The sequence below is a fragment of the Streptomyces sp. NPDC000229 genome, from assembly GCF_040300825.1.
Classification (GTDB): domain Bacteria; phylum Actinomycetota; class Actinomycetes; order Streptomycetales; family Streptomycetaceae; genus Streptomyces.
Window position 1 is genome coordinate 115,344 of the sequence record NZ_JBEPEL010000001.1, and the last position, 50,489, is coordinate 165,832.

41 protein-coding genes and 2 pseudogenes (1 of these 43 only partly in view) are annotated in these 50,489 nt (G+C 69.9%); 18 read left to right on the top strand and 25 right to left on the bottom strand.

The genetic code is table 11. The features are described from left to right. The 6 genes from ABT360_RS00470 to ABT360_RS00495 all read right to left on the bottom strand — a co-directional run. Window positions 1-1,009, bottom strand: partial view of a hypothetical protein gene (locus ABT360_RS00470; RefSeq protein ID WP_351808956.1) — the 5' portion only. It extends 452 nt beyond the left edge of the window; 1,009 of the gene's 1,461 nt are visible here — the first part of the coding sequence; it begins with the start codon at window positions 1,007-1,009; its stop codon lies beyond the left edge, outside the window. Window positions 1,010-1,831: 822 nt separating this feature from the next. Further along, window positions 1,832-2,215 (bottom strand): hypothetical protein, encoded by a 384-nt coding sequence (locus ABT360_RS00475; protein WP_351808415.1) that lies wholly within the window; start codon window positions 2,213-2,215, stop codon window positions 1,832-1,834. Window positions 2,216-2,822: 607 nt separating this feature from the next. Continuing rightward, window positions 2,823-3,452 carry a class F sortase gene (locus ABT360_RS00480; protein ID WP_351808417.1) on the bottom strand — a complete coding sequence of 210 codons (630 nt, stop codon included), beginning with the start codon at window positions 3,450-3,452 and terminating at the stop codon, window positions 2,823-2,825. Between the two features lie 11 nt (window positions 3,453-3,463). Next, window positions 3,464-4,174: a DUF4142 domain-containing protein gene (locus ABT360_RS00485; RefSeq protein ID WP_351808419.1), complete on the bottom strand. Its 711-nt coding sequence runs from the start codon at window positions 4,172-4,174 to the stop codon at window positions 3,464-3,466. A gap of 119 nt (window positions 4,175-4,293) precedes the next feature. Continuing rightward, window positions 4,294-4,755: an anthrone oxygenase family protein gene (locus ABT360_RS00490; protein ID WP_351808421.1), complete on the bottom strand. Its 462-nt coding sequence runs from the start codon at window positions 4,753-4,755 to the stop codon at window positions 4,294-4,296. Window positions 4,756-4,864: 109 nt separating this feature from the next. Then, a complete protein-coding gene (locus ABT360_RS00495; RefSeq protein ID WP_444852157.1) occupies window positions 4,865-6,451 on the bottom strand; it encodes a YfbK domain-containing protein in 1,587 nt (528 codons plus the stop codon). Window positions 6,452-6,819: 368 nt separating this feature from the next. Here ABT360_RS00495 and ABT360_RS00500 point away from each other — a divergent pair, with 368 nt between their 5' ends. Further along, the gene (locus tag ABT360_RS00500; RefSeq protein ID WP_351808425.1) at window positions 6,820-7,449 is read left to right on the top strand and encodes a helix-turn-helix transcriptional regulator; all 630 of its coding nucleotides are present in this window, start codon (window positions 6,820-6,822) and stop codon (window positions 7,447-7,449) included. A gap of 39 nt (window positions 7,450-7,488) precedes the next feature. Here the strand turns inward: ABT360_RS00500 and ABT360_RS00505 are convergent, their stop codons facing one another. After that, window positions 7,489-8,358, bottom strand: coding sequence for an ABC transporter permease (locus ABT360_RS00505; RefSeq protein ID WP_351808428.1), 870 nt, complete (start codon window positions 8,356-8,358; stop codon window positions 7,489-7,491). Next, window positions 8,355-11,189, bottom strand: a complete 2,835-nt coding sequence (locus ABT360_RS00510; protein WP_351808431.1) for a CocE/NonD family hydrolase — start codon at window positions 11,187-11,189, stop codon at window positions 8,355-8,357. The genes ABT360_RS00505 and ABT360_RS00510 overlap by 4 nt, the downstream gene beginning before the upstream one ends. Window positions 11,190-11,311: 122 nt before the next feature. Between ABT360_RS00510 and ABT360_RS00515 the strand changes: the two are divergent. Together ABT360_RS00515 and ABT360_RS00520 are read left to right on the top strand one after the other, a co-directional pair. After that, a pseudogene (locus tag ABT360_RS00515) lies at window positions 11,312-11,781 on the top strand (GNAT family N-acetyltransferase). 104 nt (window positions 11,782-11,885) lie between these two features. Next, entirely contained in the window at window positions 11,886-13,088 is a 1,203-nt protein-coding gene (locus ABT360_RS00520) for a S8 family peptidase (RefSeq protein ID WP_444852152.1), read from the top strand. Between the two features lie 65 nt (window positions 13,089-13,153). Here ABT360_RS00520 and ABT360_RS00525 read toward each other — a convergent pair whose 3' ends face one another. From ABT360_RS00525 to iolC, 6 genes are all read right to left on the bottom strand, one after another. Beyond that, window positions 13,154-13,630 (bottom strand): hypothetical protein, encoded by a 477-nt coding sequence (locus tag ABT360_RS00525; protein WP_351808436.1) that lies wholly within the window; start codon window positions 13,628-13,630, stop codon window positions 13,154-13,156. A gap of 338 nt (window positions 13,631-13,968) precedes the next feature. Beyond that, complete coding sequence (mmsA, locus tag ABT360_RS00530; RefSeq protein ID WP_351808438.1) at window positions 13,969-15,471, bottom strand: CoA-acylating methylmalonate-semialdehyde dehydrogenase; 1,503 nt, start codon at window positions 15,469-15,471, stop codon at window positions 13,969-13,971. Window positions 15,472-15,485: 14 nt separating this feature from the next. Continuing rightward, window positions 15,486-17,360 (bottom strand): 3D-(3,5/4)-trihydroxycyclohexane-1,2-dione acylhydrolase (decyclizing), encoded by a 1,875-nt coding sequence (iolD, locus tag ABT360_RS00535; RefSeq protein ID WP_351808441.1) that lies wholly within the window; start codon window positions 17,358-17,360, stop codon window positions 15,486-15,488. Continuing rightward, on the bottom strand, window positions 17,357-18,172 hold the full coding sequence (iolB, locus tag ABT360_RS00540; protein ID WP_351808443.1) for a 5-deoxy-glucuronate isomerase: 816 nt from the start codon (window positions 18,170-18,172) through the stop codon (window positions 17,357-17,359). Before iolB ends, iolD begins: the two co-directional genes overlap by 4 nt. Then, window positions 18,169-19,086 carry a Cgl0159 family (beta/alpha)8-fold protein gene (locus tag ABT360_RS00545; protein ID WP_351808446.1) on the bottom strand — a complete coding sequence of 306 codons (918 nt, stop codon included), beginning with the start codon at window positions 19,084-19,086 and terminating at the stop codon, window positions 18,169-18,171. Before ABT360_RS00545 ends, iolB begins: the two co-directional genes overlap by 4 nt. Then, window positions 19,083-20,057 carry a 5-dehydro-2-deoxygluconokinase gene (iolC, locus tag ABT360_RS00550; protein ID WP_351808449.1) on the bottom strand — a complete coding sequence of 325 codons (975 nt, stop codon included), beginning with the start codon at window positions 20,055-20,057 and terminating at the stop codon, window positions 19,083-19,085. Before iolC ends, ABT360_RS00545 begins: the two co-directional genes overlap by 4 nt. A 125-nt stretch (window positions 20,058-20,182) precedes the next feature. On the opposite strand from iolC, the gene ABT360_RS00555 reads away from it, so the two are divergent. The 4 genes from ABT360_RS00555 to ABT360_RS00570 all read left to right on the top strand — a co-directional run bounded on the left by ABT360_RS00555 (window position 20,183) and on the right by ABT360_RS00570 (window position 22,798). Beyond that, a complete protein-coding gene (locus tag ABT360_RS00555; RefSeq protein ID WP_351808452.1) occupies window positions 20,183-21,097 on the top strand; it encodes a sugar phosphate isomerase/epimerase family protein in 915 nt (304 codons plus the stop codon). Window positions 21,098-21,450: 353 nt separating this feature from the next. After that, window positions 21,451-21,648, top strand: coding sequence for a helix-turn-helix transcriptional regulator (locus tag ABT360_RS00560; protein WP_351808456.1), 198 nt, complete (start codon window positions 21,451-21,453; stop codon window positions 21,646-21,648). A 115-nt stretch (window positions 21,649-21,763) separates the two neighbouring features. Continuing rightward, a complete protein-coding gene (locus ABT360_RS00565; protein ID WP_351808459.1) occupies window positions 21,764-22,357 on the top strand; it encodes a GNAT family N-acetyltransferase in 594 nt (197 codons plus the stop codon). A gap of 129 nt (window positions 22,358-22,486) precedes the next feature. Next, window positions 22,487-22,798 carry a heavy-metal-associated domain-containing protein gene (locus ABT360_RS00570; protein WP_351808462.1) on the top strand — a complete coding sequence of 104 codons (312 nt, stop codon included), beginning with the start codon at window positions 22,487-22,489 and terminating at the stop codon, window positions 22,796-22,798. A 545-nt stretch (window positions 22,799-23,343) separates the two neighbouring features. Here ABT360_RS00570 and ABT360_RS00575 read toward each other — a convergent pair. Both ABT360_RS00575 and recD2 read right to left on the bottom strand, forming a co-directional pair. Next, window positions 23,344-24,633 carry a citrate synthase gene (locus ABT360_RS00575; RefSeq protein WP_064069415.1) on the bottom strand — a complete coding sequence of 430 codons (1,290 nt, stop codon included), beginning with the start codon at window positions 24,631-24,633 and terminating at the stop codon, window positions 23,344-23,346. Between the two features lie 177 nt (window positions 24,634-24,810). Further along, window positions 24,811-27,036, bottom strand: a complete 2,226-nt coding sequence (recD2, locus tag ABT360_RS00580; protein ID WP_351808467.1) for an SF1B family DNA helicase RecD2 — start codon at window positions 27,034-27,036, stop codon at window positions 24,811-24,813. A gap of 181 nt (window positions 27,037-27,217) precedes the next feature. Here recD2 and ABT360_RS00585 point away from each other — a divergent pair, with 181 nt between their 5' ends. The 4 genes from ABT360_RS00585 to ABT360_RS00600 are packed head-to-tail and all read left to right on the top strand — an operon-like array spanning window position 27,218 to window position 33,586. Continuing rightward, window positions 27,218-27,739 carry an SseB family protein gene (locus ABT360_RS00585; RefSeq protein WP_351808959.1) on the top strand — a complete coding sequence of 174 codons (522 nt, stop codon included), beginning with the start codon at window positions 27,218-27,220 and terminating at the stop codon, window positions 27,737-27,739. Continuing rightward, on the top strand, window positions 27,739-28,380 hold the full coding sequence (locus ABT360_RS00590) for a hypothetical protein (protein WP_351808470.1): 642 nt from the start codon (window positions 27,739-27,741) through the stop codon (window positions 28,378-28,380). The genes ABT360_RS00585 and ABT360_RS00590 overlap by 1 nt, the downstream gene beginning before the upstream one ends. Next, on the top strand, window positions 28,380-33,077 hold the full coding sequence (locus ABT360_RS00595; RefSeq protein WP_351808473.1) for a putative T7SS-secreted protein: 4,698 nt from the start codon (window positions 28,380-28,382) through the stop codon (window positions 33,075-33,077). Before ABT360_RS00590 ends, ABT360_RS00595 begins: the two co-directional genes overlap by 1 nt. Before the next feature lie 8 nt (window positions 33,078-33,085). Then, on the top strand, window positions 33,086-33,586 hold the full coding sequence (locus tag ABT360_RS00600; protein ID WP_351808476.1) for a hypothetical protein: 501 nt from the start codon (window positions 33,086-33,088) through the stop codon (window positions 33,584-33,586). Between the two features lie 237 nt (window positions 33,587-33,823). On the opposite strand, the gene ABT360_RS00605 is transcribed toward ABT360_RS00600, so the two are convergent. Genes ABT360_RS00605 through ABT360_RS00615 form a run of 3 tightly spaced genes read right to left on the bottom strand, consistent with a single transcriptional unit; the run spans window position 33,824 to window position 36,926 of the window. Further along, on the bottom strand, window positions 33,824-34,636 hold the full coding sequence (locus tag ABT360_RS00605) for a sugar phosphate isomerase/epimerase family protein (protein WP_351808479.1): 813 nt from the start codon (window positions 34,634-34,636) through the stop codon (window positions 33,824-33,826). Next, window positions 34,633-35,778, bottom strand: coding sequence for a dihydrodipicolinate synthase family protein (locus ABT360_RS00610; protein WP_351808482.1), 1,146 nt, complete (start codon window positions 35,776-35,778; stop codon window positions 34,633-34,635). The genes ABT360_RS00605 and ABT360_RS00610 overlap by 4 nt, the downstream gene beginning before the upstream one ends. Continuing rightward, window positions 35,775-36,926 carry a Gfo/Idh/MocA family protein gene (locus ABT360_RS00615; protein WP_351808485.1) on the bottom strand — a complete coding sequence of 384 codons (1,152 nt, stop codon included), beginning with the start codon at window positions 36,924-36,926 and terminating at the stop codon, window positions 35,775-35,777. The genes ABT360_RS00610 and ABT360_RS00615 overlap by 4 nt, the downstream gene beginning before the upstream one ends. A 172-nt stretch (window positions 36,927-37,098) precedes the next feature. Here ABT360_RS00615 and ABT360_RS00620 point away from each other — a divergent pair, with 172 nt between their 5' ends. Further along, window positions 37,099-38,154 (top strand): LacI family DNA-binding transcriptional regulator, encoded by a 1,056-nt coding sequence (locus ABT360_RS00620; protein ID WP_351808488.1) that lies wholly within the window; start codon window positions 37,099-37,101, stop codon window positions 38,152-38,154. A 202-nt stretch (window positions 38,155-38,356) separates the two neighbouring features. Here the strand turns inward: ABT360_RS00620 and ABT360_RS00625 are convergent, their stop codons facing one another. From ABT360_RS00625 to ABT360_RS00640, 4 genes are all read right to left on the bottom strand, one after another. After that, entirely contained in the window at window positions 38,357-39,241 is an 885-nt protein-coding gene (locus ABT360_RS00625; RefSeq protein ID WP_351808491.1) for a PGAP1-like alpha/beta domain-containing protein, read from the bottom strand. Continuing rightward, window positions 39,238-40,203: a trypsin-like serine peptidase gene (locus tag ABT360_RS00630; protein WP_351808494.1), complete on the bottom strand. Its 966-nt coding sequence runs from the start codon at window positions 40,201-40,203 to the stop codon at window positions 39,238-39,240. Before ABT360_RS00630 ends, ABT360_RS00625 begins: the two co-directional genes overlap by 4 nt. A 350-nt stretch (window positions 40,204-40,553) precedes the next feature. Next, window positions 40,554-40,922, bottom strand: a complete 369-nt coding sequence (locus ABT360_RS00635) for a hypothetical protein (protein ID WP_351808497.1) — start codon at window positions 40,920-40,922, stop codon at window positions 40,554-40,556. Between the two features lie 86 nt (window positions 40,923-41,008). Then, window positions 41,009-42,649: a caspase family protein gene (locus ABT360_RS00640; protein WP_351808500.1), complete on the bottom strand. Its 1,641-nt coding sequence runs from the start codon at window positions 42,647-42,649 to the stop codon at window positions 41,009-41,011. On the opposite strand from ABT360_RS00640, the gene ABT360_RS00645 reads away from it, so the two are divergent. The 6 genes and pseudogenes from ABT360_RS00645 to ABT360_RS00670 all read left to right on the top strand — a co-directional run bounded on the left by ABT360_RS00645 (window position 42,615) and on the right by ABT360_RS00670 (window position 48,319). Continuing rightward, window positions 42,615-43,952, top strand: coding sequence for an IS4 family transposase (locus tag ABT360_RS00645; RefSeq protein WP_351808503.1), 1,338 nt, complete (start codon window positions 42,615-42,617; stop codon window positions 43,950-43,952). The two genes, ABT360_RS00640 and ABT360_RS00645, sit on opposite strands and share 35 nt — an antisense overlap. 193 nt (window positions 43,953-44,145) lie before the next feature. Further along, a pseudogene (locus ABT360_RS00650) lies at window positions 44,146-44,325 on the top strand (GNAT family N-acetyltransferase); the annotation flags it as partial. Between the two features lie 68 nt (window positions 44,326-44,393). Then, window positions 44,394-45,179: a sugar phosphate isomerase/epimerase family protein gene (locus tag ABT360_RS00655; protein WP_351808506.1), complete on the top strand. Its 786-nt coding sequence runs from the start codon at window positions 44,394-44,396 to the stop codon at window positions 45,177-45,179. A gap of 199 nt (window positions 45,180-45,378) precedes the next feature. Next, window positions 45,379-45,969, top strand: coding sequence for a hypothetical protein (locus tag ABT360_RS00660; protein WP_351808509.1), 591 nt, complete (start codon window positions 45,379-45,381; stop codon window positions 45,967-45,969). 137 nt (window positions 45,970-46,106) lie between these two features. After that, the gene (locus ABT360_RS00665) at window positions 46,107-47,930 is read left to right on the top strand and encodes a glycoside hydrolase family 3 protein (protein ID WP_351808512.1); all 1,824 of its coding nucleotides are present in this window, start codon (window positions 46,107-46,109) and stop codon (window positions 47,928-47,930) included. 74 nt (window positions 47,931-48,004) lie between these two features. After that, entirely contained in the window at window positions 48,005-48,319 is a 315-nt protein-coding gene (locus ABT360_RS00670) for a hypothetical protein (RefSeq protein ID WP_351808515.1), read from the top strand. Between the two features lie 24 nt (window positions 48,320-48,343). Here the strand turns inward: ABT360_RS00670 and ABT360_RS00675 are convergent, their stop codons facing one another. Together ABT360_RS00675 and ABT360_RS00680 are read right to left on the bottom strand one after the other, a co-directional pair. Then, complete coding sequence (locus tag ABT360_RS00675) at window positions 48,344-49,762, bottom strand: S28 family serine protease (protein WP_351808518.1); 1,419 nt, start codon at window positions 49,760-49,762, stop codon at window positions 48,344-48,346. Between the two features lie 81 nt (window positions 49,763-49,843). Next, window positions 49,844-50,251: a hypothetical protein gene (locus tag ABT360_RS00680; RefSeq protein ID WP_351808521.1), complete on the bottom strand. Its 408-nt coding sequence runs from the start codon at window positions 50,249-50,251 to the stop codon at window positions 49,844-49,846. Window positions 50,252-50,489: the final 238 nt, after the last annotated feature.

The following is a 50,489-nucleotide window of genomic DNA, read 5'->3' on the forward strand; positions in this document are numbered from 1 at the left end:
CCTGACGCCCGCCCCCGGGGCCGGCCGCGCGCTCGTTCTTCCTGGGTGGCAGCTCGGCGAAGTGCGCCTGGCCGGACGCGACATCGATGACGTAGTAGCCGGTGCGGCTCGGCTTCGGCCCCGGTACCGTCTTGTCGTTCAGCTGGTACGACGCGTCCTTGAAGAAGCGGTCCGGGTGGAGACCGTACGCCGTCGCCACCAGGCGCTTGCCGTCCGGCGAGAACTGCACACCGCCGACTCCCTCGTCGACCTCGATCCAGCGCTTCACCTTGCCCGTGGCCAGCTCCAGCAGCCCGATCCGGTTGACCGGCAGATCGCGCTCCAGCACCGCCGCGGTCTGCATTCCCGGGGCGACATCGAGCCAGGCCCAGTCGGTCTTCTCGTACCGCCCGGTAGCCGTGTTGAGCAGGCTCCACTCGTAGGTGCCGATCGCGTCGCCGTCCGGCTGCTTCACCAGCTTCGTCGTGTAATGCGCCGAGACGGCGATCCGCCCTGCGGCGACCAAGTCCCGCGGCGGCGACTGCTCGGCATGCGCCACCACCTCCGGGGTGTCGAGCTCGGCTGCGGGCCGCCCTGGCGTACCACCGCCATCCACGGCCAGCGGCACCGCGACTCCCACCGCGACGATCGCCGCGACCACCCCGGCCACCACGAAGCCGCGTGCCTTGCGGCGCCGCAACGACCGGTGCACCCGCTCGGTGAAGTCGTCGGACAGCCGTACCTCCGGTGCGTTCGCCTTCACCGTCTCGCACACCCGCTGCTCACGTTCCGCCTCGGGCCGAGCAGGGCCCGCGCTCGGCGCACCGTGAAGCCGTAGCCCGGCCGCGCTGACACTCTCACCACCCGCCGGCCTCTCCGACGGCTCGCGGCGTCCGGCCTGCCGGCGGCAGAGCAGCTCGCGTACGTACGCCTCTGGCTCGTCAATCCGGTGCCAGCGCCTGGCGGTCTTCACCAGGGCGCGCTGCAGCAGGTCCTCGGCGGCGTGCTGATCGCCACCGCTGAGGCGCATGGCCACATGGAGCAATCCTGGCGATTTCCTCGCCACAAACCTGCGAAAATGCTGCTTCTCGTGGGCGTCCATAGTCGCCTTCCGAATGCCTTTCACTTCCCGGGACTACGGAGCGCTGCTGCTGTGCCTGTTCGCGGAAGTTTCCTCCCGCCGGGTCTGGAACCCCCCGGCTCCGTTCATCACGAATCAGGTGCCGCCCGGCAGAGCACGTCCGGGAGGGTCGCGAGCCTCCGCGACGTACGGATCCTTGACTGCGCAGTTGACGGCCTGAACTTCGCTTCGCCGCGGGTGGAGGCCGCTGCGTTGCCGTCGAGGGGAGAGGCAAGGACCAATAGGCCCGCTGCTGCAGCCGTACGCGCAGGGCTGCAGCAGCGGCCCGTTTCAGCTTGACGTTCCGACTTCCGGGGTACGGCGGAATATCCCTGACCGGGACCGGCCGACACGCTTCCCCGACACCCTGGAGTCCATGACCCCATTCGCGTACAAGATCCTCGACTCTCCATTCGGCGGGAATGCAGTGACTCTCGCCCCGCGGCCGATGGCACGTTCAGGCCGTCACATTCGCAGTCAAGGATCTTTGTACGCGCCGGGGAACCGGCATGATCACGAGCGGCCGCCACGGTCGGAACAGTTCTGAATGACATTCCAGGCAGGCTATTCACTCTGCTGGATTGAACTACAGCAAACTGCTTTCAACCGGGCGCCGGTCTTGCGCCCATGCCGGGACGTGCCCGACCTCAATGCGGGCAGGACATCCGAGAGCCTGCCTGCTCGGGCATCAGCAGTTCCGCAGCCGTCAACGCGAACTGCTCGGCCGAGGTCCTACTCAGAGAACCACTCGGTCGCCTGGGTGGCGCCACCACCGTCCCACTTGAAATACATGGCGTAGTTGTTGGGGTAGCCCTTGACGTCGTAGCCTATTTTGTCGCATCCGGCGTCGCCACCATCGTTGATGGTGAAGGCGTTCTCCTTGTACGTGATGTGTGCCGACGAGTACCAGCGCGTGAGACCACCCGAGACGCCGTGACCGTCCGCGCTGGTGTCGCAGATCGTGAACACGTCCACAGAGTCGTTGTAGGTCATCTTGCCGTGACTGTTGCTCAGGGTCCTGTTCTGGTCCGCGGCCAGGGCCGGTGACGCAGTGACGGTGAGCATCGTGGCGGCGGCCACGCCGACCACGGCCAGGCGGGTGAACGAATTGGCCATCAGTTTCTCTTCTCTGCTGGAGGGAACTGCAACCCAAGGTAATTCGACTGCAGTCAAGAAAAAGCTTTCAACCAGGACGCCGAGCTCATGCCGGGGTGGTCGACTGGTCAGCACCCCCGCAGAAGCTTGCATACTCAACCGGCCCTGGAGGGTCAATCCAGGGAATTCCCGTAATCGGGGGTTGGCATGTCCGCGCCTTTTGTTTACGAAGGTCAATATAGGGCCGGCGCGCTCAAGTGGCACGCCATTTGAGCAAGATATGAGGTTCAGGTGAAGCGGAGGCCGCACTCCGGCGGCGCCCAAATGGGGCAATGTGTGCCATGGCCCCTCGTGGCGCCGGAAAACCATTGCGGGATTTCGGGCGGTGAGATGCTCTTCCGTCCTCGAATCAGGACTCGATTTCTTAAAGAGGAGCGGGGAATTCCGCCATGCGAGTGTGCAGCTCGCCGCGGTCGCCTCACGCCACCGTGCACCGGCCGGCGCTCCACAAGTACCAGTAAAACAGCCTCAGTTGCCGGTAGTTGACCGAGCGTCAGGCAGCCCTGCGCACCCCAGCAGTAAACGGCCCGGCGTCCGTGCGCGCGGACCGGGGCAAGGTGAGTCCGTGCTACGGGACCGGCTCCCCGTAGAGGACGAGGTTCTCGGCGTACGCGTGCGCGTCGGGGTCGAAATCGCCGGTGCAGGTGACCAGTGCCAGACGGGCGGCGCCCCGGGGTGTGAACAGGTCCTGCGGCAGGGCCTTTTTGGCGTGGGTGCGGCGGGCGACGATCCGGTACGTGTGGCGTCGGCCGTCCGCCGTGGTGACGTGGGCGCGGGTGCCCATGGGTACGTCGTGCAGGGCCTCGAAGGGGCCCGCGCCCTCGGCGGCGGAGTCGAGGTGGCCGGCCAGCAGGACGGTGCCGTGCGCGGCGCCCGGGGAGGCGCCGAGCGCCCACCAGCCGAGGCGGGTGGGGGATGCGGGCACGGCCATGACCCCGGCCGCGTCGGCGGTGACCGGGTCGACCGGTACGGGGCGCAGGTGGCCCGGGATGCCGAGGGATACGGGCGGGGAGTGCGCCGGCGCCCTCCGGGCGGCCGTCGGCGGTGCGGCGGCCGCCCCCGGCAGGGTGCCCGCGTCCGGCGCCCGCGCGGGGGCCGGGAAGAACGGGAAGAGGTACGCGACGACCGCCGTGGCGACCGCAGCGAGCCCGGTCCGGACCAGTACGCGGTCCGGACCGGGCTCGTCTCGTGGCCACATGCCCACCGGTGTCAGCGGTTGTCGTTGCGGCGCATGCGGGAGGCGGCCCAGAAGGCTCCCCCGGCCACCAGGACGCCGCCGACCGCCACGGCGGGCACGGCGAGCGCGACCGGGACCTCGGCCGCCAGGGACGTCGCGACGTGACCGCCGTTGCCGGCGTGGATGGCCTTCGGGTGCGTCGCCGAGGCGGCGTGGCACTCGCCCCCGCGCACCATGTCCAGGTGCATGGCGACGACCGGGCGGGCGGCCTTGGCGGCAGCGGTCACCTCGGCGTTCTTGCCGTGGGCGATCTGGTTGTCGATCCGTGCCAGGGTCTTCTCGTGGGCGGCGGCCTGGGCGTCGAGCCAGGCCTTGTCGTAGGCCTTGGTGCCCGCCTTGGCCATGACGGCGGCGAGCGTGTCCTGCTGTTCCTTCGAGGGGGCGGCGGGCAGGTCGACGCCCTGCTTGTCGGCGAGGGCCCTGGTGTCCGCGTCGAGCTTGGTGTGGTCGCGGACGAGCACCTTGCCCACGTTCTTCACGCAGTCGGTGGTGGCGTTCTTCTGGGCGTCCTTCCCCGCCGCGATCTCGGTCAGGTTGCCCTGGTGGGAGGCGCGCAGGAACGCCGCGTCGGTGGCGAGGCCGGTGCCGTCGGCCGGGGTCGTGGCGAAGGCCGGACCGGCGGCTATGCCGGTCAGGGCGAGGCAGGTGAAGGCCGTGGCGGCCCAGCGGTGGGTGCGGGTCACGATTGGTCGTCCGTTTCTCGTCGGTCGGTGGGTGACCCCCGTCTCAGGGTCACGTCACCATCCGGACACGGCACGGTGGCGCCCGCCACTCGCCGTACTGCAAACGGCGCACGCCGGGGTCAGGTGAGCGAGGCGGTGACCAGCAGGGCGAAGGACGCCGTGATCAGCAGCGTACGAAGCAGGTGGAAGGCGTTCCAACGGGACTCGAACGCCTCCCGCACGGGGCCCGGCTCGCGGCCCCCGGAGGCGGCGAGCGCGTTGTTGAGCGGGATGTTCCCGGCCACGGTGACCAGGTGGCCCAGCACCGCGCAGACCAGTCCGGCGAGGATCAGCCACCGCTGGCTGTCCGACCGGCCCGCGATCGGTACGGCGAGGGCCAGCGCCGGGAACACCACCACGCCCGCGAACACGGCGAGGAAGACCGCACGGGGCACGTACTCGTTGACGCGCCGCATCGCCGTCACGAACTGCTCGTCCGTCAGCCGGGCCAGCGCGGGCATGACGCCGGTCAGGAAGATCAGCATGAAACCCGCGTACAGGCCGGTGGAGACGACCGCGAGGGCGAGCAGCAGCGTGGGCATGCGGTCATCATGGCAGCCGGCCCGGCGTGGCGGCAGTCCTCGGGGATCGTCCCCGGGGTCAGTCCCTGGGACGATCCCCCGGGATCAGTCCCCGGGGCGCCCCCCGGAGTCAGTCCCTGAGGCTGTTCGCCCGGCGGATCGACTCGGCCAGCTCCGCCACCACCTTGGACTCGGTCGTACGGGCCAGATCGCCCGCCCGCTCGGCGAGTTCGCCGCGCGTGGGGGCGCCCGGCAGTTCACCGCCGCGCAGCGAGTCGGCGAAGTACGCGGCCACGGCGGCGACCCGGAGGCCCGGCTTGGTCTCCTCGTCCCACAGGCCGGACCCGAGGGCGCCCGACTCCACCGAACCGGACCGCTCGTGCGGGGCGCGCGACGCCGGGTCGAGCCACCGGACGGTGGCCGTGGCCAGGCGGCCGCTCCGGTCGAGGGCGCCCGCCCGGGTCTTCACGGCGTACAGCGCGGTCACCTGGTGGCCGGGGCCGACCTCGCCGCCGTCCACCCGGTCGTCGCGGAAGTCGTCGTCGGCGACCTGCCGGTTCTCGTATCCGATCAGCCGGAACTTCTCCACCGTCTTCGGGTCGAACACCACCTGCGCCTTCGCGTCCCGGGCGCGCAGCTCGACGTGGGCGGGCAGTTGGTCGACGAAGACCTTGCGGGCCTGCTCGGAGGTGGAGACGTACGTGGTGTGGCCGTCGCCCTTGTCGGCGAGCTGCTCCATGAAGGCGTCGCCGTACTCGCTGCCGACGCCGACCCCGAAGAGCGTGATCCCGTACTCGCGCCGCTCGTCCTCGATCCGGTCCAGGATGGCCTCCGCCTCGGTCTCGCCGGTGTTGGCCAGCGCGTCGGACAGCAGGACGACCCGGTTGGTGGCGTCCTTGCGGTGGCCTTCGACTGCGGTGTCGTAACCGGTGGTCACGCCCGCCTCGACGTTGGTGGAGGACGTGGTCTCCAGCCCGTCGACGACGTCGTGGATGCGGTCGCGGTTGCCTTCGACACGGGTCATGGGCAGCCGGGTCTCGGCCTCGTCGCTGAAGGTGACCAGGGCGACCGAGTCGTCGTCGCGCAGCTGGTCGGTGAGGACGCCCAGGGATTCCCTGACCAGGTCGAGGCGGCCCGGTTCGCCCATCGAGCCGGAGATGTCGACGACGAACGTCAGGGCGGCGGGCGGGCGGGCGCCGTGCCGGTCGGAGGGCCGGGTGGCCAGGCCGACGCGGACGAGGGACCAGTCATCGGCCTGTGTACGGGCGCCGTCGACGGTCACGGTGAAGCCGTTGCCGTCGGGCTTCGGATAGTCCTGGCGGAAGCTGTTGACGAACTCCTCGGGGCGCACGGTGTCCGCCGCGGGCAGCCTGCCCTCGGCGAGGGTGCGGCGGGCGTAGCCGTACGAGGCGGTGTCGACGTCCAGCGCGAACGTCGACAGGTAATCGGCGGGCGGGGTTTCGCGCACCTCGTCACCCTGGCCGTCACCTCGGCCCGCGCCCGTGCCGTCGGCGCCGGGGCGCTGTTCGCCGTCCTGCGCGCCGGGCGCGGGGGCGGGTGCGCCGGGTGCACGCCTGCCGCTGTCGCCGGCGGTGGCGCGGTCGGTTCCCGCGCCGCCGGAGCAGCCCACGAGCAGCAGACCGCCGGCGAGCGCCGCCGCGAGCGCGGCCCGGCGTGCCTTGCCGCCGGTCCTCCATCGATACGTCTCCACGCGAATCCCCCATGTTCGTGTCCGCGTGTCCCATGTCCACGCGGACTGTCGGCACTTGTGAATGTGACGTTCGAACGCCCCGGAAGGAGCAGACGAAGCTGTTGCGGATGGGTCTCGATGCGGCAACGAGGAGCAGATGGTGAGGCCCGGCGCAGCGCTTGGCTTGGACTCGCCAACCGTTCAAAAGGGTATTGTCACGGTACGCAGTCACATGCGTACATGGAGTTGCGTGCGTTGCAAGGGGATGACGGGGGTGGTCAGCCGTGACGAACGTTCCGGGCTCCGTGCTCGGCCGAGCGGCATTAAGAGAGGCGACACCGGTGCGTGCCGCGCCACAGCAGGCACCGCGCCCGGCCGGGCAGCCGGTGCGAGGGGTGAGACAGATCTGCGCGACACTCGCCGCGCTCACCGAGTCCGCCCGCCATGAGCTGCTCACCTTCGACGATCCGGCCGCCTGCCTGGGCCTGCCGATCCCGGAGCCCTTCCTGGAGCTCGCCGACACCTGTGTGCGTACGGCAAGGGAGCGGGTGGACACGGTGCGTCAGATCGTGCCCCGTCACGCGCTGTCCAGGGTCACCGCCGCCGACGCCGCGGGGGCGGCACGCCTCCCTGGCCGGGCCAGGCTGACGCAGTCGATCCCCTTCAAGATGATCGTGGTGGACCGTACGGTCGCCGCCATCCCCCTCGACCTCGAACTGCTCTACAACGGGCTGCTGCTGATCCGCGACCCGGTCGTGGTGCAGGCCCTGGTGCGGGCCCACCACGCCTGGTGGGAGACGGGCGAGGACATCCCGGCGCGGCCCGCGCCACCCGGACCGCTGCCCGCGCATCTGCGGCCGGTGCTGGAGGCCCTGCTGGCGGGGCTCACCGATGAGACCGCCGCCGCACGGCTCGGCATATCGGGGCGTACGTACAGCCGTCGTGTGGGCGAGCTGCTCACCGCCCTGGGCACGACGAGCCGCTTCCGGGCGGGAGCGGAAGCGGCTCGTCGCGGCTGGCTGTGATCCGGCCGGGCGTCAAGGCCGGGCCAGGGCCACACCGCCCTAGGACACGATGTCCTTGCGGGCGAAGCCCCGGAAGGCGAGCGCGAACAGGACCAGGGCGTACGTCACGGACACCGCCGCGCCCTTGAGCATGCCACCCCACTCCAGTTGCGGCTGGAGCGCGTCGGCCCAGGCGAACTGCCAGTGCGCGGGCAGGAAGTCCCGCCAGGAGCCGAGCGCCGTCACCGCGTCCAGCACATTGCCGATGATCGTCAGTCCGACCGCGCCGCCGACCGCGCCGAGCGGGGCGTCGGTCTTCGTCGACAGCCAGAAAGCGAGGCCCGCCGTGACCAGTTGGGAGACGAAGATGAAGGCGACGACCAGCGCGAGGCGGGGCACCGTGTCGGCCGTGGCGAGGGAGCCGCCCGTGGGCAGTTGCAGTGGCCCCCAGCCGTATGCGACCGTCCCCGCCGCCAGAGCCACCAGCGGCAGCAGCAGCATCGCGGCCGCGCTGAAGGCGAGCGCCACGGCCAGCTTCGACCACAGCAGCCGGGCTCGGGGCACGGGCGCGGCCAGGAGGTAGCGGAGGGAGGACCAACTGGCCTCGGACGCGACCGTGTCGCCGCAGAACAGCGCCACCGGCACCACCAGCAGGAAGCCGGCCGAGACGAACAGGCAGGTCGCGGCGAAGTTGGCGCCCGACGCGGTCGCCGTGTCCATCAGGGTGATCCGGTCGTTGCCGCGCCCGTCCGGTCCGCCGCCGATCGCGAAGGCGGCGATCAGCACGAAGGGCAGGGCGGCCAGGATCGCGCCCATGACGAGGGTGCGGCGCCGCTTCCACTGGCGTACGGCTTCGACACGCAGCGGCAGGGTGTGCCCGGCCCGGTAGCCGGGCGCGGACTGGACCAGGGCGGTCCCAGGGGCGCTCATACGGATCCTCCTCCTCCGATCAGGGTGAGGAACGCGTCCTCCAGGCGGCGGTGCGGGCCGACGCCGGTCAATGGGACGTCCAGCCGGACGAGTTCGGCGATCAGTGCGGTGGCGGTCGCACCGTCCAGCCGTACGAGCAGGCCGCCGTCCGTACGGACCACCGAGCCGATGCCCGGCATGGCGCCGATCTTGTCGACCAGCGGTTCCGGCACGTCACCGGCCGTGGTGACGAGCAGGGTGTCGCCCGCGCCGGTGATCTCGGCGACCGGGCCCGCCTGGACGAGCCGGCCACGGTCCATGACGACCAGGTGCGTACAGGACTGCTCGACCTCCGACAGGAGGTGGCTGGAGACGATGACGGTCCGGCCCCCGGCCGCGTACCGGATCATCACGTCCCGCATCTCGCGGATCTGTGGCGGGTCGAGTCCGTTGGTCGGTTCGTCGAGGATGAGGAGGTCCGGCAGGCCGAGCATGGCCTGGGCGATGGCGAGCCGCTGCCGCATGCCCTGCGAATAGGTGCGCACGGCGCGGGCCAGGGCGTCGCCGAGACCGGCGATCTCCAGCGCTTCGTCGATGTGGGCGTCCTCGGCGGGGCGGCCGGTGGCCCGCCAGTACAGCTCCAGGTTCTCCCGTCCGGACAGGTGCGGCAGGAAGCCGGCGCCCTCGACGAACGCGCCCACCCGGGACAGGACGGGCGCGCCCGGCCGGATCGCGTGCCCGAACACCCGGATCTCTCCGTCGTCGGGGGTGATCAGGCCCATGAGCATGCGCAGGGTGGTGGTCTTGCCGGCGCCGTTCGGGCCGAGGAGCCCGAGGACCTGGCCCTTCTCCACACGGAAGGACAGGTCCCGGACGGCGTAACGGTCGGCGGACCTGGCGTACTTCTTCGTCAGTCCGGTGATCTGGAGCGGAACGTCGGCGAGTTCGGGATCGGGCGCGGGTGCGGTGGTGCGGCGGCGGGCGGTCAGCAGCAGGGCGGCGGCGATCAGGGCGCCGGCAGCCGGGAGGCCCCACACCCACCAGGGCAGGCCTGCGGCCTGGGTGCGCACGGCGGGGGCAGTCGGTACGGACAGGCCGCTCGTCACGTCGACGGTGTACGTCGCCGGGGTCACTGGGGAGGCGTAGCCGAGGTCGGTGGCGGCGAGGACGAGGCGCAGCCGGTGGCCCGCCTCGATCTCGTGGTCGATGGTCGGCAGCGTCAGCTCGACGGCCTTGCCCTTCGCGGCGCCCTCGACGCGGATCGGGGTGACGAGCTGGGCGGGCAGCACCTGCCGGCGGCCGTCGGGGGCGACGTCGTACACCTTGCCGAAGAGGACCGCCTCGCCGGTGCTGGAGGTGACGGTGACCCGGACGGTGGGCGAGCCGGTGATGCGCAGCGGCTCGGCGAGGGGCTGGGACTCGAACCGGGCGTGCTGTCCGGGGAAGTCGAGCGACAGGCCCACCCCGAGCGACGACAGCTGGGACAGTCCGCCGCCGACGCCCGGGACGGCGGAGATGGCGGGCGGGGTGGCCCCGGCGGGGTTGCGGAAGGTCTGCGGGCCGCCGGTGCCGGTTCCTGAGCCGGCACCCGTACCCGGGCCGGTTCCGCTCCGCGTGCCGGTGAGGGCGATGGTGCGGTCGCCGTTGCGGAGGCCGGGGTAGCTGTCGCCGGAGGCACCGCGCAGCTTGGCCTGTCCGTCGGTGGAGTCGACGCCGCCGGTGCGGCTGACCCGGAAGGCGGGGCCGGTGTCGGCGCCGGTGTCCTCCTTGAGGTACCGGTCGAACCAGGCGCCGATGCGTGCCTGGACGCGCTCGGTCTCCCGGTCTCCGCCGTCGTGCCCGCCGGCGATCCAGTCGACGGCGACGGGTGCGCCGCCCGCGCGGACGGCCTTGGCGATGGCGTCGGCGTGCGACAGCGGGAAGAGGGAGTCGGCCTGCCCCTGGACGATGAGCGTGGGCACCTTGATGCGGTCGCCGACGGCGGACGGGCTGCGCGCTTCGAGCAGCGCCCGGGCGGCGGCGTCCGGCTTCCCGGTGACGGCGACCCGTTCGTACATGGCGCACAGCACATCCTGGAACCGGCCACAGGCGGCGGTGGGCGCGGCGGGTGGGGCGGCGGCCCTGGCCGGTCCGGATTCCGCCGGGGCCGCGTCCTGACCTGGTGCCTCGTCCTGGCCGGGCGCGCGGCCCGGGGGCTGGTCGCCCTCGTCGGGCGTACGGCGCGGCGGCTGGTCCGACGACGCCACCGTGCCGGTGGTGAAGAAGATGCCGGCCCACAGTTTCTTGAAGACGCCGTCCGGGAAGAGCGCCTCCGCCAGGTTCCAGTAGGTGATCTGCGGCGCGATCGCGTCCACCCGCTTGTCGTACCCGGCCGCCAGCAGGGAGATCGCCCCGCCGTACGACGAGCCCGACACGCCCACCCTCGGGTCGTTCGCCCCGTCCAGCCGTACCTCGGGGCGTTTCGCGAGCCAGTCGATGAGCCGCGACACGTCCTTGACCTCGAAGTCCGGGTCGTTGAGCCCGATGCGTCCCGTCGAGCCGCCGAAGCCGCGCGCGGACCAGGTCAGCACGGCGTACCCGTCACGGGCCAGTTTCTCGGCCTGTGCGCGCACATCGTCCTTGCTGCCGCCGAAGCCGTGCCCGAGGAGCACGGCGGGGCGGCGCGCGTCGGCGGGGCCGGAGGTGAAGAACGAGGTGTCGATCCTCGCTCCCGGCATCTCCAGCACTCGGTCCTCGCGGCGCGGGGCGGCCTCGTCCTCCGAGGCCACCGCCGTCCATGTGCCGGCACCCGCGAGCAGCACGACGGCGGCGGCTGTGGCGGCCGCGGCGCGGCGCGGAATTCGGATCTGCATGTCTAGACCCTAAGCGGCCCGCTGCCCCGGCTCGGCTGCCGTACGGCGGAACTCGGAGGCCTCCCTGAGGCGTACGCACTACCGTCGCCGTACACCGGACGCGGTACACGAAGGGACCTGACATGGAGATCCGCCGTGCGACGGCCGTCGACGAGCTCATGGCGGCGCAGCACCTGTACGACGGCCCGGCGCGCCCCGAGTGGGCCGGGCGGTTCCTCGCCGCGCCGGACCACCTGATGCTGATCTTCCCCAAGCTCTCAACTTCGTTCGAGCAGGGGAGACCCCAACCCTCGACGGCGTCCCGGCCGGGATGGTGTCGGGCATCGAGATGCTGCACCCGGACAAGGGCGCGGAGATGTGCCTGTACGAGTTGTCCGTCGACGAGGCGTATCGGAGGCGGGGTATCGGCCGGGCGCTGACGGAGGCGCTGGCAGCCGCCGCCAGGGAGCGGGGCTGCTACGACATGTGGGTCGGCGTGGACACCGGCAACGATCCGGCATTGGCGACGTATCGCTCGGCCGGTGCGGGTGACGATGGAGAATTCGCCATGCTCACGTGGGAATTCGGCGACGAAGTGAGGAGGACCGACTAGCACTATTGTGCGGTACATGATCAGCCGAGACGCTGTGGGGCCGTCCGGAAGAAAGGTCAGGTGCCCCCGAGATGAGAGCCCCATCCCGCAGGCCCCGGCGTCCCATGGCCATACGTCCTGTGGCCGCGCGTCCCACCGCACAGCGCCGCATCGGCGCACTGATACCCGCCGTCACGCTCGCCGCCGGTCTGCAGTTCGCCGTCTCCCCCACCGCGCACGGCGCGCAGGTCGGCGACCTCCGTCTCGCCCCCGCGGAAACCGCCGTGTCGAACAGCTGGATCGTCGTCCTCAAGGACGGCTCGACACGCGCCGCCGACCTCGGCGTCACACCGCGGCACCAGTACCGCAGCGTGCTCGACGGGTTCTCCGCCACCATGTCGAAGGCGGAGGCCACCGCGCTCGCCGCCGACCCGAGGGTCGCGTACGTCGAGCAGAACCAGACCGTCCGCCTCAACGCCACCCAGCCGAACGCCACCTGGGGCCTCGACCGGATCGACCAGCGCAACCTGCCGCTGTCGACGACGTACACGTACGACACCACCGCGTCGAACGTGAACGCGTACATCATCGACACCGGCATCCGCACCTCGCACAGCGAGTTCGGCGGGCGGGCGGTCGTCGGGACGGACACCGTCGGCGGCGGTCAGAACGGGCAGGACTGCCAGGGCCACGGCACGCATGTCGCCGGCACGGTCGGCGGGAAGACGTACGGCGTGGCCAAGGCCGCCAAGCTCGTCGCGGTCCGCGTCCTGGACTGCAACGGCTCCGGCACGATCGCCGGGGTCATCGCGGGCGTGGACTGGGTGACGGCGAACGCCGTCAAGCCGGCGGTCGCCAACATGAGCCTGGGCGGCGGTGCCAACACGTCCCTCGACAACGCCGTCAAGCGGTCGATCGCGTCGGGCATCTCGTACGCCGTCGCGGCCGGCAACGGCAACATCCTGGGCCTGCCGGAGAACGCCTGCAACACCTCCCCGGCGCGCGTGCCCGAGGCCATCACGGTCGGCGCGACGGACAACGCGGACAGGCGTGCCTCGTTCTCCAACTACGGCACCTGCGTGGACCTCTTCGCGCCGGGCGTGAAGGTCACCTCGGCCTGGCGCACCGGCGACACGGCGACGAACACCATCTCCGGTACGTCGATGGCGGCGCCCCACACGGCGGGCGTGGCGGCCCTGTACCTGTCGAAGCACCCGACCGCATCCCCGGCGCAGGTGCGGAACGCGCTGGTGAACAACGCCACGAGCGGCAAGGTGCAGAACGCGCTCACGGGCTCCCCGAACAAGCTGCTGCACTCGCTGTTCTAGGACCGTCATGGGGTGAAAGGCCCGAGGAGCTCCGCACCCGCCGGGGCAGGGGCGCTCCTCGGGCATCAGCCGCTTCGCCCCCCTCCCGCTTCGCCCCCCCGCGAGGCCCGGCCGGTCGCTTGCCGCACCGGGCAAGCGCTGCCGAGCCGGCGCAGGGCACGGGGGCGTCCGGCAGCGATGTCGTCGAGCCATGCCGGCGGACGTGACTGGGAGCCCGAGAGTCTGTCGATCTCGGTGCGCAGGCGTCCTCTGCCGGTGGACAGCGCTTCTTCGACGGCGCCGTCGAGGTCCGTGTGGTGTCCCGATGGCGTCAGGAAGTCGGGGAAGTAGGAGCTGACGGGAGCGAGCGTCGTCAGGAGGTGCACGTCCCGGCCCGCTCCCGTGTCCACCAGGGCTTTGCGTGCGAGACGGTTCCAGGGTGCGAAGAAGGGGTCCGGTCCGACCAGTTGGTGAAGACTCAAGACGGTCTCCCACATCACGTCCGGTTGCGCAGCCAGCCGAAGCCGTCCGAGATCTGCACTGCTGAAATGTATGCGGAGCACAGTCCCCCCTTGTCTGTGGTCACGTGCTGGTCGCCGACAGTGTGGGTCCGCTCCATCAGACACGCGTGCCGTAAACATCTCCTTGATGTCTCGTTGGCACAGCCCTCAGCCGGAGCTTCCCGGGCGTACGAGGCGGCTCGGGGGTGACCTGGGGGGCGCTTCGATTCGGCAGCGGCGGCAGCCGTCTGGAACTCGGCTCGATCCACGTCATGCGGAGGGCGTGGACGCGGTACTTCGGTTCGTTCTCGTTCTCGGTCTCGGTCTCGGTCTCGGTTCTTCCGGAAAAGATCAACGGCCGGCCCCGGTCGGGGCCGGCCGTCTTCTCCGGGCGGGATGTGTCAGTGGTTGCGCGGGAAACCCAGGTCCACGCCGGCCGGGGCCTCGGACGGGTCGGGCCAGCGGGTGGTGACGACCTTGCCGCGCGTGTAGAAGTGCACGCCGTCGTTGCCGTAGATGTGGTGGTCGCCGAAGAGCGAGTCCTTCCAGCCGCCGAAGGAGTGGTAGCCGACCGGCACCGGGATCGGGACGTTCACGCCGACCATGCCCGCCTGGACCTCCAGCTGGAAGCGGCGGGCGGCGCCGCCGTCGCGGGTGTAGATCGCGGTGCCGTTGCCGAACGGCGAGTCGTTGATGAGGCGGACGCCCTCCTCGTAGGTGTCCGCGCGCAGCACGCACAGCACCGGGCCGAAGATCTCGTCGCGGTACGCGTCGGAGTCGGTCGACACCTTGTCGAGCAGCGACAGGCCGATCCAGTGGCCGTCCTCGTGACCGTCGACCGTGTACCCGGTGCCGTCGAGGACGACCTCCGCGCCCTGGGCGGCGGCGCCCGTGACGTACGAGGCGACCTTGTCGCGGTGGGCTGCGGTGATCAGCGGGCCCATCTCGGACGTCGGGTCGTTGCCGGGGCCGATCTTGATCTTCTCCGCGCGCTCGCGGATCTTCTGTACGAGCTCGTCGCCGATGGCGCCGACCGCGACGACGGCCGAGATCGCCATGCAGCGCTCGCCCGCCGAGCCGTACGCCGCCGAGACCGCCGCGTCGGCGGCCGCGTCGAGGTCGGCGTCGGGCAGCACCAGCATGTGGTTCTTGGCGCCGCCGAGGGCCTGGACGCGCTTGCCGTTCGCGGAGGCGGTGGTGTGGATGTACTTCGCGATCGGGGTCGAGCCGACGAAGGAGACGGCGGCGACGTCCGGGTGCTCCAGCAGCGCGTCGACCGCGACCTTGTCGCCGTGGACGACGTTGAGGACGCCGTCGGGCAGGCCGGCCTGGGAGGCCAGCTCGGCGAGCAGGTTGGCGGCGGACGGGTCCTTCTCGCTGGGCTTGAGCACGAAGGTGTTACCGCAGGCGATGGCCAGCGGGAACATCCACATCGGCACCATCGCCGGAAAGTTGAACGGCGTGATGCCGGCGACCACGCCGAGCGGCTGGCGGATGGCGGCGACGTCGACCCGGTTGGAGACCTGGGTGGACAGCTCGCCCTTGAGCTGGACGGTGATCCCGCACGCCAGCTCCACGATCTCCAGGCCGCGCGCGACCTCGCCGAGGGCGTCGGAGTGGACCTTGCCGTGCTCGGCGGTGATCAGGGCGGCGATCTCGTCGCGGTGGGCGTCGAGCAGCGCGCGGTACTTGAACAGCACGGTGGTGCGCTGGGCCAGCGAGGACGTGCCCCACGTCGCGTACGCGGCCTTGGCCGCGGCGACGGCGGCGTCGACCTCCTCGGCGGAGGCGAGGGCGACCCGCGTGGTGACGGCGCCGGTCGCCGGGTCGGTGACCGGACCCCAGTTGCCCGACGCGCCTTCGACGGTCTTGCCACCGATCCAGTGGTTGACGGTCTTCGTCATGACGAAAAGCTCCTTCACAGATGGCGGCGTCGGGCTGCGACTTGCCGGTCGTACTCCTCGCGGGCCTTGACCGCCGACGTGCGGGTCGCGGTCTCGGCCACGGGCACATCCCACCATGCCTCGGAGGCGGGCGCGCCCGACACTGTGTCTGCCGTTTCGGTCTCGACGTAGACACATGTGGGAACGGTCGCCGCGCGCGCTTCGGCGAGGGCTTCTCGCAGGTCACGGATGGTGTGGGCACGCAGGACGCGCATACCGAGGCTGCCCGCGTTGGCGGCCAGGTCGACGGGGAGCGGGTCGCCGGTGTACGTGGTGTCAGGGGCCCGGTAGCGGTAGGCGGTGCCGTACCGCTCGGCACCCACGGATGCGGACAGGCCGCCGATCGAGGCGTACCCGTGGTTCTGGAGGATGACGACCTTGATGGGGATGTTCTCCTGGACGGCGGTGACGATTTCGGTGGGATTCATCAGGTACGTACCGTCGCCGACCAGGGCCCAGACGGGGCGGCCGGGGGCGGCGAGGGCGACGCCGATGGCGGCGGGGATCTCGTAGCCCATGCAGGAGTACCCGTATTCGACGTGGTACTGGTCCCGGGAACGGGTCCGCCAGAGCTTGTGGAGGTCTCCGGGGAGGGAGCCGGCGGCGTTGATCAGGATGTCGTCGCCGCCGACCAGGGTGTCGAGTGCGCCGAGGACCTGCGGCTGGGTGGGACGCGCGTCGTCGCTCGCGGGGGTGTACGCGGAGGTCACGCGCGCCTCCCACGCGGCCTTGAGCTCCGCGTACTCGGCCGCGTACCCCGCTGGGACGGTGTGTCCGCCGAGGGCCTGCGCGAGGTGCTCCAGTCCCTCGCGGGCGTCGGCGACCAGCGGGAGGGCGGCCATCTTGTGGGCGTCGAAGCCGGTGATGTTGAGGTTGACGAACCGGACGCCGGGGTGGGCGAAGAGCGTGGCGGAGGCGGTGGTGAAGTCGGAGTAGCGGGTGCCGACGCCGATCACCAGGTCGGCGGTGCGGGCGAGGCGGTTGGCGGTGGAGGTGCCGGTGTGCCCGATGGCGCCCACGTCGGCCGGGTGGTCATGGGGCAGGGAGCCCTTGCCGGCCTGGGTGGAGGCGACGGGGATGCCGGTCGCGGCGGCGAACTCCTGGAGGGCGGCTTCGGCGCGGCTGTGGTGGACACCGCCGCCCGCGACGATCAGGGGGCGTTCGGCCGCCGTGACGGCCCGGACGGCGGCGTCCAGCCCGGCCGTGTCGGGCTGCGGCCGGCGCACCCGCCAGACGCGCTCGGCGAAGAACTCCTCCGGCCAGTCGAAGCCTTCCGCCTGCACGTCCTGAGGCAGCGCGAGCGTGACCGCACCGGTCGCGGCCGGGTCGGCGAGGACGCGCATGGCGTGCATCGCCGCCGGGATCAGCGCTTCGGGGCGAGTGATCCGGTCGAAGTACCTCGACACCGGACGGAGGGTGTCGTTGACGGACACATCACCGGCGTAGGGGACTTCGAGCTGCTGGAGGACCGGGTCGGCGGGGCGGGTGGCGAAGGTGTCGCCGGGCAGGAGCAGCACCGGCAGGTGGTTGATGGTGGCGAGGGCGGCGCCGGTGACGAGGTTGGTGGCGCCGGGGCCGATGGAGGTGGTGACGGCATGGGCGGAGAGGCGGTTCGCCTGGCGGGCGTACCCCACGGCGGCGTGGACCATGGCCTGCTCGTTGCGGCCCTGGAGGTACGGCATCTCGTCCGCGTACTCGAGGAGGGCCTGGCCGATGCCCGCCACATTGCCGTGGCCGAAGATGCCCCAGGTGGCGTTGATGAGCCGGTGGCGCTGCCCGTCGCGTTCGGTGTACTGACGGGCCAGGAAGGCGACGAGCGCCTGGGCGGTGGTGAGTCGTCGGGTGCTCATCGGTATCCCTCTGTGCGGTGGTCGGGATGGAAGCGGATCTTCCACTGCCGCTCCTCGCCCGGCCCGGCCATGACGTTGAGGTAGTACATGGTGTGCCCGGGCGCGGCGATGGACGGGCCGTGCCAGCCGTCCGGTACGAGGACGGCGTCGCCGCTGCGGACCTCGGCGAGGACGTCGGCGCCCCCGGGGCGCGAGGGCGACACGCGCTGGTAGCCGACTCCACCGCCGTCGATCTCGAAGTAGTAGATCTCCTCCAGCTCCGCCTCCTCGCCGGGGAGGTGCTCGTCGTGTTTGTGGGGCGGGTAGGAGGACCAGTTCCCGCCGGGGGTGATGACCTCGACGGCGATGAGCCGGTCGCAGTCGAAGGTGTCGGCGGCGGCGAAGTTGCGCACCTGGCGGGCGCAGATCCCGTTGCCGCGTGCTTCCACCGGTACCTCCGGCGCGGGGCCGTAGCGAGCGGGGAGTCGTCGCTCGCACTTCGCTCCTGCCAGGGCGAAGCGGCCTCCCGCGCCGGAGGCGATCTGGGTGTGGGCGTCACGCGGTAGGTAGGCGAAGTCGGTGACGCCGCTGAACACGCTTTCTCTGCCGAGGAGTTCGATGAACTCGCCGTCGACCTGCACGGTACAGCCGCCGGTGAGGGGAAGCAGGATCCACTCGCTGTCCCCGGTGGCGAAGAGGTGCGACTCGCCGGGGCCGAGGCCGAGGACGCGCAGCGCGGAGTAGCTCCAGCCGGCCCGTTCCGGGTCGATGTGGAGGGCGTAGGGCCCATGGGCCGCCTCGCCCCTCGGGACGTACAACTGCTGGTCGGTCATGATCTCTCCGTACCCTCCTGGACCGGCCCTCGGAGCAGGCCCACGGCCGTGTCGACGGCGGCGGCGACGTCGCCGTCCGCCGGGTAGAGCAGCGACCGGCCCACCACCAGGCCCTGGACGGTCGGCAGGCGCAGGGCCCTCCGCCACTTCTCGTACGCCGTGTCCTGGTCCGGCCCGACGTCGCCGCCGAGGAGGACGGCGGGCAGCGTCGTGGTCTCCATGACCCGCGCCATGTCGTCGGGGTCGTCGGTCACGGGGACCTTGAGCCAGGTGTACGCGGAGGTGCCGGCGAGCCCGGAGGCGATGGCGAGCGACGTGGTGACCGCGTCGGGGCTCAGGTCGTTGCGGACCCGTCCGTCGGCGGGGTCGCGGTGGGAGAGGAACGGTTCGACGAAGACGGGGAGCCGCCGCTCGGCCATGGCGTCGATGGTGCGGGCGGCGGAGGTGAGGGTGGTGAGGGAGCCGGGGTCGGCGCGGTCGATGCGCAGCAGGAGCTTGCCGGCGTCGAAGCCGAGGCGTGTCAGGTCCTCGGGGCGGTGGCCGGTGAACCGGTCGTCGAGCTCGAAGGCGGCTCCGGCGAGGCCGCCTCGGTTCATGGAGCCCATGACCACCTTGTCCTCCAGCGCGCCGAGGAGGAGCAGGTCGTCGAGGATGTCGGCGGTGGCGAGGACGCCGTCGACGCCGGGGCGGGAGAGCGCGAGACAGAGCCGTTCCAGCAGGTCGAGGCGGTTGGCCATGGCGAGCGGCCGGTCGCCCACGGCCAGGGCGCCCCGGGCGGGGTGGTCGGCGGCGACGATCATGAGCCGTCCGGAGTCGGCGATCAGGGGCCGTCGCCTGCGGCGGGCGGCGGCCTCGGCGACGGCCTCGGGGTGGCGGGTGCGCACCGTGACGAGGTGCGCGAGGTCGACGGTCACGGCGTGCCGCCGCTCCGGAGCACCTGCTCCACCTCGTCGGGGAACGGCATCGCGGAGGAGCAGGCGAGCCGGGAGGCGACGAGGGCGCCGGCGGCGTTGGCGTACCGCACGGTCCGCTCCAGGTCCCAGCCGGCGAGCAGTCCGTGGCACAGCGCCCCGCCGAACGCGTCGCCCGCGCCGAGGCCGTTGACGACCTCGACCGGCACGGGCGGTACGTCGGCGGTGTCGCCGTCGGCGGTCATGGCGAGGACGCCCTTGGGGCCCTGCTTGACGACGGCGAGGCGGACGCCCGTGTCGAGGAGGGCGCGGGCGGCGCGGTGCGGCTCGCGCTCGCCGGTGGCGATCTCGCACTCGTCGAGGTTGCCGACGGCGACGGTGGCGTGCCGGAGGGCCGCGCGGTAGTGGGGCCGGGCCCCGTCCTTGTCGGGCCAGAACATCGGCCGCCAGTCCAGGTCGAAGACGGTGACCCGCCCGTCCGGGGCGGTGGCGGCCGACCGTGCGGCGAGGGCGGCGAGGGTGGCCGTCCGGCTCGGCTCGGCGGACAGGCCGGTGCCGGTCATCCAGAACACGCGGGCGGCGGCGATGGCCGCCAGGTCCAGCTCGTGCTCGTGGATCTCCAGATCCGGGGCCTTGGGCTGCCGGTAGAAGTAGAGCGGGAAGTCGTCGGGCGGGAAGATCTCGCAGAAGGTGAGCGGGGTCGGGTACGCCTCGACCGGCGTCACCCACTGGTCGTCCACGCCGAACGCCCGCAGTTCCTGGTGCAGATACTCGCCGAACGGGTCCGCGCCCGTACGGGTGATCAGCGCGGCGCGGCGGCCGAGGCGGGCCGCGGCGACCGCCACATTGGAGGGCGAGCCGCCGAGGAACTTGCCGAACGTCTCGACCCGGGCGAGCGGGACGCCGGTCTGGAGGGGGTAGAGGTCCACCCCGATGCGCCCCATGGTGATGAGGTCGTACGGATCGGTCGCCATCCATGTCCCCTTCGCGTCGGCACCGGGGTCAGGTCTAGCCGCCCCTGGAAGGCCTGTCAACATTTTGTCCTTACATTCGGACGAACTCTTGACGCCTCGCTCCGGCCGCTACCAAGCTGACCTCCATGACGCCGCTGTCACCACCGCCGCTGTCCCGTATCCGGATCGGTTCCGCCCCCGACTCATGGGGCGTGTGGTTCCCCGACGATCCCCGGCAAGTCCCTTGGCAGCGCTTCCTCGACGAGGTCGCCGAGGCCGGGTACGAGTGGATCGAACTGGGGCCGTACGGCTACCTCCCCACCGACCCCGCCCGGCTCACCGAGGAGACCGCCCGCCGCGGGCTGAAGGTCTCGGCGGGCACGGTCTTCACCGGGCTGCACCACGGGGAAGCCGTCTGGGAGAAGACCTGGGCCCACGTCGCGGACAACGCCACGCTCGCCCGCGCCATGGGCGCCGACCACCTCGTCGTCATCCCGTCCTTCTGGCGGGACGACAAGACCGGCGAGGTGCTGGAGGACCGGAACCTGACGGCCGACCAGTGGCGCGACCTCACCCGCCTGACCGAACGCCTCGGTCTGGAGGTGCAGGACCGCTTCGGCCTCCGCATCGTCGTCCACCCGCACGCCGACACCCACATCGACAGCGAGGAGAACGTCACCCGCTTCCTCGACGCCACGGACCCCGCCCTCGTCGCCCTCTGCCTGGACACGGGGCACTACGCCTACTGCGGCGGCGACAGCGTCAAGCTGATCGAGACCTACGGCGAACGGATCGGCTACCTGCACCTCAAGCAGGTCGACCCCGAGATCCTCGCCCAGGTCGTCGCCGAGGGCACCCCGTTCGGCCCGGCCGTGGCACGCGGCGTCATGTGCGAACCACCGGCCGGCGTTCCCGCCCTGGAACCCGTCCTGGCCGCCGCCCAGGCCCTGGACGTCGACCTCTTCGCCATCGTCGAGCAGGACATGTACCCCTGCCCCCCGGACAAGCCCTTCCCCATCGCCGAACGCACGCGCCGCTTCCTGCGGTCCTGCGGAGCGTGAGCGCGCTCCGACGACGCCGATGGCGGCGGTCGGGAAGCGTCCGTGCGGCCGGCCGGGGCAGCCGACAGGAACGCAGGCGGAGACGCCGGACCGACCCGTCCCGGGCGCACTCGTCCGCCCCCGCACCAGGTACACGTGCGCGGAAAGCGCCCACCCTGTAACAGTGATCCCTGCCGTGTCACGCGTATCTCCGTTATGCGGGCCTTCCGTCACAGCCCTTCAACAGGCCCTTCCCGCTCGTCACTCTGTGTCGTTCAACGGGCACAGGCTCAGTGATCGCCAGCGTCAACGCCGCGGCTCCCCCGACGGTCCTCCCGGGCCGCCGCCGCGGCGCACGCAGGGAGGTGCCAAAGATGACGGACAGAAGGCTCTGGTCCTACAAGGAGATTGCCGCGCACATCCGGGTACAGCCGGACACGGTCCGCTCGTACCGTAAGCACGGCCTGCTCCCGCAGCCCGACCATGTGGAGGGCGGCAAGCCCTACTGGTACCCGGACACCATTCGCGTCTGGGTGGCCAACCGCCCCGGCAACCGCGGTCGCGCGGACTGAGGTTCCCGCGACGCTCCGGCCCCGGTCCGGACCCCCGGCCCCGTACACCGTCCGGTACGGGGCCGGCCGCGTAAATGCATTGCCGGGCCCCGCGCCGGGCCCGGAGGATCGCCGGATGAGCGACTTCTCCGTAAAGCCCATCCTCACCGGCGACAACGTGGTGCTGCGGCCGGTGACCGAGGAGGACGCCGTTGTGGTCGCGGAGATCCTGAACGACCCGGAGGTCCTGACCCTCACCGGCACCCCCGACGGCGCACCGCCCCTCTCCCTCGACCACCTGCGCTCCTGGTACGGCTCGCGCGGCGACCGGACCGACCGGCTGGATCTTGCTCTGGTCGACCGGGCGTCCGGGGAGATGGTGGGCGAGCTCGTGTTCAACGAATGGGACGAGCCGAACCGCAGCTGCAACTTCCGCACCCTCATCGGCCCCCGGGGACAGAACCGGGGCCTGGGGACCGAGGCGATCCGGTTGTTCCTCGCCCATGGCTTCGAGCAGCTGGGTCTGAACCGGATCTCCCTGGGCGTCTTCGCCTTCAACCCGCGGGCGGTCCGGGTCTACGAGAAGGTCGGCTTCGTCCGGGAGGGCGTGGAGCGGGAGGCGCTGTGGCACGGTGGCCAGTGGATCGACTCGCTGTACATGTCCGTCCTGGCCCGCGAGTGGGCCGTCCACCGTGGGCACCCGAACGGCGCCCACTCCGGCAGCCACTGAACCGGACGGCACGGAGCCCTGAACGCTGGAATTCATACCCCCCAGGGGTATACAGTGAGTACGTCAGGACGCCACGGCGTTCCCGTGAGCCCCTGTCGCACCACGACTCCGACCGAAGAGGAGAACACCATGACCGCCGAGACGAGGACCGAGCTCCCCCAGGCCACCGGCTCCTGCTGCTCGCCGAGCGGCTCCTGCCACGACAGCGCGGCCGACGCCCAGACCGGCGGCATCACGGCCGTCTACGAGGTCCGGGGCATGACCTGCGGCCACTGCGAGGGTGCCGTGACCGAGGAGATCTCCGCGATCGCCGGCGTCACCTCCGTCAAGGCGGTCGCCGCCACGGGCCTGGTCACCGTCGTCTCCGAGGCCGCGCTGGACGAGGCCGAGGTGCGCGCGGCGGTCGACGAGGCGGGGTACGAGCTCGTCGGCCGGGCCTGACGCCCGAGCGGGCCACCCCCTCTGCCTGCGGCCGTCATCCCGGCCCCGCAGACCGCCTGCGGACAGGCACGCCACCCCGGCCGAGCCGGGCCGCACCGCGAATGGCGGGCGGTCGGCTCGGCCGTGGCTTTTTCTCCGCCTTTGTCGGTGACTGTCGGTCCCCGGGCACGTAGCTGCACGTAATTTCACCTTCACGTGACTCACAGGACCTTCACAAAGAGATCTAGATCACAGATATTTGGGGGTAACCATTTGGACGGCTCGCGAGTCTAAATGGGCGATGCCGAACGTCTTGGGGGACGTTCATGGGATGTCTTGGGGGACGTCCCAGGCAAGCGTTGGCCGGGGCACGTGCACCGGGGAGCTTTGAGCGGCCCTCCCGTACGTACCCCGGCAGATCGCATCGCGAGCTTCTGCTGGAACCCGGCAGACGCCCGGACCCGGATCCCGTGGGGGGAATCCGTTCCGGGGATATGGGGAGCGCCCCGCTCGCCGACCCGTGGGGGGATCGGCGGCGGGGCGCTTCTCGTTTGTCGCGGCGGGCGTCAGCGGCCCTCGACCGGGACGAAGTCGCGCAGGACCTCGCCCGTGTAGATCTGGCGCGGGCGGCCGATGCGGGAGCCCGGCTCCTTGATCATCTCGTGCCACTGGGCGATCCAGCCCGGCAGGCGGCCCAGGGCGAAGAGGACCGTGAACATCTCGGTCGGGAAGCCCATCGCCCGGTAGATCAGACCCGTGTAGAAGTCCACGTTCGGGTAGAGGTTTCGCGAGACGAAGTAGTCGTCGGCGAGCGCGTGCTCCTCCAGCTTGAGCGCGATGTCCAGCAGCTCGTCGGACTTGCCGAGCGCCGAGAGGACGTCGTGCGCCGCCGCCTTGATGATCTTCGCCCGGGGGTCGAAGTTCTTGTAGACGCGGTGGCCGAAGCCCATCAGGCGGACGCCGTCCTCCTTGTTCTTCACCTTGCGGATGAAGGAGTCGACGTCGCCGCCGGTGGCCTGGATGCCCTGGAGCATCTCCAGCACCGACTGGTTGGCGCCACCGTGCAGCGGGCCCCACAGGGCCGAGATGCCGGCGGAGATCGAGGCGAACATGTTCGCCTGCGACGAGCCGACCAGGCGCACGGTCGAGGTCGAGCAGTTCTGCTCGTGGTCCGCGTGCAGAATCAGCAGCTTGTCGAGCGCGGAGACCACGACCGGGTCCAGCTCGTACTCCTGGGCCGGCACCGAGAAGGTCATACGCAGGAAGTTCTCGACGTACGACAGGTCGTTGCGCGGGTAGACGAACGGGTGACCGATCGACTTCTTGTAGGCGTACGCCGCGATCGTGGGCAGCTTGGCCAGCAGCCGGATCGTGGAGAGGTGGCGCTGCTTCTCGTCGAACGGGTTGTGGCTGTCCTGGTAGAACGTCGACAGCGCGCTGACGACCGAGGACAGCATCGCCATCGGGTGGGCGTCGCGCGGGAAGCCGTCGAAGAACCGCTTGACGTCCTCGTGCAGCAGGGTGTGCTGCGTGATCTCGTTCCGGAAGGCCGCCAGCTCGTCGACCTTGGGCAGCTCACCGTTGATCAGCAGGTACGCCACCTCGAGGAAGGTGGAGCGCTCGGCCAGCTGCTCGATGGGGTAGCCGCGGTACCGCAGGATGCCCTGCTCGCCGTCCAGGTAGGTGATCGCGGATTTATAGGCGGCGGTGTTGCCGTATCCACTGTCCAGGGTCACCAGACCGGTCTGGGCTCGGAGCTTCCCGATGTCGAAGCCCTTGTCACCGACGGTGCTCTCGACCACCGGGTAGGTGTATTCACCGTCCGCGTACCGCAGTACTACAGAGTTGTCGCTCACGTCATCCCTCACCGACGTAGTGCCTCTTCTTCGAGGTGCCCTGACTGTCTCTACCATCCCCCACTTGGCCCAGCAGAGTGCACTCGGGGTCGACCATTCGGCCAATTGGCGGCACTCAGTGCCGTCAACCTGCTCATCCTGCCCCCTTCGCCCCGGTTGTGAAAGTCCGGATGATCCTTAGGTGATGTTTCCCACCCGTACCTCACCTTTCAGCCGATGGCGTAGTGAGGTAAAGCGCCGACCGGCGGAAACGGTGCGGACCGCCTGCCCGATCGCCTTGCGTGAGCCGACGAGGACGACGAGTTTCCTCGCCCGGGTGACGGCCGTGTAGAGCAGGTTCCGCTGGAGCATCATCCACGCCCCGGTGGTGACCGGGATCACCACCGCCGGATACTCGCTCCCCTGGGAGCGGTGGATGGTGACGGCGTACGCGTGTGCCAGCTCGTCCAGCTCGTCGAAGTCGTACGGCACCTCCTCGTCCTCGTCGGTCAGCACCGTCAGCCGCTGCTCGTCCACATCGAGTGACGTGACCACGCCGACTGTGCCGTTGAAGACTCCGTTCGCCCCCTTCTCGTAATTGTTGCGAATTTGAGTGACCTTGTCGCCGACGCGGAAGACCCTTCCGCCGAATCTCTTCTCCGGGAGGTCCGGCCGCGCCGGGGTGACGGCCTGCTGGAGGAGTCCGTTGAGGGTGCCCGCGCCGGCCGGTCCCCGGTGCATCGGCGCCAGGACCTGCACGTCGCGGCGCGGGTCGAGGCCGAACTTCGCCGGTACGCGGCGCGCGGCGACGTCCACGGTGAGCCGGCCGGCCTCCTCGGTGTCCTCCGTGACGAAGAGGAAGAAGTCCGGGAGCCCCGAAGTGATCGGCTGCTGCCCGGCATTGATCCGGTGGGCGTTGGTGACGACACCGGACTTCTGGGCCTGCCGGAAGATCCGTGTGAGCCGCACCGACGGGACCGGGCTGTCCGGAGCCAGCAGGTCGCTCAGCACCTCCCCCGCGCCCACGCTCGGCAACTGGTCGACGTCCCCCACCAGCAGCAGGTGGGCACCCGGCGCCACCGCCTTGACCAGCTTGTTGGCCAGCAGCAGGTCCAGCATGGACGCCTCGTCGACGACGACCAGGTCGGCGTCGAGCGGCCGGTCCCGGTCGTACGCCGCGTCCCCGCCCGGCTTGAGCTCCAGCAGCCGGTGCACCGTGGACGCCTCCGCGCCGGTCAGCTCCGCCAGCCGCTTGGCCGCGCGGCCGGTGGGCGCCGCGAGGACCACCTTGGCCTTCTTGGCTCGGGCCAGCTCCACGATCGACCGGACCGTGAACGACTTTCCGCAGCCGGGACCGCCGGTCAGCACCGCCACCTTCTCGGTGAGGGCGAGCCGCACGGCCTCCTCCTGCTCGGGCGCCAGCTCCGCCCCCGTACGGTCCACGAGCCACGCCAGCGCCTTGTCCCACGCCACGTCCCGGAAGGCCGGCATCCGGTCCTCCTCCGCGCGCAGGAGCCGCCGGAGCTGGGCGGCCAGGGAGAGCTCGGCCCGGTGGAACGGGATCAGGTAGACGGCCGTCAGCGACTGCCCCTCGGGGCCCGGCACCTGCTCGCGCACGACGCCCTCCTCGTCGGCCGCCAGAGCGGCCAGGCAGTCGATCACCAGGCCGGTGTCGACCTGGAGGAGCTTCACGGCGTCGGAGATCAACTGCTCCTCGGGCAGGAAACAGTGCCCCTGGTCGGTCGACTGCGAAAGGGCGTACTGCAACCCGGCCTTGACCCGCTCCGGGCTGTCGTGCGGGATGCCCACGGCCCGCGCGATCTTGTCGGCGGTGAGGAACCCGATGCCCCACACGTCGGCGGCCAGCCGGTAGGGCTGGTTCTTCACCACGGAGATGGAGGCGTCCTCGTACTTCTTGTAGATCCGCACCGCGATGGACGTGGAGACGCCGACGCCCTGGAGAAAGACCATCACCTCCTTGATCGCCTTCTGCTCCTCCCACGCGGCACCGATCATCTTCGTCCGCTTCGGCCCGAGCCCCGGCACCTCGATGAGCCGCTTCGGCTCCTGCTCGATGACGTCGAGCGTCTCGATGCCGAAGTGCTCCACGATCCGGTCGGCGATGCGCGGACCGATGCCCTTGATCAGTCCGGAGCCGAGATAGCGGCGGATGCCCTGGACGGTGGCCGGCAGGACGGTCGTGTAGTTCTCCACCGTGAACTGCTTGCCGTACTGCGGGTGGGACCCCCAGCGGCCCTCCATGCGCAACGACTCCCCCGGCTGCGCGCCGAGCAGCGAGCCGACCACCGTGAGGAGTTCCCCGCCACCGCGCCCGGTGTCGACCCGGGCCACCGTGTAACCGTTCTCCTCATTGGCGTACGTGATCCGCTCGAGGACCCCTTCGACCACTGCTGGATTGGACATGCCCCGACGCTACCGGGCAGGTCCGACAGTGCGGCGGGCCTGTGGAGAAACCCCGGCTGTCGCCCGGTGCCCACCGCCCGGGTCCTGGCCGCGAGGCTCGGCATTCGCGGGCTCCCGCAAGCCGGTGGCCCGCGTTGTTCTGCGTTGCTCCTGGGAAGTCGACCATGCCAGCATGCGCTGTGTGACGGAAAACGGGGATGACATACCGCCGCCTGTGCGGCGTTCCAAACTGGCCGACTTGGCCCAGGGGGCCGAAGAGGCTCCACCACCGGAAACGTCAGTGCCCGCAGAGCCGTCCCCACCGGAGACACCAGCGGGCCCGGCCGCGTCGTCCGAGGACCTACTGGCCTCCGCACGGCGGCAGTTTGCAAGGGTGCTGGGCGAATTCCGGCGTACGGCGGTCGTGGTGCCGTTCGATGAGTACGGCAGCTTGTGGACGGCAGAGCAGAACGGGGTGCGGTGGATCTGCGCCTTCTCGGACGAGGAGGCGCTGGCACGGTTCGCGCGGGCTCGGGGTGAGGCGCAGAGGGAGTGGCCGTACCGGACGATTCTGGGCGCGCGGTTGCTCGATGTGATGGTGCCGATGCTCCCAGGACCGGCGGGTGTGGCGCTGGACGCGGGCAGCGACGAGGGAATGCTGTTCCCGCCCGTGGAGGGCATCGTGCCCGACGCGGTGGCGGTTGATCTCGAGGGGGATGCGTAATGGGCGGGGATCTCGAGGCGCCGAAGCAGGCGCTTGTGGACATCACGAACGGCATCAATCTGGCGCACGCCGAGCTGAAGGACCTCGGCATGATCGGCGAGGCCACGGCAGGGCGGGGATTCTCGGATCTTGCCTTGTCGGGTCTGGAGCTGGGCCACGGTGGTCTGGCGGCGGAGTTCGGCACATTCTGCGACCGGTGGGAGTGGGGCGTTCGGGCGCTGACGTTGCGTGGTAACACCTTCGCCCAGGGCGTCGGTCTGTCGGCGGGATCGTTCGCCGAGCAGGACCAGTACGTGAAGGACTCGATCAAGATCGGAGTGAACTCCCTGAACGGGAACCCGCACTTGAGCGAGGACGAGGTCAAGGGCATGCGCTGGGACCAGATCAGAGACCAGAACATGTGGGACAACCCGGACTGGAGCCCCGAGTCCTTCGCCGGCGCGCACGAAGAAGTGAAGCAGACCTGGAAGAACACCAGCTACGACGTGGCCGATGCCCAGCTCGACTCGATGGAACGCTCGGGTCTGATCGACTCCGGGGCGCGTGAACTCGTGGACTCCGAGCTGCGCGAGACCTTCGACCCGTCCGCGGAGACGATCCAGCAGGCCGAGCAGCCCCGGTGGGGCGAGGAGCGAGACTGATGGTGGATTGGGGAGGGCTGACCGACAAAGTCATCGACGGTCTTGACCGGGGGATCGACAAGGGCAAGGAGTTCGTCGGCGAGACTGTCGACAAGGCGACGGACAAAGTCGGCGAGAAGCTGGACGAATACGGCGCACACGAGTGGGCCGACACCGTCACGGACTGGGGCGACGAGACGGCCTCCTCGCTGGGCGCCGAGGTGGGCGAGCAGCAACTCGGCCAGACCGAGGAGGCCAATGAGCTCATCCACGGCAATCCGGAGAAGATCGCCTCGACGGTGAAGAACCTCCGGGACTTCCAGAAGGCGTTCGACCTGGTCGGCGGCGGCATGCGCAAGCTCGACTCCAGTCATTGGAAGGGCGAGGCCGCCAACACGTTCCGCGAGAAGTTCCAGACGCTGCCAACGGACTGGCTGCGTGCGGCGGACGCGTTCGAGGCGGCGGCCAAGGCGCTGGAGACCTACGCCAAGGTCGTCACCAGCGCTCAGGGCAAGGCCGGGGAGGCCATCGCCCTGTACAAGGAGGGCGACAAGGACTCCAAGACGGCCATCGACGAGTACAACAAGAAGGTCAACGCCTACAACGCCGCGCGCAACAGTGACAATCCGCTGCCCAAGCCAGAGCTCGGCGCCGATCCCGGCGAAGCCAAGCGCAAGCGGGCGCAGGAAATTCTCACGGATGCCCGGCGGGCACGCAACGAGGCCGCCGAGTCGGCCAAGGGGGCCGTGACCACGGCGATGGCCCATGCCCCCAAGGAGCCCTCCGGCCGTGAGAAGGTCAAGCTCGAGCTCATGGACCTCAGCCTGGGCCACGGCATCGAGATGGCCCACTTCGGCGGCGGTGTCATCAAGGGCACGGCAGGCCTGATCAACTTCGTCCGCTCGGTCAACCCGATGGACGTGTACAACCTGACGCATCCCGCCGAGTACTACAAGGGCGTCAATATGACGCTCGCCGGCCTCGTCTCGACGGCCGCCAACCCTGACCGGGCCCTGAAGAACGCCTGGGAGGCGGCCAAGGAGGATCCGCATGAGTTCCTCGGCCGCCTCGCGCCGGAAGCCTTGGGCACCAAGGGCGGCGGCATAGTCGCGGGTGGGATTCGGGCCGGCATACGAAACGGCATTGAGCCCGACGCCCCCGGTCCCGGACGTACGGCGGTGGGGGATGATCCCGCCAACCCGTCCCGCACGGAACGCGCGGCCGAGAAGGACCCGTCGGATCCGATCGACCTTGCCACTGGTGCGATGTACCTGCCCCAGACCGACATCAGCCTGCCCGGCGTGCTTCCCCTGGTCTTCCGGCGAAGAGTCGCCTCGGACTACCGAGCCGGACGATGGTTCGGTACGTCATGGTCGTCCACAGTCGACCAGCGTCTGGAGATCGACAGTGAAGGCGTCGTTCTCGTCGGTGAAGATGGCCTGCTGCTCTCCTATCCCCACCCGGCGCCCGGGGCGCCCGTTCTGCCGAGCCACGGTCCCCGATGGGCTCTGGACAGAACCCCGGATGGCGACTACACCGTCTCCGATCCCGGCTCAGGCCAAGTACGGCACTTCACATGCCACCAGGACAACGAAGCACTACTCACACAGATTGACGACCGCAACGGCAACTGGCTCACGTTCGAGTACGACGGGAACGGTGCCCCTGCCTCCATCGTCCACTGCGGTGGCTACCACCTGAAGATGACCACCAGCGACGGCCGGATCACCGCGCTCCACCTGGCGGGTGCAGCCGCGGACGGCACCGACCAGGTCATCCTTCGTTATGGCTACACCGACGGCCATCTCACCGAGGTCATCAACTCCTCCGGTCTGCCGCTTCGATTCGCCTACGACGAACGAGGCCGCGTCACGTCGTGGACCGACACCAACGGCAGTCGGTACGACTACGTCTACGACGAACAGGACCGGTGCATTGCCGAAGGTGGTGCCGAGGGTCATGTGGCTCTGCGGCTGAACTACGACGGCACTGATCCCGAAACCGGCCTACAGGTAACGACCGCAATCACGAGCAGTGGAGCCGTTCATCGGTACGTGATCAACGAGTCCCACCAAATTGTGGCAGAGATCGACCCGTTGGGCGCGACTACGCGCTTCGAACGCGATCGGTACAACCGCCTGCTGTCCCGAACGGACCCACTAGGCCGCACGACCCGCTTCGAGTACGACGAGTCAGGACACCCCACAGTCGTACATCGCCCGGACGGCCGATCTCTTTCGGCCGAGTACAACCCCCTGGGCCTCCCGACACGCATCACCTACCCTGACGGGACCACGGTTCGCCGGGAGTACGACCATCACGGCAATGGAATGTCCTTCACGGATGCCGCTGGAGCCATAACCCGGTACACCTACAACCAATTCGGCCACACGGAGTCGATCACCGACGCGCTCGGCAGCATCACGCACATCCGCAACAACGACGCGGGCCTTCCCATCGAGGTGACCGATCCGCTCGGTGCGACGACACGCATTGAGCGTGACGCCTTCGGACGCCCGGTCACCATCACCGACCCGCTGGGGCACAAGACCCGCTTCGAATGGACGACGGAAGGCAACCCGGCCGCTCGGACCGACGCCGATGGCAGTCGGCAGTCCTGGGTCTACGACGGTGAGGGGAACTGCGTCTCTCACACTGACGCCATGGGTGCAGTGTCCCGTTTCGAATACACGCACTTCGACCTCATGACGGCCCGCACCGGCCCGGACGGAGTCCGCTACGAGTTCGAACACGACCACGAGCTCCGCCTGACTCGGGTAATGAATCCGCAGGGCTTGACCTGGACTTACGAGTACGATCCCGCCGGCCATCTGGTGTCGGAGACCGATTTCGACGGCCGGACCCTCAACTACATTCGTGACGCGGCAGGCCGACTCGTCGCACGGACCGATGCTGTCGGACGAACCATTCGCTTTGAGCGAGACGAACTCGACCGCATCGTCACCAAGAACGCCAGCGGATCAATCACCACGTTCGCCTACGACATCTTCGACCAACTCGCGGAAGCGGTCGGCCCCGATGCAACGATCACCTGTATTCGTGACCGCTATGGACGACTCAAGTCGGAGACCGTCAACGACCGGACCATGGCCTACGAATACGACAAGCTCGGTCGCTGCATCGGTCGTCGGACACCGGGCGGCGCGGTCAGCAGCTGGACCTACGACGCCGCGGGCCGACGTACGTCGTTCACCACGTCCGGCCGAAAGTTCAGCTTCGAGCACGACGCACTGGGCCAGGAAATCAATCGCCACATCGGCGGGACCGTCGTGCTGGCGTCGGAGTTCGACGCACTTGGCCGCCTCGCCAGGCAAGAGGTCAGTGGCGCCGGCCGCGCCATCCTGAGCCGTGACTACACCTACCGTGCCGATGGCAACCTCATCGCACTCACAGACCGACAGTCCGGCACCAAGGTCTTCGACGTCGACCCGGTCGGCCGCGTCACCGCGGTCCATGCCGCCAACTGGACCGAGCGCTACGCGTACGACGAGGCAGGCAATCAGACAGAGGCCGACTGGCCGGCCTTCCACCCTGGTCAGGAGGCCACCGGCTCTCGAACCTACTCCGGCACATCACTGACGCAGGCCGGCAACGTCCGCTGGGAACACGACGAGCTCGGACGCGTAACGCTGCGCCAAAGGAAGCGCCTCTCGCGCAAACCGGAGACATGGCGCTATGAATGGGATGCCGAAGATCGTCTGGCAGCAGTCACCACGCCCGATGGCATTCAATGGCGCTACCTCTACGACCCTCTCGGCCGACGTACCGTGAAGCAGCGAGTCGCCGACGACGGACACACCATTGTGGAGCAGGTCTTCTTCTCCTGGGACGGAAGCACCCTGTGTGAGCAGGTCACCGTCGCATCCGGTCTGGCACATCCCGTAGCGCTCACATGGGACCACCTCGGACTGCGTCCGCTTGCCCAGACAGAGCGCCGCCTCCGGTCGAACGCATCTCAGGAAGCGATCGATGAGCGATTCTTCGCCATCGTCACCGACCTGGTGGGTGCTCCCAGCGAAATCATCGACGAATCAGGCCACGTCGCCTGGCGGGCGCGCAGCACGTTGTGGGGTACGACCGCGTGGGCCGGCTCAAGCACCGCGTATACGCCGCTGCGGTTTCCCGGCCAGTATTTCGACCCGGAAACAGGACTGCACTACAACTACTTCCGGCACTACGATCCTGAGACGGCGCGTTATCTTACCGCCGACCCCCTGGGGCTTGCTGCGGCACCCAACCCCGTAGCGTATGTACACAACCCTCTGACGTGGTTCGACCCCCTCGGCCTGGCACCCAAGTACGAACCACTCAGGGAGGGGTACACCTCTCAGCCGGGATTCGACAAGGACCCGTATCACCCGAGCGTGGTCAAGGGGCGCATCGAGGAAATGCGCGACCTCTATGGAGTCAAGGATCCCGACTCCAAGGGCATGATCGGCGCGAATGGGACTCAGATCACCAGTAAGACCCTATGGAACCACGGCCCCTACCGGATCGACGTCGAGAACCCTGACCCGGGCGGTCGACCGGGTCAGCTCCACTTCCAGGACCAGAGCAACAAGGGCGCCAAGTACCAGTACGATTTCGACACCGGGAAGTTTGAAGGCCTACCGCGATCGATCGAAAAATCAGTCGGAAACACACCCGGATTCATCGGAGCGATCAGAAAAGGGCTCTCGGCTCTCGGCGAAGGATAGCAATGAGAATGAACTCCCTGATGTCCAGTCTTCTCGAAGATTTTCCCCTCACGGACTTGAGGGACGAAGACATTCCCCCCATGTTCTCAGAAGTGAAGGAAGAGGGCTGGTCCTACACACCCAATGGAGCACGGGTGTTGACGGGGCTCCTCCCGGAGAATCATTCCCCCTACTTCGATGTGCTCCAAGAAGAAACGTCGATCAACGGCCGAGGAATGATCGACTACGATCTCCCGGCGACCGGCGCCGAACGGACAGAAGCGCTTCTGAGGAGGTCTCTGTCCTATGCCTTCGCATGCCTCGGCAAGGCAGGCGAGCGCTTCGGTGACCAGGAGGTCAAGGCGTACGTGTCCCTTTCCCTGGGCGGCTGCGACGACGACACGATGACGGCGTATGTCACTTTCTGCACCCCCAATCCGAATGCGGCACCCTACGTTCGGGACCTGGAGAATGTCCAGAATGAGGCCATTATCGAGCTCTCACTGGAAGACCGTGACGCATGGCGCTGAGCTGGTACAACCGCGTACAGCAAGGGCCCGGTAGCCCTGACGGGAGGTTCCGCCGCAGGGCCGCCGGCAACTTCTAGCAGTCCCCCGCCGTACGTAAGGGGCCCGGTCCGTGGACCGGGCCCCGCGCGCTCCCCCCAGCAGGGCTTCCCTTGGATCCCCCCGGATTCCCCCGGAAGCCCGACGCCAGGTACGACACGCGTCACGCCGGAAGGGTTGTACGAGCACGGCGGGTGATTCTCAGAGCACGTGCCGCACGTACCTCCGTACCGTCTCCTCCAGGACCTCCACGCCGTCCCGGGCCCACAGGTCGTCGTTGAAGAGCTCCACCTCGATGGGGCCGGTGTAGCCGGAGGTGTCGACCAGTTCGCGCCAGGCGCGCAGGTCGATGCAGCCGTCGCCGAGCTGGCCGCGGCCGTTGAGGACGCCGGCCGGCAAGGGGGTGGTCCAGTCGGCGAGTTGGAAGGAGTGGATGCGGCCCTGGGCGCCGGCGCGGGCCACGGCCGTTGGGGCGCGGTCGTCCCACCAGACGTGGTACGTGTCGACGACGACGCCCACCTGGGAGGCCGGGAAGGGTGCGGCCAGCGTGAGGGCTTGGTCGAGGGTGGAGATCGCGCAGCGGTCGGCCGCGTACATGGGGTGGAGCGGCTCGATCGCGAGCCGGATCCCTCGCTCGGCGGCGTACGGGGCGAGTTCGGAGAGCGCGTCGGCGATGAGGGCGCGGGCGGCGGCGAGGTCCTTGCCGGCGGGCGGGAGACCGCCGGAGACCAGGACCAGGGTGTCGGTGCCGAGGGTCGCCGCCTCGTCGACGGCCGCGCGGTTGTCGTCCAGGTCGGCGGCGGTGGTGAAGAAGCCGCCCCGGCACAGGGTGGTGACGGTCAGCCCCGCGTCGCGGACGAGCTTGGCGGTGGCCTCCAGGCCGTACGCGGCGACCGGTTCGCGCCACAGGCCGATGCCCGGGACGCCGAGGCGGGCGCACGCCTCGGTGAGGTCGGGCAGCGGCAGTTGCCTGACGGTCATCTGGTTGACGCTGAAGCGGGCCAGAGGGCTCATTGCTCGACTCCGTACACCGTGAGCAGGGACTTCATTCGGGACTCCGCCAGCTGCGGGTCCGGGAACAGCCCCAGCCCGTCGGCCAGTTCGTACGCCCGCGCCAGGTGCGGCAGGGGGCGCGCCGACTGGAGGCCGCCGACCATGGTGAAGTGGTCCTGGTGGCCCGCCAGCCAGGCCAGGAACACCACGCCCGTCTTGTAGAAGCGGGTCGGCGCCTGGAAGAGGTGGCGCGAGAGGGCGACGGTCGGGTCGAGGAGCGCGCGGAAGCCCTCCGTGTCGCCGGTGTCCAGCACCCGTACCGCCTCGGCCGCCAGCGGGCCGAGCGGGTCGAAGATGCCGAGCAGGGCGTGGCTGAAGCCGTGGTCGTCGCCCGCGATCAGCTCGGGGTAGTGGAAGTCGTCGCCGGTGTAGCAGCGCACACCCTCGGGAAGGCGGCGTCGCAGGTCCACCTCCCGCTGGGCGTCCAGCAGGGACACCTTGATGCCGTCGACCTTGTCCGGGTGCTCGGCGATGACCTTCAGGAAGGTGTCGGTGGCGGCGTCCAGGTCGGCGGAGCCCCAGTAGCCGTCCAGGGCCGGGTCGAACATGGGTCCGAGCCAGTGGAGGATGACGGGTTCGCTCGCCTGGCGGAGGAGGTGGGTGTAGAGGGTCACGTAGTCGTCGGGGGACTGCGCGGCGGCGGCCAGGGCGCGGGAGGCCATGAGGACGGGTTGCGCGCCGGTGTCCTCGACGAGGGCCAGTTGTTCCTCGTACGCGGTGCGGACCGTCTCAAGGTCATGGCCCCCGGAGGGCAGCTGGTCCGTTCCCACGCCCGCCGCGATCCGGCCACCGACTGCCTTCGCCTCGGCGGCCGAGCGGCGGATCAGCTCGGCCGCGCCCGCCCAGTCCAGGCCCATGCCGCGCTGGGCGGTGTCCATCGCCTCGGCGACGCCCAGCCCGTGGGACCACAGGTGGCGGCGGAAGGCGAGGGTGGCGTCCCAGTCGACGGCCGCCGGGGAGCCGGGGGCGACGTCCGCGTACGGGTCGGCCACCACGTGGGCGGCGGAGAAGACCGTACGGGAGGCCGGAGGGGCGCCACCGGGGGCGAAGGGCGCGGGCGCGGTTCGCGGTTCGTACGTACCGTGCGGGAGTCGGATCGTCACAGCGACAGCTCCGGTACGTCGTATCGGCGGCCGTCCGCCGAGGACTTCAGGCCCAGCTCGGCGAGCTGCACGCCGCGCGCGCCCGCCAGGAGGTCCCAGTGGTACGGCTCGTCGAGGGCGACGTGGCGCAGGAACAGCTCCCACTGAGCCTTGAATCCGTTGTCGAACACGGTGTTGTCGGGGACCTCCTGCCACTGGTCGCGGAACGCCTCCGTGACGGGGACGTCCGGGTTCCAGACGGGCTTCGGCGTGGCGGAGCGGTGCTGGACGCGGCAGCCGCGCAGCCCGGCGACGGCCGAGCCGTGCGTGCCGTCGACCTGGAACTCGACCAGCTCGTCGCGGTGGACGCGTACCGCCCAGGAGGAGTTGATCTGGGCGACGGCGCCGCCGGCCAGCTGGAAGATGCCGTACGCGGCGTCGTCGGCGGTGGCGGCGTACGGCTTGCCGTCCTCGTCCCAGCGCTGCGGGACGTGGGTGGTGACGTGGGCGGTCACGGACGTCACGCGGCCGAACAGTTCGTGGAGCACGTACTCCCAGTGCGGGAACATGTCGACGACGATGCCGCCGCCGTCCTCCGCGCGGTAGTTCCAGGAGGGGCGCTGGGCCTCCTGCCAGTCGCCCTCGAAGACCCAGTAGCCGAACTCGCCGCGTACCGAGAGGATCTCGCCGAAGAAGCCGCCGTCGATGAGGCGCTTCAGCTTGCGCAGGCCCGGCAGGAAGATCTTGTCCTGGACGACGCCGTGCTTGATGCCGGCGGCCCGGGCGAGGCGGGCGAGTTCCAGGGCGCCGGCGGTGTCGGTGGCGGTGGGTTTCTCGGTGTAGATGTGCTTGCCGGCCGCGATCGCCCTGGTGAGGGCGTCGACGCGGGCGGAGGTGACCTGGGCGTCGAAGTAGATCTCCGTGGTGTCGTCGGCGAGGACGGCGTCGAGGTCGGTGGACCACTCGGTCAGCCCGTGCCGGTCGGCGAGGTCGCGCAGGGCGTGCTCCCGGCGGCCGACGAGGACGGGCTCGGGCCACAGGACCTCGCCGTCCCCGAGGTCCAGGCCGCCCTGGTCGCGGATCGCGAGGATCGAGCGCACCAGGTGCTGCCGGTAGCCCATCCGCCCCGTGACGCCGTTCATGGCGATCCGCACGGTTCTGCGTGTCACGAAGGTCCTCCCTGTGTCGTCGACGCCGGGACGCGGTCGGCCCGCGAGCGGTTCGCTCGGAGGGAGTCATGCCCGGACACCGGAGTAGCAAGCGCTTTCTATCGGGGATGACGCTAGCCTGCCGACATCGGCCCGTACAAGGGCCCGGTCCGACTCTCCTCGGAGGAACGCGATGACAGTCACCCTGGCCGATGTGGCGGCCCGCGCCCGGGTGTCCCCGGCCACCGTCTCCCGCGTCCTGAACGGCAACTACCCGGTCGCGGCCTCCACCCGCGAGCGGGTGCTGCGCGCGGTCGACGAGCTGGACTACGTACTGAACGGCCCCGCCAGCGCCCTCGCCGCCGCCACCTCCGACCTGGTCGGCATCCTCGTCAACGACATCGCCGACCCGTTCTTCGGGATCATGGCCGGGGCCGCACAGCACGCCATCGGCGAAGGCGCGTCGGGCCGGGCGGGCGGCGAGAAGCTCGCCGTCGTCTGCAACACCGGCGGCTCCCCCGAGCGCGAGCTGACCTATCTGACCCTCCTCCAGCGCCAGCGCGCGGCGGCCGTCGTCCTCACCGGGGGCGCGGTGGAGGACGCGGACCACATCGCGGCGATGGCCGCCAAGCTGGCCAAGCTCGCGGACGCCGGGACCCGGGTGGTGCTGTGCGGGCGGCCGCCGGTGCCGGCGGCGGGCGAGGTGATCGCGGCGGCGCTGACGTTCGACAACCGGGGCGGGGGGCGGCGGCTGACGGAGCATCTGCTGACGCTGGGCCACCGGCGGATCGGGTACGTCGCCGGACCGGCCGAGCGCACCACCACCCGCCACCGCCTGGAGGGCCACCGCGCGGCGATGGAGGCGGCGGGGCTGGGCGGCGAGGGCCTCACCGTGCACGGGCCGTACGACCGGCGCTCCGGGTACGACGCGACGCTGGAGCTGCTGCGGCGCGACCCGGACCTGACCGCCGTCGTCGCCGCCAACGACACGGTCGCGCTGGGCGCCTGCGCCGCGCTGCGGGACCGGGGGCTGCGGATCCCGGACGACATCTCCGTGGCGGGCTTCGACGACCTGCCGTTCTCGGTGGACGCGGTGCCCGCGCTCACCACCGTACGGCTGCCGCTGCACGAGGCGGGTGCGCGTGCCGGGCGGCTGGCGACCGGCCGGGAGGCCCCGCCGCCGGGCGGCATCGCCACGATCGGCGGGGAGCTGATGGTCCGCGCGTCGACGGGGCGGCCGGCGTCATGACCGCGCGGGTCGTTCTGCGCGATCCGGTGCCCGGGGAGCTGGGGTGGATCGTGCGCGGCACGGGGCGCTGTACGCGGCGGAGTACGGCTGGGACACCGCGGCCGCGATGACGGGCCACCACGCGCCTGTGGGCGGATCGGCTGAACCGGCTGCTGGAGAGGCACGAGACCAACGGGGAGTAACAGGCCTCCGCAGGGGCAGGTCACGGAGAGGCAAGCGCTGCGCCGATTGGTCCAGCTACTTGTGGGTGGGCGAGATAGCGTTCGATCGAGTGCGGCTCGTCACCGTTCTCCACTTCGATGTCCTCGAGCGGAGGGCCCCATTTTTTCCGCAAGGGATGCCCAAGGGCGACGATGTCGTTCACGTCGTAGGCGCTCAGCCATTCCACTCCAGGGTTGTCCGCGTACGTCGTGTCACCGAGGTTCTTGCGAACGGCGTCGATGCCCAGCGGTGAGCCGGCCGTCACCCACAGTCTGGTCCGGGCGCGCAGGTCGGCGTCGCCGAGCAGATCACGTGCCACCACAGTCCCCAAGCTGTGCGAGACCAGGATGACGGGCCCGTCAGAGGGGAGCTGCTCCCTTACGTGAGAGAGGACCCGGGTCCTGGCCCGCGTCAAGTAAACCGCCACATCGCACAGATGTGCGGCGATGAATTCCTGGTCGAACGGGGTGCGGTGAGCGAGCCAGTCAAGAGCGTCTCGAGCGACTTTCCAGGACAACACGTCTGAGAGACGTTCCAGTTCGTCGTCATCGTTCCGAAAAACCCAGCCTGCTCCGACGGCCATGTCCTCCAGCATCTTCCGTTCCGCAATGCCGATGTCCGAACCCAGGTAGGGGTGCAGTGGACCGGGCCTGTTGGGGTCCGCCGGCAGCGTTTCCAGGTCGATGTCCGCATGACTCTGCGCCAGTTCGTCGGTGATCCTGCGCAACAAGTTGCCGAAATACGGGAAAACCACGGGGACGTCCACGGGCGGCAAGCCGGCCTTCATAAGCCCTGCTGCCAGCCCTGCCTGCCACATGCGCTGGAGCTCAAGGGGTGCCTTCCACTCCTGCTTGCGGCCGTGGACCAGAACCAACGTCGCGCTCATACGCTCGCACCTGCCTCAATCGCCGCATCGATCAGGCTCCGCATCGGCGCATCGAGCGGGGCCTCCCTCAGCCGCTTGACGATTCTGCTCACCCTGGCGCCTTCATTTCCCATGTACGCGGCGGCGTCGCGGCCCATGTCGCGTGTCCAGCGCTCCCCGCTCCGGGCGAGCGGCGCTCCCCATGTGTCAAGCAATCTGATACCTCGGCGGTGAAGCGCGACCATCTCCCACTGATCGTTGAAGACGGGCGCTCCTGACGAGCCTTTCCGGGTGTCACTGGCATACCGCAGCCAGAGCTCGTCTTGGGCCACCATCCGGTTTTCCCGGATACTGACCCGCTTCCTGTCACCGCCGGGATGATGGATGACGTTCAGCGCCTCGCATTTGAGTGCTTTCCCGGTCTGCTCGATGAGCGGCACCCACCCATACGCATCTCCCGGTGGCCGGCCTCGCAGGTCGGCGACAGCCACCACGGTGAAGTCCAGCTCCGCGTCGGTAAACCAGCACACCTCCGGGGCAAGTGTGCAGGTCACATGCTCGCACTCACGGCCGGCCTCATCGACCTCGAAGCCGAACTGTACAGCCGCCTCCGAAGCATCGACTTCGCCAGGTACAACGTGGTTGTTCGTCAGCAGCAACCGCGGAGCGACGAGTACTCCGGTGGCGAGTGGGACGGGCGGATCACGACGCGAAGCCACGCTGACGACACGACCGACCGAACGTGCAGCGGTAATACCGCGGCTCAAGAAGTTGGTCCGGACAGAGTCGTCGTCTCCGACGAGCGCCTCCAGATCGAGTCCCTGTTCGGCGAGCCGCCGGTGACGCCGCTCGATCTCATCCGGTGCGTTGGCGAGAACCAGGTTGCGCTCGCGCAGCGCTGTCGCTGTATTGGCGACCTGGTCGGCACTGGCCTTCCAACGAGCGGCCAGGTCATCCGAGACGGTGTTCCATTCATCCGACATGTGCGCACCTCTTCACAGCTCAATCGCGCGATCTCGAACCGGTCCCCAAAGGGGACGTACAGGGGCCATTGCAGAGTTCGACCTGAATGTTTTCCAAGGAGGATGCCCCGCCGAGCAAACATCGGGGGCCGGCGCGGCACGGGTAGCGCCCGGATGCCGGTGAAGGCGCACCCGGGGCGTGTGCGCCGGCGGCAAGGCGCCCCAGGAGCGTCCGGCCGGCCAGGTGGAGGCGTCCGCGGTGTGCCGCCCCGACGGCCGGCCGGGCATGGTCGAGAGGTAGTCGTTGCCTCCGGCCGATCCGCTGGACTCCCGCATCCCGATGGGCGGTTCCGGGGGCGATCCTGGCCGTCTCAGCTCTCCTCCGGGCCGGTACCGGGGACGAAGCGAAAGGGCGGGTCGAACGGCCCCATCACCAAGAGATGGACGGCCGGGGTCGCGGTATCGACCAGCCGCTGATGCGAGGCGGCGGGGCTCTTCTCATGGGGGTGCGGGAAGTCGGCCCGGTCGGCGGGTTCCATCCGTACCGTGTTCTCGCTCGCCTGCTTGATCCGGCCTCGGAATTCGTTCAGCCAGTCTTCCAGGGGGCCGTTCCTCCCGAAGACCTTCAGCATGGCGATCTCGACCGTGCGGGCGGAGAAGTCGGACAGGTCGGGTGGTGTCATCCGGGCCAGATCCGTGGCTGCCTTGAGATACACCGCCTCATCATCGGGAGTGATCATCGGGCAAGTCCTTCCATCGATCCATCGAATGGAATGCCGACGGGACGGCGGCCTCCTGTATCGGCCGCCGTCCTTTCACCGATCGCTCAGGCGATGGCGCGGATGACGTACGGCAGCGCGGTACCGACCACGTCGAGGGCGTCGTCCCAGAAGCCCTTCTTCTCGCTGTCACTCATGCCGGCCGGAAGCTCAACGTCGATCTTGCCGACGCTGGGACGTTCGTTGGGCTTGAAGTCCTTCGTGATCGCGTTGATGACGAGCGGCGCCGCGACGCCGATCAGCGTCTCCACGAGCCCGAAGAACTTCGGGTCGCCCATCCGGGCCGGCGGGACCGCCCGCGCGATCTCACGGTGCACCTCCTCCGGGTCGGCAGCCTTGGTGTGGCTCTTCCTGGGACCGCCGCTCTTGGTGAGCTCGTCGAGGACGGCTGGTACCACGACCCGTGCGAGCCTGGCCGCGGAGTCCCAGAAGCCCTTGTCGAGGAGATTGTCCGTGTCTGCCACGGACGGTTGGACCGCGAAGCTCTTGTCCGCCGGAATTGCGGCCGCCATGGCGGGGGCGAGAACGGCGGCGACTGCCTGCGTGTCCAGCCGGTAGTTCAGGTCGGACGAGATGGTGCCCCAGGCCGACTTGCCCTTGCCCCCCGCCGCCTTGACGCCGGCCAGTATCTCTTCGGTGGCCGCGCCGACCGACTTCTCAAGCTCTACTGTACTCATTCCTTTTACCTCCGATGTGTGACTTTCCGTTGAGAATCCTTCGCCCTTTCCATGGACAAAAGATTTGTGACCGCCGCCTGCGTAGGCGACCTCTTTGAGCATTTCCTCGACCTGTCGGATCATCTCCTTGCTCTTTGTCTGCCGCCGGGAGATAAACGTCTCGGTGAGGAGGTGCGGTTGGTCCGAGGGAGCAAAGACGCAAGGCGTCTGGCTCATATTGAGGTCCTCGATGCGCGCCACGGACCGGTCGCGCAGGGCAGAGACCGAAATGGACGGATCCATCTCCATGGTCAAGGCGTAGGTGAACGCCGAGAGCCAGTTGGTTGCGGCGCTGCCGGCCGCCGCGGTCTGGTCCGCCTGGCAAGCGGTGAGGAGCACCGCATTCAGCTCGTTCGCCCCGGTGATGGCGCCCTTCGTCTTGGGCGCCTTGTTGGGGACGTGCGCCATGTTCTGGGCGAGCGACGCCTCGTTGCGCAAGGTGGTACGGCCGAAGGGCTTCAGCCCACGAACGAGGGATACGGACTTGGCCCGTTCCAGGAGCGCCTCTCGGGACGGCGTGAACACCTTGGTGCGCACGCTCTCCGGCAGTCCCTTGCGGAAGAGTGCCTTCTCCATGCCGCCGGAGTGACAGGAGTCGAGGACCACGGTGAGCACACCTGGCGGGACGAGCGCGCTGCGGTCAGCGAGTTCCGTGTCCTCCAGAAACTCGTCGTACGCGCAGAGCACCTCCGTCATGACGTCACCCTTCAGATAGCGGTAGCCATGCGAGGACTGGAAGAAGACCAGGCGGTCCCCGTCCTGGGCACCGTCCACCAGCCAGTCCAGACCATCTCGCGTCGCCGCCAGGGTCGCGTCCGAGTTGTGCAGCACACGGATCCCGGAGCTGTCGAAGTCGAGCTGGCCGAGCAGGTCGGTGAAGGCCACGGTGTCGGCGACGCAACTATTGAGGTTGTTCAGTGGATCCGGATACTCATCGATGCCGATGAGCAACGCACGATCTGTCATCGCCATCCCTTTCTTTGCTCTTCTGCATGCCGTGACTGCGGCACAGAATCGATTCTTCGACGGGCAGTGCAACCAAAAGCGAGCAATGCGCGTCCGTCAGGGGAAGGAAGGTTCGCCGCGTCGGCTTTCTCCCATGGTTTGCCCCTGTTGGGAAACGGGCAAGTCGGTGCCGATTGCTACTGCTGACTTAAGCGAGCCGTTCATCAATGACCTGAAAGGTGCTCCGATGCCACGGCCGGGGCAGTTGAAGGCGGCTGCCAGTGACGGATTGTCCGACCGTATTGCCCTCGCATTGTTGATGCATGAATTTCCGCCTGAAACGGTGGACCGCGTGATCGCGGAATGCGGCCGAACCGAGCGGCGCAGCCGGCTTCTCCCCGCCCGCACGGTGGTGTACTTCGTCCTCGCCATGTGCCTGTTCACCCAGCACAGTTACGAGGAGGTGGCCCGGATGCTGGTCGAAGCGACGGCCTGGGCAACCCGACAGGATGGACGTCCTCCTCCTGTGCCCACATCCGCTGCCATCTCACGAGCTCGCGTGCGCCTGGGGCCCGAGCCGCTGGCCTCGCTCTTCGCGCAGGCGACATGTGACACGCGGGCGCGGACGGCCCGGAAGGAGCGGTGTGCCCGCTATCTCCAGTGGCGGGTGATAGCGGTCGACGAGACAACGGTCGGTGTCCCGGACACACCAGAAAACCGCGCCCGTTACAGTTGCCCTTCCATCACCAGGGCGGAACCTGCGGCCCTGCCGCAAGCGCACCTGGTGGCACTGGCGGAATGCGGCAGCCACACCATCACCAGGGCCGTGCTGGGACAGAAGCCTGCCAAGACAGGACACGCCCTCACCCACGACGTGGTCGCGACCCTCACCCGAGGAGATCTGCTGCTCGCGGACCGCGGATTGGCCGACCTGGACCTGCTTCCCGTGCTACGTGCTGCCGGAGCGGACGTGCTGTGGCAGGCCGGTCCTCGGCCCGTCCTGCCACAGCACACCGTACTGCCGGACGGTTCCTATCTCTGCGAGTTGCGCTGCGGGCCCGCGCCGGCCCGGACGGTGGTCCGGGTACTCGATGACCCTCCGCATCGTCTGATCACCACACTCGTGGACCCCGAGCTGCACCCGGCGTCCGACCTGAGAGCCTTGTACCACCGGCGATGGGGGATCAAAGCCTCCCTGGAAGCCGTCGGCACGCTGCGGCAGGACGCCCCGCCAGTCCTGCGATCCCGCTGGCCAGGCGGCGTCGAGCAGGAGCTGTGGGGGCACCTGCTCGTCCACCACACCATTCATTCGCTTCTGCGCCCGGCTTAAGTAAGCGCTGAACGCTGCCGCCCCGGACGTCTCCGGCAAGGACACCCGGTACTTCCCCGAAGCCGGTCGCCGCCTCGGACCGGAAGCGGTCCAGGATGCCCAGCCGGCTCCGCTGCCGCCACCACCGCTACCTCGATCCGATGGCGGGCCCGCCGGTAAGCGGTTGCCAACGTGCGGAACTCCTGGAACGGGTGTGGAACGCCCACGGGAGGCGGGCTACCGGGAGCCGGTGCTGTGGACCAATGACGTCCTGACCGCCGCCCGGCGCATCTACCAGCGCGCGGGTTTCACCCTGGTGGCCGAGAAGCCGCACCGTTCGTACGGGGCGGACCTGGTGGGTCAGGACTGGCGGCTGCCGTTGCGCGGGCAATGACGGGGCGCCCGCGGGGTACGTTCCACGGAGTCCGACCGGACGCGCACCGCACGAAGGAGCTCCAGACCGTGAAGTACGCCTTCTCCACCCTCGGTGTCCCCGGGATGCCGGTCCCCGATGTCGTCCGCCTCGCCGTCGAGAGCGGCTACCAGGGCGTGGAGCTGCGCGCCCACCCCGAGGAGCCGGTGCACCCCGGGCTGGTGGGCCATGAACGGCGGGCGGTGGCCGAGGAGTTCGCGCGGGCGGGGGTCGAGATCCTGACGGTCGCGGGGTACGCGCGGGTCGCGGAGGCCGGTGACGACGAGCCCGTGTACGAGGAGCTCCACCGGCTGCTGTACCTCGCGGCCGACCTGGGCGCACGGTACGTCCGGGTGTTCCCGGGAGGCGGCGACCAGGACCCGGCGGAGGCGGACGCGACGGCGGCCCGGCGGCTGGGCGCGGCGGCGGAGATCGCGGCGGACCTGGGCGTGCGGATCCTGGTCGAGACCCATGACTCGCACCGCACCGGCGCGGACGTGGCGCGGATCGTGGGGGCGGTGGGGCACAAGAACGTGGGCGCGCTGTGGGACGTGATGCACCCCTGGACGGCCGGCGAGGCCCCGGAGGCGACGCACGCCGTGCTGGCGCCGTACCTCGGGTACGTCCAGGTCAAGGACATCGCCTCGGTGGAGGACACCACGCCGCTGGCGCTCGGCGCCGGGGTGCTGCCGCTGGCCGAGTGCCTGGCGCTGGTGGGCGAGGGGGACGGCGAGGCGTGGGCCTGCTGGGAGTACGAGAAGCGGTGGTACCCGCAGGCGGCGGACCTGCCGCCGCTGCTGGCGGCGGGGCGGGAGTATCTGGCCGGGATCGCCTAGCGGGGCGTTCGCCGTCCGCGGCCCGCGCCGCGGAACCATCGCGGCCGTTGCGCCCCCGGCCCGGCTGTGCACTGTTCGGGCGGGCTCCGGACGACACGTCGTCGCATGGGCGCGAGTAGGGGCGTCCGGGTGTGAACCTGTCGTGGAGTCCCCGGGAACCGGTCGGGGACAGACTCGCCCGGAAGGGGAGATTCCTCCCATGGTGTCCAGACGCAGCTTTGTGCAAGTGGGCGGCCTGACCGCCGCCGCATGGACATGGGGAGGCCCGTGGCAGCTCGCCCGGGCGGCGACGAGCGAGCCTCCGCCGGTCGGGGACCACATTCCGGCCACGGAGCTGGGGGACACGGCGGCCTGTACGGTACCGCCCGGCCACGACCCGGAGGTGATCAGGATCGTCTACCGGGTCGGCAGTGAACTGGGCGTCAACGACAAGGTGATGCTCGCCGGTTTCGAGGCCGGGTGGGTCGAGTCGCACATGAACAACCTCGACTGCGGGCACCTCGACTCGGTCGGCGTCTTCCAGCAGCGCCCGAGTCAGGGCTGGGGCACCCGCGAGCAGTGCATGGACGTGACGTACGCGTCCAACTCGTTCTTCACCCGGGCCGTCGAGTCCGACCGCGCCCATCCCGAGTGGACCGCCGGCCAGGTCGCGCAGAGCGTGCAGCGGTCGGCCTTTCCCGAGCGGTACGACCAGGCGGAAGCCAAAGCCCGCGCGCTCATCGAAGAGGCACGCACGGGCAGCGGCGGGCCGGCGACGACGGTGCCGGGGGCGGGGGCCGGTGCCCTGTAGGGAGCCCGGTGGCGGCCCCTCGTCTTCCGTCCCCTTTCCCGGCGCGGTGCGCTCAGGTCCTTGACCTGGCAGTTACTTTCCGGCTATGCGTGACTCCTTGGAAGTTTCCTTCATCCGCATGGCCGGAAGGAGCACCGATGCACCACCGAGCCGCCGCCACCACCCCCTCCAGACGCACTCTCCTCACCGTCACCGCCGCCGCCGCGGCCGCCGCCGTCACCGGGGTCACCACCCCCGCCCACGCGACGGGTGACGACCGCCGCCTCAAGCGGCTCATCTCCCGTATGAGCCTGGAGGAGAAGGTCGGCCAGCTCTTCGTCATGCGGGTGTACGGGCACTCCGCCACCGCCCCCGACCAGGCGGACATCGACGCCAACCTCAAGGAGATCGGCGTCCGCACGGCCGCCGAGCTGATCGCGACGTACCACGTCGGCGGCATCATCTACTTCTCCTGGGCCCACAACACCCGCGACCCGCACCAGATCGCCGACCTGTCCAACGGCATCCAGCGCGCCGCGCTCGACCGGCCCACCCCCGTACCGGTCCTCATCTCCACCGACCAGGAGCACGGCATCGTCGCCCGGATAGGGGAACCCGCCACCCTGATGCCCGGCGCGATGGCGCTCGGCGCGGGCGGCTCACGCTCCGACGCCCGGCGCGCCGCCCATGTGGCGGGCTCCGAACTGGCCGCGCTGGGCATCCGCCAGAACTACGCGCCCGTCGCCGACGTCAACGTCAACCCGGCCAACCCGGTCATCGGCGTACGCTCCTTCGGCTCCGACCCGCGCGCCGTCGCCGGTATGGTCGCCGCCCAGGTCAGCGGCTACCAGCGGGCGGGCATCGCCGCCACGTCCAAGCACTTCCCCGGGCACGGCGACACCTCCGTCGACAGCCACTACGGCCTGCCGACCATCACCCACACCCTTGAGCAGTGGCGCACGCTCGACGCGCCGCCGTTCCGGGCCGCCATCGCCGCCGGGATCGACTCGATCATGACGGCGCACATCGTGGTCCCCGCCCTCGACCCGGCCGAGGACCCCGCCACCCTCTCCCGCCCCATCCTCACCGGCATCCTCCGTGAGCAACTGGGGTACGACGGTGTCGTCGTGACCGACTCGCTGGGCATGGAGGGCGTACGCACCAAGTACGGCGACGACCGCGTACCCGTCCTCGCCCTCAAGGCCGGCTGCGACCAGCTGCTCAACCCGCCGAAGCTCTCCGTGGCGTGGAACGCGGTCCTCAAAGCCGTGCAGAGCGGCGAGATCAGCGAGGCGCGGATCGATGAATCGATTCTCCGCATCCTCCGCCTGAAGGCGAAGCTGGGCCTCTTCCACGAGCCCTACGTCACCCGCGATACCGTCGACCGCACCGTGGGCACCCGGCCGCACCTCGCGACCGCCGACCGGATCGCCGAGCGGACCACGACTCTGCTGCTCAACGACGGCGGCCTGCTCCCGCTCAGCGCCACCGACCGGCCGAACCTCCTCGTCGTCGGCGCCGACGTCGCCTCCCCCTCCGGGACGACCGGCCCGCCGACCGCCACCCTGGCCGGAGCACTGAGCGAACTCGGCTTCACCACCACGGTGTTGCCGACCGGCACCGCTCCGACCACCGCCAAGATCGACGAGGCGGTGGCGGCCGCGGCCGGCAAGGACGCCGTGATCGTGGGGACGTACAACGTCTCGGCGACCAGCAGCCAGCGCACCCTGGTGTCCCGGCTCGCCGCCACCGGCGTCCCCGTCGTCACGGTCGCCATCCGCAACCCGTACGACATCGCCCGTCTCAGTGGTCAGCGTGCCACGCTCGCCACCTACTCCTGGACCGACGTCGAACTGCGCGCCGCCGCCCGTGTCATCGCGGGCCGGGTGCGGCCGGAAGGGCGATTGCCCGTGCCCGTGCAGCGCGCGGACGATCCGGCCCAGGTGCTGTATCCGGTGGGCTACGGCCTGACGTACACATAGCGCAATACCCCCGACGCATCTGGCGTGTGCCCGCCACGGCGGGTCACGCCGGGCGCGAGGATCGGGGGGCTCGCATGCGTCGGCGACGAACCGCGGGGGCGGTGTGCGCCCTGCTGATGGCGGTGGCGCTCACCACCTGTGCAGGCGGCGACAGCGCACCGGCCGGGTTCCGGAGCACGGCCACCGGTTACGGCGAGGTCGTCGGGGATTGCCTCTACGGCTCCCGCGAGGGCCAGGTGAAGGAGACGGCCTGTGACGGCTCCGGCGAGGAGCGGCCGGAGTACCGGGTGGTGCGGGCCGTGGGGCGGCGGGCGCAGTGCCCGCCGTCGGCGGATCTGTACGGGGAGCTGGGCCGGACCGGACCGGTGGGCTGCGCGCGCCGTCCGTGAGCGGTGCGCGCAGCCCCGTACGCCCTACGGGCGCAGGGTCATCTCCCGCTGGAGCTCCCGCTTGTCCAGGCGCGGGTCGTACGTCGTCAGCGGCGCCGCGCGCTGCGGGTCGGCCGGGGCCACGCCCGCCCAGGCCAGGATGCGGGCGGTCGCCTTGGTCCGCTCGGCCTCGGTCAGGCCCGCCACGTTGGCGCCGTGGTTGGCGCCCGGCGCGGTCATGACGTAGGAGTCCCGGGCGCCCTTGTCGACGCGGAACTTCTCGGCGCCCCACGGGTCGTTGCCGCCGTACACGAACAGCATGCCGCGCCCCTGCGTGCGCACCCAGCGGTCGACGTCCCGCATCACCCACGGCTTGAACCGTACGGGGATGTCGCGGGGGACGAAGTTCCGGGCGGGCTGGTAGCCGTACCGGGTCAGGCCCTCGAGGTGGGCCATCTTCATGCTGGGCGAACCGAGTTCGGTGGCGGCCTGGTAGTAGTACGGGGTGTACGGCTCAAGGCCCTGGTCGCTGTAGAACGACCAGCCGGAGTAGGTGTCGATGGTCTCGTACACGACCTGGTCGGTGGCGGTGGCCGCCTCCGGGATCGCGGCGCAGTCGGCCTCGGTGTGGTACTGCCAGAAGCCCCAGACGAAGTCGAGGACGACCGCCTCGTACGCCTTGTCCAGGCTGCCGACCGTGGTGAAGGTCGCGCCCTCGGCCTCGGCCCGGGTGCGGAACATCTCCTGGAGCGGCGCGCGGCGGACGAGCGCCTCACGCTGGAGGGCGTTCAGCCGGTCGCGGCACTCCTCGGTGGAGACGGTCGCGAAGAACCGGTCGTACGCCGAGTCCTCCTTCTCCACCACGTCGTTGGGGGCGACGTACGCGACGACGCCGTCCATGTCGCGGGGGTAGAAGCGCTCGTAGTACGTGGCGGTCATGCCGCCCTTGGAGGCGCCGGTGGCGAGCCACTTGCGGTCGTAGACCTTCTTCAGCGCGGTGAAGATCCGGTGCTGGTCGGAGGCCGCCTGCCAGATGTCCAGCTTCGACCAGTCGGCGGGCTGGGGGCGGGACGGGGTGAAGAAGCGGTACTCCAGGGAGACCTGGTTGCCGTCCACGATCCGCGTCGGCTCGGCGCGCCGGGGGGTGGTGCTGACGGCGTATCCGCTGGTGTGGAAGACGGTGGGACGGGCGGTGTCCTTGTGCAGCAGGGTGAGGCGCTGCTGGAAGGTGCCCTTCGAGCGGTCCCGGTGGTCGACCGGCTGGGCGTAGGTGAGGACGAAGTAGCGGTAGCCGGGATAGGGCTTCTCCTCGACCAGGGTCATCCCCGGGATCGCCAGGATGCGGTCCTTGATATCGGTGGTCGTGCCGCTGTCGGCGGTACCGGCGGCGGTGGCCGTTCCGGCCGCGCTCACGGTGCCTATGAGCACCACGAGAGACAGCAGCCATCTGAGCGCCTTGCGCATTCACCCTCCACGTGGGTTTGCGGTGGTCGCCGCGAACCTAGTGGGGTCAACGTGGTTGCCGCCAGCCCCCGTTGCGTCGGGTCAGCAGAGGATCCAGCCCGTGGAGGCCCCCCGGCCCGCCACGGCGCCGGACGCCCGGACGCAGCGGTTGAGGGCGTGTACGGTGACGGGCCCCGCCTGCCGGGTGAACGCGCCCGCGTCGACCGCGGCGCGTCCGCCGCGCGGCTGGACGGCCACCGACATGGCGCGCCGGGCGCCGGGCTTCTTCGCGACGGTGACGGCGCACGCGTACTGGCGGTTCTTGTACACCCGCAGCTCGCCCGTGCTGAACGTCATCGTCTTGACGAGGCGCCCGGAACAAGCGGTGGCCGCCGCGTCGGCACGTGGGGTGCCGGGTCCGGCGAGGACGAGGAAACCCGCGGCGACCAGCACCGCGAGCGCGCACATGAGCAGTCGTCCTGTCCTGGCCGTGACCACCACATCGAACACGCTTGCTCCCCTTCGCCGCATGAGCGTACATGCGTACGACGCACGTGGGGGCCACGTGGTTGCGTCGCGGTGGTGTTCCCCCACCGGGAGGGGAGGTTCCGAGGCGTTACGCCGTCGCCGCCGGGGTCTCTGCCGGGGTTTCACCGATGAAGGTGCGCCAGAGCTCCGCGTACCGGCCGCCGCGGGCGAGCAGGTCGTCGTGGGTGCCGTCCTCGGCGACGCGGCCGTGGTCCATGAC

What these genes read in the sequence shown, in the direction of transcription:
- ABT360_RS00510 (WP_351808431.1), bottom strand. Translation starts at nt 11,189, where the DNA reads ATGCAGATCCGAATTCCGCGCCGCGCCGCGGCCGCCACAGCCGCCGCC.
- ABT360_RS00620 (WP_351808488.1), top strand. Translation starts at nt 37,099, where the DNA reads ATGACAGTCACCCTGGCCGATGTGGCGGCCCGCGCCCGGGTGTCCCCG.
- ABT360_RS00630 (WP_351808494.1), bottom strand. Translation starts at nt 40,203, where the DNA reads ATGTCGGATGAATGGAACACCGTCTCGGATGACCTGGCCGCTCGTTGG.
- ABT360_RS00565 (WP_351808459.1), top strand. Translation starts at nt 21,764, where the DNA reads ATGAGCGACTTCTCCGTAAAGCCCATCCTCACCGGCGACAACGTGGTG.
- ABT360_RS00555 (WP_351808452.1), top strand. Translation starts at nt 20,183, where the DNA reads ATGACGCCGCTGTCACCACCGCCGCTGTCCCGTATCCGGATCGGTTCC.
- ABT360_RS00625 (WP_351808491.1), bottom strand. Translation starts at nt 39,241, where the DNA reads ATGAGCGCGACGTTGGTTCTGGTCCACGGCCGCAAGCAGGAGTGGAAG.
- iolD (WP_351808441.1), bottom strand. Translation starts at nt 17,360, where the DNA reads ATGAGCACCCGACGACTCACCACCGCCCAGGCGCTCGTCGCCTTCCTG.
- ABT360_RS00670 (WP_351808515.1), top strand. Translation starts at nt 48,005, where the DNA reads ATGCGTCGGCGACGAACCGCGGGGGCGGTGTGCGCCCTGCTGATGGCG.
- ABT360_RS00645 (WP_351808503.1), top strand. Translation starts at nt 42,615, where the DNA reads ATGCCGATGAGCAACGCACGATCTGTCATCGCCATCCCTTTCTTTGCT.
- ABT360_RS00590 (WP_351808470.1), top strand. Translation starts at nt 27,739, where the DNA reads ATGGGCGGGGATCTCGAGGCGCCGAAGCAGGCGCTTGTGGACATCACG.
- ABT360_RS00505 (WP_351808428.1), bottom strand. Translation starts at nt 8,358, where the DNA reads ATGAGCGCCCCTGGGACCGCCCTGGTCCAGTCCGCGCCCGGCTACCGG.
- ABT360_RS00480 (WP_351808417.1), bottom strand. Translation starts at nt 3,452, where the DNA reads ATGTGGCCACGAGACGAGCCCGGTCCGGACCGCGTACTGGTCCGGACC.
- ABT360_RS00600 (WP_351808476.1), top strand. Translation starts at nt 33,086, where the DNA reads ATGAACTCCCTGATGTCCAGTCTTCTCGAAGATTTTCCCCTCACGGAC.
- ABT360_RS00570 (WP_351808462.1), top strand. Translation starts at nt 22,487, where the DNA reads ATGACCGCCGAGACGAGGACCGAGCTCCCCCAGGCCACCGGCTCCTGC.
- ABT360_RS00640 (WP_351808500.1), bottom strand. Translation starts at nt 42,649, where the DNA reads ATGGCGATGACAGATCGTGCGTTGCTCATCGGCATCGATGAGTATCCG.
- ABT360_RS00605 (WP_351808479.1), bottom strand. Translation starts at nt 34,636, where the DNA reads ATGAGCCCTCTGGCCCGCTTCAGCGTCAACCAGATGACCGTCAGGCAA.
- ABT360_RS00675 (WP_351808518.1), bottom strand. Translation starts at nt 49,762, where the DNA reads ATGCGCAAGGCGCTCAGATGGCTGCTGTCTCTCGTGGTGCTCATAGGC.
- ABT360_RS00520 (WP_444852152.1), top strand. Translation starts at nt 11,886, where the DNA reads ATGGCCATACGTCCTGTGGCCGCGCGTCCCACCGCACAGCGCCGCATC.
- iolC (WP_351808449.1), bottom strand. Translation starts at nt 20,057, where the DNA reads ATGGCGACCGATCCGTACGACCTCATCACCATGGGGCGCATCGGGGTG.
- ABT360_RS00475 (WP_351808415.1), bottom strand. Translation starts at nt 2,215, where the DNA reads ATGGCCAATTCGTTCACCCGCCTGGCCGTGGTCGGCGTGGCCGCCGCC.
- ABT360_RS00660 (WP_351808509.1), top strand. Translation starts at nt 45,379, where the DNA reads ATGGTGTCCAGACGCAGCTTTGTGCAAGTGGGCGGCCTGACCGCCGCC.
- ABT360_RS00665 (WP_351808512.1), top strand. Translation starts at nt 46,107, where the DNA reads ATGCACCACCGAGCCGCCGCCACCACCCCCTCCAGACGCACTCTCCTC.
- ABT360_RS00560 (WP_351808456.1), top strand. Translation starts at nt 21,451, where the DNA reads ATGACGGACAGAAGGCTCTGGTCCTACAAGGAGATTGCCGCGCACATC.
- recD2 (WP_351808467.1), bottom strand. Translation starts at nt 27,036, where the DNA reads ATGTCCAATCCAGCAGTGGTCGAAGGGGTCCTCGAGCGGATCACGTAC.
- ABT360_RS00635 (WP_351808497.1), bottom strand. Translation starts at nt 40,922, where the DNA reads ATGATCACTCCCGATGATGAGGCGGTGTATCTCAAGGCAGCCACGGAT.
- iolB (WP_351808443.1), bottom strand. Translation starts at nt 18,172, where the DNA reads ATGACCGACCAGCAGTTGTACGTCCCGAGGGGCGAGGCGGCCCATGGG.
- mmsA (WP_351808438.1), bottom strand. Translation starts at nt 15,471, where the DNA reads ATGACGAAGACCGTCAACCACTGGATCGGTGGCAAGACCGTCGAAGGC.
- ABT360_RS00595 (WP_351808473.1), top strand. Translation starts at nt 28,380, where the DNA reads ATGGTGGATTGGGGAGGGCTGACCGACAAAGTCATCGACGGTCTTGAC.
- ABT360_RS00490 (WP_351808421.1), bottom strand. Translation starts at nt 4,755, where the DNA reads ATGCCCACGCTGCTGCTCGCCCTCGCGGTCGTCTCCACCGGCCTGTAC.